Below are 46,164 nucleotides of genomic sequence, written 5' to 3'. Positions count from 1 at the left end.
GGCAGCCCGTGCAACGCCTGGAACACCTGGCAGTCGCGGAGCCCGCACTGGTACTGAGCCGCGAAGCGGCCGAGCATCAGTCGGTCTCGTCGACCCTGCGCCGGCGCGCCCCGATGATCATCGCGGCGCCGAGCACTCCGCACAGCGGGCGGTAGAAGCGCCGATCCAGCTCGCGGAAGCGCTTGCCCGCGGGCGGCAGCCCCAGCACCGCGAGCGCCGCGTCGCCTCCGAACGCGGCCCGCGCCAGCAGCACCGCGCCGCCCGTGCGCCGCACCGCGACCGCGACTCCGCTCTCGCCCAGCGCACCGCCGGCGATCGCGCCCCCGACGAGCGCCGTCGCGCCGACGACCGCGGTGGCCGTCGGCTCGGGCAGCGCCGCGGCGTTGCCGACGACCGACTCGGCGAGGCGCTTGCGGTTCCTCGCGGGCCAGGGCGATCCGGAGGCCCAGGCGAGGTGGAGGGCGCCGACCGCGGTCAGTCCCGTCCAGGCGATGAGTCGTGCGAATCCCTTGAGAGCGCTCATGCCACCACCCTATCCCCCGTCCGGAAACGCAGGAGGGCCCGGCTTCCGCCGGGCCCTCCTGTCGGGGTGATGCGCGCGCATCGGTTCGGGATCGATCAGACCGCGAGGCGTTCCTTCACGACCGCTGCGAGATCGTCGGCGAGCTGCTGCGCCTGATCCACGTGCTCGGCCTCGACCATCACACGGACGACGGGCTCGGTGCCGGACGGCCGGAGCAGTACTCGGCCCTTGGCGCCCAGCACCATCTCGGCCTGCCGCACGGCCTGCTCGAGCACGGCGTCGCCGTGCACGCCCGTGCGATCGACGCCGCGCACGTTGACGAGCACCTGGGGGTACACGGTCATGCACTTCGCGAGTTCGGAGAGCGGCTTCCCGGTGCGCGCGATCTCGGCCGCGATGTGCAGACCGGTGAGGATCCCGTCGCCGGTCGTCGCGTGCTCGCTCATGATCACGTGCCCGGACTGCTCGCCTCCCAGCGAGTAGCCGTGCGCATTGATCGCCTCGAGCACGTAGCGGTCGCCGACACCGGTCTCGATCACGTCGATGCCGTTGTCGGACATCGCGAGCTTGAGCCCCAGGTTCGACATGACCGTCGCGACGAGCGTGTTCTGCTCGAGCTTGCCCCGGCCCGCCATCGAGAGCGCGAGGATCGCCATGATCCGGTCGCCGTCGACGACCGCGCCGTCGGCGTCGACCGCGAGGCAGCGATCGGCGTCGCCGTCGTGGGCGATGCCGAGATCGGCGCCCGTCGAGCGCACCGTCTCGATGAGCTGCTCGAGGTGGGTCGAGCCGATCCCGTCGTTGATGTTGAACCCGTCGGGATCGTTGCCGATCACCGTGACCTTCGCACCCGCGTCCGAGAAGACCTCGGGCGAGATGCCGGCCGCGGCGCCGTGCGCGCAGTCGAGCACCACGTGCAGGCCGTCGAGACGGACGCCCTCGAGCGTGCCGAGCAGGTGGACCACGTAGCGATCCTCCGCGTCGGCGAAGCGCCGGATGCGCCCGACCTCACGGCCGGTGGTGCCGGCGTGGGGACGCTGCATCGCGGCCTCGATCTCGTCCTCGATCTCGTCGGCGAGCTTGCGCCCGCCCGCGGCGAAGAACTTGATCCCGTTGTCGGGCGCGGGGTTGTGCGATGCCGAGACCATGACGCCGAAGTCGGCGCCGGTGTCGGCCACGAGGTACGCCGCAGCGGGCGTCGGGATGACTCCCGCGTCGAGCACGTCGACACCGGCCGACGCGAGGCCGGCGGCGACGGCCGCCGCGATGAACTCCCCGGAGACCCGGGGGTCTCGCGCCACGATGGCCGTGGCGCGACGGCTCTCGGTGCGCGCATCGCGCCCGAGAACAAAGGCTGCAGACTGAGCGAGGCCCAGGGCCAGCTCGGCGGTCACATCGACCCCGGCCAGACCCCGGACCCCGTCCGTGCCAAACAGGCGACCCATTTCGGGACCTTCGGCGATTAACGCTTCGAGTACTGGGGAGCCTTGCGGGCCTTCTTGAGACCGGCCTTCTTGCGCTCCTTGATTCGGGCGTCGCGGCTCAGGAAGCCGGCCTTCTTCAGGGTCGGGCGGTTGTGCTCGGCATCGATCTCGTTGAGCGCGCGAGCGATCGCGAGACGCAGCGCGCCGGCCTGGCCCGAGGGGCCGCCGCCGACGATGCGGGCGATCACGTCGTACGAGCCGTTCAGCTCGAGCGCGGTGAACGGATCGGTGATCAGCTGCTGGTGCAGCTTGTTCGGGAAGTACTCGGCGAGGTCGCGACCGTTGACGGTCATGGTGCCGGTGCCGGGAACGAGGCGCACGCGGGCGATGGCCTGCTTGCGGCGGCCGACGGCTGCACCGGGAACGGTGAGCGCGGGGCGCGGGGTGGAGGCGACGGCCTGCGAGGCCGGCGTCTCGGTGGTGTAGCTCTCGGGGGCCACGGTCTGCTCTGCAGTGGTCACAGTGTGATGTCCTTCTCTAAAACTCTGGTCCGCGACTACTGCGCGACCTGGCCGATGGTGTAGGCGGTCGGCTGCTGGGCCGCGTGCGGGTGCTCGGCACCTGCGTAGACCTTCAGCTTGCGGAACTGGTCGCGGCCGAGCGAGTTCTTCGGGAGCATGCCGCGGATCGCCTTCTCGACGGCGCGCTCCGGGTTCTTCTCGAGCAGCTCGGTGTAGCTGACCGAACGGAGGCCGCCCGGGTAGCCCGAGTGGCGGTAGGCGCGCTTCTGAGCGGCCTTGTTCGCGGTCAGGACGACCTTGTCGGCGTTGATGATGATCACGTGATCGCCCATGTCCATGTGGGGGGCGAAGGTGGTCTTGTGCTTGCCGCGGAGCAGAGCTGCGGCGTGCGAGGCGAGGCGGCCGAGGACCACGTCGGTGGCGTCGATGACGAGCCAGTCGTGCTTCTGCTCAGCTGCCTTCGGCGAGTAAGTGCGAGTCACTGTCGTGCTGCTTTCTGTCGAAATGGAGGTGTTCGTGGATCCCGCTCCGGACGGTTCGCGGCGTGCCGCGAGCCGGAAATGGAGGGCTCACATTCGGGGACGCACTGCAGGCAGCGCGCACCAAGGGTCTACTTTAGCACAGGCCTTCGCTTCGAGCGGCTCGGATCAGTCGAGGGCGTCCCGCTTCGCACGCGTCTGCTCGGCCCGATCCGCGAGCAGACCGGCCTCGGGGTACGCGATCTCCTCGAGCGAGAGGCCGTGCGCCGGCATCACCGTGAACCGGCTCGACCGCTCCCGCGCGTCCCTGAGGCGCACGAGCTCGGCCAGGTCCATGCGCCCGTGCCCGACCGCGACCACCGCTCCGACCAGCGCGCGCACCATCGAGTGGCAGAACGCGTCCGCCTCGATCCGGGCGGCGTAGGCGCCGTCCTCGGTCTCGCGCCACTCGAACGAGAGCAGATCGCGCACGGCGGTCGCTCCCTCCCGCGCCTTGCAGAAGGTCGTGAAGTCGTTCAGCCCGAGCAACTCGTCGGCCGCCATCTGCATCGCCGCGAGGTCCAGCTCCCTGGGGATCTCGGCCGTGTACCGCGCGCTCAGCGGATCGCGCCGGGCGTTCGCGCCGCGCACCCGGTACTCGTAGCGCCTGCGCAGCGCCGAGAATCGCGCATCGAACCCGTCGGGCGCTTCGTGCACCGAGTGCACCACCAGATCCGGCGCGCTCCGACGCAGCACGCCGTTGACCTTGCGGGTGCGCAGCCGCGAATCCCCGTCCCACTTCGCGACCCCGACGGCATCGACGTCGAGGTGCGCCACCTGCCCGCGCGCGTGCACGCCCGCGTCGGTGCGGCCGCCGACCGTGAGGCGCACCGCGGCGGGATCGACGTGCAGCAGCACCGCGATCGCGGACTCCAGCTCGGCCTGCGCGGTACGCAGTCCCGGTTGGGTCGCCCAGCCGTGGAAGTCGGTGCCGTCGTAGGCGAGGTCGAGACGCAAACGCATGCTCCGATCCTGCCAGACGGTTCCCGCCGCGACTGCGCGCGGACGGCTGTCGGCGCCCTCGCGTAGACTGAGGGCGACTTCGTCGGGCGGCATCGGTTCGCCCGTCAGCTCGGTATCGATGACTGCACCGCCCACTGCCTCCGTTTCCGCGCGCCCCGGCGCGCGGGTCGGCGCTCCCCGCTCCAGCGGCTGGTTCGGCGGCCTCGACGGACTCCGGGCGCTCGCGGTGACGCTGGTCGTCGTCTACCACCTGTTCCCCGGCGCACTGCCCGGCGGGTTCATCGGTGTCGACGTCTTCTTCGCCATCAGCGGCTTCCTCATCACCTCGCTGCTGCTGCGCGAGGCGGATCGCAGCGGGACGATCCGCCTGGGCCGCTTCTGGCGCAGACGCGCCAGAAGGCTGCTCCCGGCGCTCGGCGCCACCCTGCTCATCTGCACCGCCGCGGCCCTCGCGGTCGGGCGCGACGCGCTCGTGGGCATCGGCGGGCAGCTCCTGGGCGCTGCGTTCTTCGTCAGCAACTGGGTCTATACGGCGACCGGGGTCGACTACTTCGCGAAGGACGCCCCTGAGCTGTTCCGCAACACCTGGTCGCTCTCGATCGAGGAGCAGTTCTACGTCGTCCTCCCCCTCCTGCTGCTCCTGCTGCTCCTGCTGCTCCGTCGAGCGAAGCGCAGCACGGCGGTCGTGCTGCTGCTCGCCCTCGGGATCGCCTCCGCGATCTGGATGGCCGTCCTCGCACTCGGCGGAGCACCGCCCACGCGCGTCTACTTCGGTTCCGACACCCACGTCTTCGGTCTGCTGCTCGGCGCCGCGCTCGCGCTGCGGATGTACCGGCCCGAACAGCTCGGCGTGGTCGCGAGCGTCCCCGATCGACCCGCGCAGCTCCGCCTGCTCGCGATCTCGGGAGGCGGGATCGCGGTGCTGCTCTGGCTCGCCTGCGTGCTGCGCGAGGGCTCGGTCGAGAGCTTCGCGGGCGGCATCCAGCTCGCCACAGCGGCCTCGCTCGCGGTGATCGCCGCGGTCACCCGCCCCGGCGCCTGGCTCGGCCGGGCGCTCGACGTCGCCCCGCTGCGCTGGATCGGCGCGCGCTCGTACGGCATCTACCTCTGGCACTGGCCGGTCTGGGTGTTGGGCGCCGAGTTGATGGGCCCGGAGGGCCGAACGGGTGTCGGAGCCTGGACGCTCGGCGTCGGCGTCCTGCTCATCACGATCGCCTGCGCGACGCTCTCGTACCGCTACCTGGAACTCCCGGTGCGGGCGCTCGGCCTTCGCCGCTCCCTCGGCCTGCTGCTCCGCCCCGCCCAGGGCACCCTGCGCCGACGAAGGATCGCGTCCGCCGTGCTCGTGCTGCTGCTCCTGACCGTGCCCGCCGTCACGATCGCGGTCGCCACCGCCCCGAGCCGCAGCAGCTCCGCGGAAGCGATCCTGCGCGGGCAGGAGGCCCTGCGGAAGAAGCAGGCGACTCCCCCGCCCGCGGCGGCCGCCTCGTCGAAGCCGACCGGCGGCGACATCACGGCCGTCGGCGACTCGGTCATGCTCGCCAGCTCGCCCGAGCTCGAGACGCGGTACCCGGGGATCTCGATCGACGCGGAGGTGTCGCGCGGGCTCGGCGCCGGTCTCGGCATCGTCGAGGACCTCGCGAAGCACGGCCAGCTGCGGCACGTGCTCGTCATCGGCCTCGGCACCAACGGCCCCGTGCTCGATGACGATCTCGCGCGGCTGCGGGCCGTCGCCGGTACCCGCCAGCTTGTGCTGGTCAACGCGCACGCCGACCGGGACTGGATCCCCGGCGTGAACGCGGACCTGCAGAAGTTCGCCGCACAGCACCGCGGGGTCGTCGTCGCCGACTGGAACGCCGCGATCACCCCGCGGCCGGACCTGCTGGCCGGCGACGGGATCCACCCGGAGCCCGAGGGCGGTGCCCGCTACGCGGATGCCGTGTCGAAGGCCGTCGCCGCCCTGCAGCAACCCGACGAAGCGATCGGCTTCGGCGCACCGCGACGCTAGCGCCCGCCGGCACGTCCGTTCGGCCGCCGGCCCGGGCGCTCGACCGCCGGCGAGGCGAACCCCGGAAACGCGGAAGCGCCCCGCCGTGCGAACACGGCGGGGCGCTTCCGAGAAGCAGAGGGCCTTACTCGGCCTTCTCCTCGGCAGCCTCGGCGGCGGGCGCCTCGGCCTCGACCTCAGCGGCCTCGGTCTCGACGACCTCAGCAGCGGGCTCCTCGACCTTGGCAGCCTTCTTGGCGGCCTTCGGCTTCGGGTTGACGGGCTCGAGAACGAGCTCGATCACTGCGAGGGGAGCGTTGTCGCCCTTGCGGAAACCGGTCTTGATGATGCGGGTGTAGCCACCCTCGCGGTTCTCGACCTGCGGCGCGATCTCGGTGAAGAGCTCGTGGACGACCGACTTGTCGAGGATCTGACGCATCACGCGACGGCGAGCGTGCAGGTCGCCGCGCTTCGCGAAGGTGACCAGGCGCTCGGCGACCGGCTGCAGGCGCTTGGCCTTGGTCTCGGTCGTCTGGATCCGCTTGTGCTCGAAGAGCTGCGAAGCGAGCTGGTTGAGCATCAGGCGCTCGTGGGTGGGTCCGCCTCCGAGGCGGCGGCCCTTGGTGGGCTTAGGCATTGGTTACTCCAGTGGAAAAATGAACGGTCGGGCGAACGCCGGCCGAATTAGTTGGCGTCGTCTTCGTAGCTGTAGAACTGTGCGCCGTCGAAACCGGGCACGGCATCCTTCAGCGAGAGGCCCATCTCGGTGAGCTTGTCGCGCACCTCGAAGACGGACTTCTGACCGAAGTTGCGGATGTTCATGAGCTGCGCCTCGGAGAGGGCGACGAGCTCGCTGACGGTGTTGATCCCCTCGCGCTTGAGGCAGTTGTAGCTGCGCACCGAGAGATCGAGATCCTCGATCGGGATCGAGAGCTCCCCGTCGGAGACCGCGTCGACCGGCGCGGGGCCGATCTCGACGCCCTCGGCGGCGGTGTTGAGCTCGCGAGCCAGGCCGAACAGCTCCACCAGCGTCGAACCGGCGGACGCGATCGCGTCGCGCGGGCTGATCGCGGGCTTCGACTCGACGTCGACCACGAGGCGGTCGAAGTCGGTGCGCTCACCGGCACGAGTCGCCTCGACGCGGTAGGTCACCTTGAGCACGGGCGAGTAGATCGAGTCGACCGGAATACGGCCGACCTCGGCGTCCTCGTTGCGGTTCTGAGCCGCCGAGACGTAGCCGCGGCCACGCTCGATGGTCAGCTCGAGCTCGAACTGAGCCGTGTCGCTGAGCGTTGCGATGACGAGCTCGGGGTTGTGCACCTCGACACCGGCCGGAGCCGAGATGTCTGCAGCGGTCACCTCGCCGGCGCCCGTCTTGCGGAGGTACGCCGTGATCGGCTCGTCGTGCTCGCTCGAGACGACGAGATCCTTGATGTTGAGGATGATCTCGGTGACATCCTCGGTCACGCCGGGGATCGTCGTGAACTCGTGTGCAACGCCCTCGAAGCGCACGCTGGTCACAGCGGCACCCGGGATCGAGGACAGCAGGGTGCGACGCAGCGAGTTACCGAGCGTGTAGCCGAAGCCCGGCTCCAGGGGCTCGATGACGAAACGCGAACGGAACTCGGAGATGGAATCTTCAGTCAGAGTGGGTCGCTGTGCAATCAGCACTGTGTGTGGTCCTTTCGCTGGAGTCCGCTATATGACTCATGCGGGATCTGGTCTGAGCCAGGGGGATGGGGTGCCGCCCGTCGGGCGGCAGTCGCGCCGGCCGGAGCCGGCGCGACTGTCGACTCAGACGCGGCGACGCTTCGGCGGACGGCAGCCGTTGTGCGTCTGCGGGGTCACGTCGTTGATCGACCCGACCTCGAGACCGGCGGCCTGCAGCGAGCGGATCGCGGTCTCGCGACCCGAGCCCGGGCCCTTGACGAAGACGTCGACCTTCTTCATGCCGTGCTCCTGCGCCTTGCGGGCAGCGTTCTCGGCGGCGAGCTGTGCGGCGAAGGGCGTCGACTTGCGCGAGCCCTTGAAGCCGACGCCACCCGAGGAGGCCCAGCTGATCACGGCACCGGTGGTGTCGGTGATCGAGACGATCGTGTTGTTGAAGGTCGACTTGATGTGGGCCTGGCCCACGACGACGTTCTTCTTGTCCTTGCGACGCGGCTTACGTGCCGCGGACTTCGGTGCAGCCATTGACTGTTCTCCTGAAACCTATGTGTGTGGTCGCGCTGACCGGGATTACTTCTTCTTACCGGCGACGGTGCGCTTCGGGCCCTTGCGGGTACGAGCGTTCGTCTTGGTGCGCTGACCGTGCACGGGCAGGCCCTTGCGGTGGCGGAGGCCCTGGTAGCTGCCGATCTCGACCTTGCGGCGGATGTCGGCGGCGACCTCACGGCGGAGGTCGCCCTCAACCTTGTAGTTGCCCTCGATGTAGTCGCGGAGCAGGACGAGCTGATCGTCGCTGAGGTCCTTGACGCGGATGTTGCCATCGATGCCGGTGTCGGCGAGGGTCTTGAGCGCGCGGGTGCGGCCCACGCCGTAGATGTACGTGAGTGCGATCTCAACGCGCTTTTCGCGCGGGATGTCGACTCCTGCGAGACGTGCCATTCTGGCTCTCCTTGCGGATCGTGGAGGTGTGGTGCGCATCGGGGGTTCGGGCCTCCGACCCGAGGTGTCCCCCGCACCGCGACCGGCTTGCTGCCGACCGTCGCGCGGGATCTTCGATGCGCTTGTGGGTCCTCCTGCGAACCGGTTCGGTCGCAGGATTCGTATTCAGTTGCGTGTGATCGGGGTCCGGGACCCCGGAGCAGCCCTGCCGGGCGCCGGGACTAGCCCTGGCGCTGCTTGTGGCGGGGGTTCTCGCAGATCACCATGACGCGGCCGTGGCGACGGATCACGCGGCACTTGTCGCAGATCTTCTTGACGCTGGGCTTGACCTTCATGATGTTTCCTTTACGTGGTTCGCTGTCCTCGTGCTCGCGGGGTGCCGCGAGCCGTTACTTCGGAGCGATCCTCAGCGGTAGCGGTAGACGATCCGGCCGCGGGTCAGATCGTAGGGGGTCAGCTCAACGACCACGCGATCCTCGGGGAGGATGCGGATGTAGTGCTGACGCATCTTGCCCGAGATGTGGGCGAGAACCTTGTGCCCGTTGGTCAGCTCAACGCGGAACATCGCGTTGGGCAGAGCCTCGATCACCTGGCCCTCGATCTCGATGACGCCGTCTTTTTTGGCCATAGCCTCACTATCGCTTCGGTGGGTATTCACTCGTCTTGCGAATGCCGAACGCCCCCTCTCAGGCCCTCGAACGAGAACGCGAAATGGGGCGCAAGGCACCAAAGAGAAATCCTAACCGAACTCGCCCGGGATCACAAGCGAATCAGCGTGTCGGCTTGACGCCCGCCGACCGACTACGGGATGGGGACGGGCGTGACGCCGAGCGGCTCGAGGCCGGCGGCTCCGCCGTCCTCGGCGGTGAGCACCCAGATGCCGCCCGGGTGCACGGCGACGGAGTGCTCCCACTGCGCGCTGAGCGATCCGTCGGCGATGGTCACGGTCCAGTCGTCGTCCTGCACGACGGTGTCGATGCCGCCGGCGGAGATGATCGGTTCGATCGCGACGACGAGCCCGGGACGGACCTCGGGCCCCTTGCGGGACACCGGCACGTTGAAGACGGGCGGGTCCTCGTGCATGCGGCGTCCGATGCCGTGGCCGATGTAGTCCTCGAGCACGCCGTAGTCGCTGTGCTTGCGCACGTAGCTCGAGACGGCCTCGCCGATCTCGTTCACGTGCTTCGCGCTGGCGAGTCGGGCGATGCCGCGCCACATGGCCTGCTCGGTCACGTGGCTCAGCTTCTCGATCTCGGCCGTATGATCGGGCCGCGTCGGATCGGGCAGCGCGACCGTGATGGCCGCGTCGCTGTTCCAGCCGCCCAGAACGGCGCCCACGTCGAGGGAGACGATGTCGCCGGGCTCGAGCGCGTGATCGGTCGGGATGCCGTGCACCACGTGCTCGTTCAGGTTCGCGCAGATCGTGTGCCGGTAGCCGGGCTCCAGCATGAAGTTGGGCGCTCCCCCGAGCGAGCGGATCGCGTCCTCGGCGATCGCGTCGAGCTCGAGCAGCGTGATCCCGGGCCGCACTGCCTCGCGCATCGCCCGCAGCGCAGCCGCACCGGCAAGGCCGGGCTCGCGCATCAGGCGCAGCTGCGCGGGCGACTTGTAGATCGAACGGCGCAGGATCCCACGGCTCACTTGACGGCGCTCAGCTTCCCGTCGAGAGCATCGGCGATGCGCGAGGAGACCTCGTCGATACCGCCGAGACCGTCGACCGAGACGAGGATGCCACGGGCCGAGAAGAGTTCGATGAGCGGAGCCGTCTGGGCCGCGTAGACCTCCTGGCGGTGCCGGATGACCTCTTCGGTGTCGTCTGCGCGTCCTTCGACGGCCGCGCGCTTGAGCAGGCGGGAGACGACTTCTTCGGTGTCGGCCTCGAGGAGCACGACGGCGTCGAGCGATGCACCCTGCGCGTCGAGCACGGCGTCGAGCGCGTGCACCTGGTCGACCGTGCGCGGGTAGCCGTCGAGCAGGAACCCGTTCGCCGCGTCGCTCTGACCGAGCCGATCCGCGACGATCTCGTTGGTGAGCTCGTCGGGCACCAGCTCGCCGGCCTCGATGATGGCCTGGACGCGCTTGCCGAGCTCCGTGCCGCCCTTGATGTTCGCGCGGAAGATGTCTCCGGTCGAGATCGCGGGAACGCCGTAGCGCTCCACGATCCGCTGCGCCTGCGTGCCTTTGCCCGCCCCGGGAGGTCCGACGATGAGCAGTCGGGCGATGCGGTGGGATTCGGTCACTTGAGGAGCCCTTCGTAGTGCCGCTGCTGCAGCTGTGCGTCGATCTGCTTGACGGTCTCAAGGCCGACGCCGACGATGATGAGGATCGAGGATCCGCCGAACGGGAAGTTCTGGTTCGCGCCGAAGAACGACAGCGCGATGAGCGGGATCAGTGCGATGAGGCCGATGTAGAGGGAGCCTGCGCTGGTGATGCGGTTCAGCACGTAGTTCAGGTACTCGGCGGTCGGACGGCCCGCGCGGATGCCCGGGATGAAGCCGCCGTACTTCTTCATGTTGTCCGCGACCTCCTCCGGGTTGAAGGTGATCTGCACGTAGAAGAACGTGAAGCCGATCACGAGGAGGAAGAAGACCAGCATGTAGAGCGGCTGATCGCCCTGCACGAGGTTGTTCGAGATCCAGACGACCCAGGGCTTCGGCTCTTCGCCGATGCCGGGCTGGTTGAACTGCGCGATGAGCATCGGCAGGTAGAGGATCGCCGAGGCGAAGATGACCGGGATCACGCCCGCCATGTTCACCTTGATCGGGATGTAGGTGCTCGAGCCGCCGTAGGTGCGGCGCCCGACGACGCGCTTGGCGTACTGCACCGGGATGCGGCGCTGCGACTGCTCGACGAACACGACCGCGGCGACCACGACGAGGCCGACGCCGAGCACTAGGAAGAAGACCTCCCAGCCCTTGGCCTGCTTGATGGCCCAGAGCGAGTTCGGGAACTGCGCCGCGATGGAGGTGAAGATGAGGAGCGACATGCCGTTGCCGATGCCGCGCTCGGTGATGAGCTCGCCGAACCACATGATGAGGCCGGTGCCGGCGGTCAGGGTCAGGATCATGATGAGCACGGCCCACCACTCCTGCGAGACGAGGTTCTGGCAGGCCTGGTTCGCGGACGCGCCGAACAGCAGACCCGAGCGCGCGACGGTGACGAGCGTGGTCGACTGCAGGATCGCCAGGGCGATGGTCAGGTAGCGCGTGTACTGGGTGAGCTTGGCCTGGCCGGCCTGGCCCTCCTTGTGCAGCGCCTCGAAGTGCGGGATGACGACGCGGAGCAGCTGCGTGATGATCGACGCCGTGATGTACGGCATGATGCCCAGCGCGAAGATCGACAGCTGCAGCAGCGCGCCGCCGCTGAACATGTTGATCATCTCGTAGAGCCCCGAAGTGCCCTGGTTTGCCGCGAGGCAGGCCTGGACGTTGCTGTAGCTCACGAAGGGTGCCGGCACGAAGGAGCCGACGCGGAACAGGGCGACGATGGCGAGCGTGAAGAGAATCTTCCGCCGCAGATCGGGCGTCCGGAAGATCCGGCCGATGGCACTGAACAAAACCTTGCCTCCTGAGGGCGTCGTCGAGGGCTTCGCCGTCACGACGAGAACCGATACTCCAGCCTACACGTGACGTGCAAGTCGGGAAAATACGAACGGGGGCGGAAGGCTTCGACTGCGTCGAAGTCCCCCGCCCCCGGGCGCTGTGCCGACCCGAAGGTCGACGGACTTACTTGATCTCGCCGCCGGCGGCGACGATCTTCTGCTCAGCGGAGCCGGAGACCTTGTCGACCGAAACGGTGAGCTTCACCTGGATGTCGCCGTCGCCCAGGACCTTGACCGGCTGGTTCTTGCGAACCGCGCCCTTGGCCACGAGATCCTCGACGGTGACCTCGCCACCCTTCGGGTAGAGCTCTGCGAGCTTCGCGAGGTTGACGACCTGGTACTCGGTGCGGAACGGGTTCTTGAACCCGCGCAGCTTCGGGGTGCGCATGTGCAGCGGCATCTGCCCGCCCTCGAAGCCGACCTTCACCTGGTAGCGGGCCTTGGTGCCCTTGGTGCCGCGACCAGCGGTCTTACCCTTGGACGCCTCACCACGACCCACGCGGGTCTTGGCCTTCTTGGAACCGGCTGCCGGGCGCAGGTGGTGCGCCTTGAGCACGTCGCCGCGCTCTTCGTTCTTCTCGGTCATGCGTCGATCTCCTCAACCTCGACCAGGTGAGCGACCGCGCGGATGTAGCCACGGTTGGCCTGGGTGTCCTCACGAACGACCGACTGGCCGATCTTGCGGAGACCGAGGCTGCGCAGCGTATCGCGCTGGTTCTGCTTCTCGCTGATAACGGACTTCGTCTGCGTAATCTTCAGGCTCTTCGCCATTACGCACCTGCCTTCGCCTTGGCGGCAGCGTCGGCCGCGGCCTTCGCCTCGGCGCGCACGATGCGGGCCGGAGCGACGCGGTCGAAGTCGAGACCGCGGCGAGCTGCGACGGAGCGGGGCTCCTCGAGCTGCTGCAGCGCCTCGACGGTCGCGTGCACGATGTTCAGGGTGTTCGACGAACCGAGCGACTTGCTCAGCACATCGTGGATGCCGGCGCACTCGAGCACGGCGCGGACGGGGCCACCAGCGATAACACCGGTACCGGCAGCAGCCGGGCGGAGCAGCACGACGCCGGCAGCGGCCTCGCCCTGCACCGGGTGCGGGATGGTGTTGCCGACGCGGGGCACGCGGAAGAAGTTCTTCTTGGCCTCTTCGACACCCTTGGAGATGGCGAGGGGCACCTCCTTCGCCTTGCCGTAGCCGACACCGACGGTGCCGTTGCCATCGCCCACCACGACGAGCGCGGTGAAGCTGAAGCGACGGCCGCCCTTGACGACCTTCGAAACGCGGTTGATGGTGACGACGCGCTCGAGGAACTGGCTCTCGTTGCGGTCGCGGCCGCCGCGCTCGCCACGGGTGCCGCGGTCGCGGCTCCCCCGGCGCTGCTCGCGGGGCTCGTTGCGGTGATCGGTGGCCGGGGCCTCAGCAGTCTGAGTCTCAGCCTGCGCCTCTGCGGACACTTCCTGCTCCTTCGTTTCGTTGCTCACAGCGTCAGACCTGCCTCACGGGCGCCGTCAGCGATCGCTGCGACACGGCCTGCGTACTTGCTGCCGCCACGGTCGAAGACGACTGCCTCGACACCGGCGCTCTTCGCGCGCTCGGCGACGAGCTCGCCGACGCGGCGAGCCTTGGCGGTCTTGTCGCCCTCGAACGAGCGGAGGTCCGCCTCCATCGTCGACGCCGAAGCCACGGTGTGGCCCTTCGAGTCGTCGACGATCTGGACGAACACGTGACGCGACGAGCGGGTCACGACGAGACGGGGGCGAACCTCCGTGCCGACGATCTTCTTGCGCAGGCGGGTGTGGCGGCGGATGCGCGCAGCCGAACGGCCCTTGGCCCGGGAAATACTAGCGGCCATGGTTACTTACCAGCCTTTCCAGCCTTGCGACGGACGTTCTCGCCCGCGTAGCGGATGCCCTTGCCCTTGTAGGGCTCCGGCTTCTTCAGCTTGCGGATGTTCGCAGCGGCCTCGCCGACCGCCTGCTTCGAGATCCCGCTCACGGTGATCTTGGTGTTGCCCTCGACGGAGAGCGTGATGCCCGCGGGGGCGTCAACGTTGACCGGGTGCGAGAAGCCGAGCGCCAGCTCGAGGCCGGTGCCCTTCTGCTGCACGCGGTAACCGGTGCCGACGACCTCGAGCTGCTTCGAGTAGCCCTCGGTCACACCGATGATGTCGTTGTTGATGAGCGTGCGGGTCAGGCCGTGGAGCGCACGCGAGTCGCGCTCGTCGTCGGGCCGGGTCACCAGCACCTGGCCGTCCTCCAGCGCAACGCGGATGGGCTCGGCGACGACGAGCGTCAGCTCGCCCTTCGGGCCCTTGACCGTGACCGACTGGCCGTCGATCGAGACGTTGACGCTGCCGGGGACAGCAATGGGAAGCTTTCCAATACGTGACATGTCGGAATTACCACACGTAGGCGAGAACTTCTCCGCCCACGCCCTTCTGCTCGGCCTCGCGGTCCGTGAGGAGCCCCGAGGAGGTGGACAGGATCGCGATGCCGAGGCCGCCGAGCACGCTCGGGATCTCGGTGGAGCGCGCGTACACCCGGAGGCCGGGCTTGGAGACGCGCTTGATGCCCTCGATGGAGCGCTCGCGGTTGGTGCCGTACTTCAGCGACAGGGTCAGGGTGGTGCCGACGCGGGCGTCCTCGACCTTCCAATCCGCGATGTAGCCCTCGCGCTTGAGGATCTCCGCGATCCGCTCCTTCAGCTTCGAGCCGGGGAGCGACACGTCGTCATGGTGCGCAGAGTTTGCGTTGCGCAGCCGGGTCAGCATATCTGCGACCGGATCAGTCATCGTCATAAGTGACTCTTCTTTCTCGCCTGGTATCGCGCAGCCGGACACGGCTGGCGACCTGGGTGACGCGGCGAAGGTGCCCCGGAAACCGGGGCACCCGCGCCACTTGGACTATTCAGTTGTTATTCGGCCTTGAACGGGAAGCCGAGCGCCTTGAGCAGCGCGCGACCCTCGTCGTCGGTCTTCGCGGTGGTGACGACAGTGATGTCGAAACCACGCACCCGATCGATCTTATCCTGATCGATCTCGTGGAACACACTCTGCTCGGTCAAACCGAAGGTGTAGTTGCCGTTCCCGTCGAACTGCTTGGGCGACAGACCGCGGAAATCGCGGATGCGCGGCAGTGCGAGGTTGACCAGACGGTCCAGGAACTCCCACGCGCGGTCACCGCGGAGGGTGACGTGCGCGCCGATGGCCTGGCCCTCGCGCAGCTTGAACTGAGCGATGGACTTGCGGGCGGTCGTGACCTTCGGCTTCTGGCCGGTGATCTTGATGAGGTCCGCGATTGCGCCCTCGATCACCTTGCTGTCGCGAGCTGCCTCGCCGACACCGGTGTTCACGACGACCTTGACCAGGCCGGGAACCTGCATGACGTTCTCGAACTGGAACTCCTCGCGGAGCGCCGGAACGATCTCGGCACGGTACTTCTGCTTGAGGCGCGGCTGGATCTTCGTTGCCGTCTCAGACATCAGAGGTCCTTCCCAGACTTCTTGGCGAAGCGGACGCGGACGGTCTTCTTCTTGCCGCCCTTCTCCACCTCTTCGGTGCGGAAACCGACGCGGGTCGGCTTCTTGGTCTCGGGATCGACGATCGCGACGTTCGAGATGTGGATCGGGGCCTCGACGGTCTCGATCCCTCCCTCGTTGGTGCCGCGAGCCGACTGGCCCTGCTTCACGTGCTTGGTGACGAAGTTGACACCCTCGACGACCACACGGTCGGTCTCGGTCAGGACCGCGATGACGTGGCCCTGCTTGCCCTTGTAGCCACCGCGCTCCTGCGACGGGCCCGAGATGACCTCGACGAGGTCACCCTTCTTGATCTTGCTAGCCATGGACTAGATCACCTCCGGTGCGAGCGAGACGATCTTCATGAACCGCTTGTCGCGAAGCTCGCGACCGACGGGTCCGAAGATACGGGTGCCGCGGGGCTCCCCGTCGGCCTTGAGGATGACGGCGGCGTTCTCGTCGAACTTGATGTACGAACCGTCTGCACGACGGGTCGCCTTCTTCGCACGAACGACAACAGCCTTGACGACGTCGCCCTTCTTCACGTTGCCGCCCGGGATCGCGTCCTTGACGGTCGCGACGATGGTGTCCCCGAGGCCGGCGTAACGGCGGCTCGAACCACCGAGCACGCGGATGGTGAGCAGCTCCTTGGCGCCGGTGTTATCGGCGACCTTGAGCCTGGATTCCTGCTGAATCACTTCTTACTCCTTACTCAGTAAGCCCGAGGGCTTACTTCGCCTTCTCGAGGATCTCGACGAGGCGCCAGCGCTTCGAGGCGCTCAGCGGACGGGTCTCGTGGATGAGCACGAGATCGCCGATGCCTGCGGTGTTCTGCTCGTCGTGGGCCTTGACCTTCGACGAACGGCGCAGGACCTTGCCGTAGAGCGGGTGCTTCACGCGATCCTCGACCTCGACGACGATGGTCTTGTCCATCTTGTCGCTGACGACGTAGCCGCGGCGAGCCTTACGGTAGCCGCGCTGTTCCTTCTCGACCTCAGCCATAATCAGGCCTCCTTCGTCTCAGCGGCGGCGTCCGCCTGCTCGGTCTTCTTGCTGCTCTTCTTCGCCTTCGCGGGAGCCGCGGGGGCGGGCGTGGCCCGGATCCCCAGCTCGCGCTCGCGGAGCACGGTGTAGATGCGCGCGATGTCGCGCTTCACCTGACGCACGCGGCCGTGGCTCTCGAGCTGGCCGGTGGCCGACTGGAACCGCAGGTTGAACAGCTCCGCCTTGGCCTTCTTGAGCTCCTCAGCCAGACGCTCGTCCTCGAAGGTGTCGAGCTCGCTGATGACCAGTTCCTTGCTTCCGATCGCCATTACGCGTCGCCCTCCTCGCGCTTGATAATCCGAGCCTTGAGCGGCAGCTTGTGGATGGCGCGGGTGAGCGCCTCACGAGCGAGCTGCTCATCAACACCAGCGACCTCGAAGAGGACGCGGCCGGGCTTGACGTTTGCGACCCACCACTCGGGCGAGCCCTTACCGGAACCCATGCGGGTTTCCGCGGGCTTCTTCGTCAGAGGACGATCCGGGTAGATGTTGATCCACACCTTGCCGCCACGCTTGATGTGGCGGGTCATGGCGATACGGGCCGACTCGATCTGGCGGTTCGTCACGTACGCGGGGGTGAGGGCCTGGATGCCGAACTCACCGAACGCGACCGTGTTGCCGCCCTTCGAACGACCGCTGCGCCCCGGGTGGTGCTGCTTGCGGTACTTGACTCGACGGGGAATCAGCATGCTTACTTCTCCGCTCCTGCTGCGACGGGCGCAGCCTCGGTCTGCGCGCCACGGGGCGCGCGACGGCGGTCATCGCGGCGATCGCGCGACGGCTTCTGGGCCGCCTGCTCGCGAGCGAGTTCCTTGTTCGTGAGGTCACCCTTGTAGATCCAGACCTTCACGCCGATACGGCCGAAGGTGGTCTTCGCCTCGTAGAAGCCGTAGTCGATGTTCGCGCGAAGGGTGTGCAGCGGCACGCGACCCTCGCGGTAGAACTCCGAACGGCTCATCTCGGCGCCGCCGAGACGGCCGGAGACCTGGATACGGATGCCCTTGGCGCCGGCGCGCTGAGCGCCCTGCAGACCCTTGCGCATCGCGCGGCGGAACGCCACGCGAGCAGCGAGCTGCTCGGCGATGCCCTGCGCGACGAGCTGAGCGTCGGCCTCGGGGTTCTTGACCTCGAGGATGTTCAGCTGGATCTGCTTGCCGGTGAGCTTCTCGAGCTCGGCACGGATGCGCTCCGCCTCGGCGCCGCGGCGGCCGATGACGATGCCTGGGCGAGCCGAGTGGATGTCCACGCGGACGCGGTCACGGGTGCGCTCGATCTCGACGCGGGACACGCCTGCGCGGTCCAGCTGCTCGGTCAGGTGCTTGCGGATGCGGATGTCCTCTGCGAGGTAGTCCGCGTACCGCTGACCCGGCTTGGTCGAATCCGAGAACCAACGCGAAACGTGGTCGGTCGTGATCCCGAGGCGGAAGCCGTAGGGATGAATCTTCTGGCCCATTTACTTGGCTCCCTTCTTCGCGGTCACGAGCTCATCGGCGGTCTGAAGCACGACCGTGATGTGGCTGGTGCGCTTGTTGATGCGGAACGCGCGGCCCTGGGCCCGCGGACGGAACCGCTTCAGCGTGGCGCCCTCGTCGACGAATGCACGAGCGATGACCAGCTCGTCCTCGTTGAGACGAAGGTTCTCGTTGTCGGCCTTCACGCGAGCGTTCGCGATCGCCGAGGCGACGAGCTTGAAAATCGGCTCCGATGCTGCCTGCGGGGCGAACTTCAGGATGGCCAGGGCCTCCTGCGCGTTCTTGCCGCGGATCAGGTCAACAACACGACGGGCCTTCTGGGGGGTGATGCGGATATGACGCACGCGTGCGATCGACTCCACCATTTCTCTTCCTCCTTCACGTCACCGCGTTAGCGGCGACGGCCCTTCTTGTCGTCCTTCACGTGACCACGGAAGGTACGGGTCGGGGCGAACTCGCCCAGCTTGTGACCCACCATGGTCTCGGTGACGAACACCGGGATGTGCTTGCGACCGTCGTGCACTGCGATGGTGTGACCCAGCATTGCCGGGATGATCATCGAGCGGCGCGACCAGGTCTTGATCACGTTCTTGGTGCCAGCTTCGTTCTGCGAAACCACCTTGCCGAGCAGGTGGTTGTCGACGAAGGGGCCCTTCTTGAGACTACGAGGCATCTTCTACTCTCTCCTACCTGCCGACTAGTGCTTACCGCGGGGACGGCGACGAACGATGAGCTTGTCGCTTTCCTTGTTGGGACGGCGCGTACGGCCTTCCTTCTGACCCCAGGGGCTGACCGGGTGACGACCACCCGAGGTACGGCCCTCGCCACCACCGTGGGGGTGGTCGACCGGGTTCATGACGACACCGCGGACGGTCGGGCGGACGCCCTTCCAGCGCATACGGCCGGCCTTGCCCCAGTTGATGTTCGACTGCTCGGCGTTGCCCACCTCGCCGACGGTTGCGCGGCAGCGCACGTCGACGTTGCGGATCTCGCCCGAGGGCAGACGCAGCTGGGCGTAGGGGCCGTCCTTCGCCACGAGGCGAACCGACGAACCTGCGGAACGCGCCAGCTTGGCGCCCCCGCCCGGCTTCAGCTCGATCGCGTGGATCACGGTACCGGTCGGGATGTTGCGCAGCGGCAGGTTGTTGCCGGGCTTGATATCGGCGGCCGGACCCGACTCGACGATGTCGCCCTGCTTCAGCTTGTTCGGCGCGATGATGTAGCGCTTGGTGCCGTCCTCGAAGTGGAGGAGCGCGATGCGAGCCGTACGGTTGGGGTCGTACTCGATGTGAGCGACCTTCGCGTTCACGCCGTCCTTGTCGTTCCGACGGAAGTCGATGACGCGGTACTGGCGCTTGTGGCCACCACCGATGTGACGGGTGGTGATGCGGCCCTGGTTGTTGCGGCCACCGGTCTTCGGCAGCGGACGGAGCAGCGACTTCTCGGGGGTCGAACGCGTGATCTCAGCGAAATCGGCGACGCTCGAACCGCGACGACCGGGGGTCGTCGGCTTGTACTTACGAATAGCCATGTGTGTCTTCTCTCTTCGCTTCCGAGCTACAGCGCAGCCGTGAAGATGTCGATGGAGCCCGACTTCAGGGTGACGATGGCGCGCTTGGTGTCCTTGCGCTTGCCCATGCCGAACTTGGTCCGGCGCGTCTTGCCCTTGCGGTTGAGCGTGTTGATCTTGTCGACCTTCACTCCGAAGACCTGCTCGATGGCGAGCTTGATCTCGGTCTTGTTGGCCGTCGGCTGCACCTCGAAGGTGTACTGGCCGTTGGCGTCGATGAGCCCGTAGCTCTTCTCCGAGACGATCGGTCGGATGATGACGTCGTGCACGTTCTTGTTCAGGCTCACTTCGAGACCTCCTCAGCGGCGCGTCCGTCGACGAATGCGTCGTAGGCGCCCTTGGTGAAGACGAGATCGTCGCTGACGACCACGTCGTAGGCGTTGAGCTGATCCCAGGCGATGACGTGCACGCCGGGCAGGTTGCGGACGCTCAGCACGGTGAGCTCGTCGTCGCGGCCGATGACCACGAGGACGCGCTTGCCGGGGGCGACGTTCGCGAGGAACTCGCGAGCGGCCTTGGTGCTGGGCTTGTCTGCGATGCCGAACGAGTCGACGACGTGCAGGCGGTTCGCGCGAGCGCGGTCCGAGAGGAGGCCGCGGAGTGCTGCCGCGATCATCTTCTTGGGGGTGCGCTGCGAGTAGTCGCGCGGCACGGGGCCGTGCACGACGCCGCCGCCGCGGTGCTCAGGAGCGCGGACCGAACCCTGACGAGCGCGGCCGGTGCCCTTCTGCTTGAACGGCTTGACGCCCGAACCGGAGACCTCGCCACGGTTCTTGGTCTTGTGCGTACCCTGGCGTCGAGCAGCGAGCTGCGCGGTGACGACCTGGTGGATCAGCGGGACGTTGGTCTCGGCGCCGAAGAGCGACTCGGGCAGCGAAACCTCGCCGGCCTTCTTGCCCTTCGCGTCGAGCACCTGGAGCTTGGTTGCGGTAGCCATGAACTACGCCCCCTTCACAGCGTTGCGAACGAATACGAGACGGCCGCGCGCACCGGGAACGGCACCCTTGATCAGGATGAGACCCTTCTCGGCGTCGACCGCGTGCACGGTGAGGTTCTGCACGGTGACGCGCTCGCCACCCATACGGCCGGCCATGCGCTGGCCCTTGAACACGCGACCGGGGGTCGCGGCGCCGCCGATCGAACCCGGCTTGCGGTGGTTGCGGTGTGCGCCGTGCGAAGCCGAGACGCCGGAGAAGTTGTGACGCTTCATGACGCCGGCGAAGCCCTTGCCCTTCGAGGTGCCGACGACGTCGATCTTCTGACCGGCCTCGAAGGTGCCATCGATGGTGAGCTCCTGGCCCAGCGAGTAGTCGGCTGCGTCCGCGGTGCGCACCTCGGTGAGGTGGCGACGCGGGGTGACGCCGGCCTTCGCGAAGTGACCAGCGGTGGGCTGGTTCACCTTGCGGGGATCGATCTGCCCGGCAGCGATCTGCACGGCGCTGTAGCCGTCGACCTCAGCGGTGCGGATCTGGGTGACCACGTTGGGGGCCACCTCGATCACGGTGACGGGAACGACCTTGCCGTTCTCGTCCCAGACCTGCGTCATGCCGAGCTTGGTGCCCAGGAGACCCTTGACGTTGCGATTCAGATGCGACATTCTCAGATCCCCCCCTTAGAGCTTGATCTCGATGTTGACATCGGCCGGAAGGTCGAGACGCATGAGCGAATCGACGGCCTTGGGAGTGGGATCGACGATGTCGATCAGGCGCTTGTGCGTGCGCTTCTCGAAGTGCTCGCGGCTGTCCTTGTACTTGTGCGGCGAACGGATCACTGCGATCACGTTCTTCTCCGTCGGGAGCGGCACGGGGCCGATAACGGTCGCGCCTGCACGGGTGACCGTGTCGACGATCTTGCGCGCGGAGCTGTCGATGACCTCGTGGTCATACGACTTCAGTCGAATGCGGATCTTCTGTCCCGCCATGTGACTCTCTACTTTCTACTTGCGTCGTACCGCGTCGCCTCTCGGCTGCGCGGCATTGGACGTCTTGCGTACCAGCGCCCTGGCACCCCGATCTGAACGAACGAATGCTGGGTCTCTGTTCACCTGTCAAAGCCCGCACACATGCGAAGACGGCCGGACTCTCGTCTGGCCGACGTGCGACATGCGGGCTGGTGTTCGCTCCCCGCGGCCTCACCGGACCCGCGGCGGACCGCGGTGGTGATGCACTGCCTGGCAGTGATCCCCGCACAGGCGGGGAATGCTGAACCTGTCTATTCTCGCACGGGCTTCATGCATCGTGCAACCCGGGCGTGTCGCGCCCGCGAGCCGCGTCCGGATCCTGCCCGGAACCCCTGCTGTCGGGCGCCTAGACCGTGCGCGCCGGCAGCAGTCGCGGAAGCGCGAGATAGACGAGCAGCACCGCGAGACCCGCCGCGAACAGAGCGATCGCTCCCCCGAATCCGACGAACAGCGAGCCCAGGCCGAGGAGCGAGGTGAGCAGCGTGCAGCCGGCGGCGAGCAGGGACGCCTGCAAGTGCGAGTAGCCCCGCTGCTCGATCCGCTGGTAGGTGTGCTCCTTGTGCGGCTCGTCCCAGCGCTTGCCCTCGCGGACGCGCTTCACGAGCGTGACCCCCACGTCGCCGAAGGTGATCACCATCGGACCGATCGTCGCGAGCAGCGGCACACCGGCGAGCAGCGCGGCGAAGCTCGTGATCGCGACCGCGCCGCCGAGCAGGTAGCTGCCGACGTCTCCGAGGAACGCGCCGGGCTTCGTGAGGTTCCACGGCAGGAAGCCGGCGAAGCCTGCGGCGAGCACCAGGCCCGCGAGCACCAGCCAGCCGAGCCCGGTCATCCACCCCGCGGCGGCGAAGGCGAGCCCTGCGATGACCCCGTGCAGGCCGCTGATCCCGTTCAGACCGTCGACGAAGTTCGCCACGTTGATGTAGCCCGAGACGAACAGCATCGCATAGAGCAGCAGGAGGATCGCGCTCAACCACTCGAGTTGGAGCGGCGACCCGGGCGTACCCGCGATCCAGGCGAAGCTCCCGCCGGAGGTCGGGCGCGTGGCGAGCAGCAGCAGCGCGCCCGGCCCTGCCAGCGCGATGAGGATGAGCCAGATGCTCCGTGCGCGCACGCTCACGCCGTGCAGGTCCTCGCCCAGGCCCAGCAGCCCGGCTGCGAGCGAAGCCAGCACGATGACCAGCAGCAGGTCCCACCGGTCGGGGAACCCCCCGTTCCCCCCGAGCAGCAGCACACCGAGCAGGCCGCCGACGAGCATGGCGATGAGCACCGCCAGACCGAGGCCGCGCAGCACGGGACGCGAGTGCGAGGATCGTTCGTTCGGGACGTCCATGATCCCGAGCCGGACCAGGAGCGGGCGCACCGCGAACGGCAGCAGCAGGCTCAGCAGCAGCGTGGCACCGGCGACGAGCGATGCGATGAGGGCGAGGCTCACTGGACCCGCTCCCCGGCCTCATCGGTGAGGTCCAGGCGCGCCACCCAGCCGTCGTGGTCGAGCCGGTCGGGCGCGAGCACATCGACGTGCGCGTGCGAGATCTTCGGGTGGAAGGGGCGCTCGTCGCCCTCGCCCAGGGCGACCAATTCCTCGTGCAGCTTCTCGCCGTGCCGCAGCCCGGTGAAGACGATCTCGATCGGCTTGCCCGACTGTGCGATCATGCGCTGCGCGACGTCGAGGATCCGCACCGGCTCGCCCATGTCGAGGATCAGCACCTCGCCCTGCCGACCGATGCCTCCAGCCTGCACGACCAGCTGGCATGCCTCGGGGATCGTCATGAAGAAGCGGGTCACGTCGGGGTGCGTCACGGTGACCGGGCCGCCGGACTCGATGAGCGCGGCGAAGGTCGGCAGCATGGATCCCCGGCTGCCGATGACATTGCCGAAGCGCACCGAGAGGTACCGCTCCCCCGTCTCCTGTGCCATCCACGCGGTGAGCTTCTCGGCGACGCGCTTCGAATGCCCGAGCACGCTCGTGGGGTTGGCCGCCTTGTCGGTCGAGATGTTCACGAAGGTGCCCACGCCGACCGACTGCGCGGCGCGCAGCACGTTGAGCGTCCCGAGCACGTTCGTCTTCCAGGCTTCCTCGGGGTACTGCTCCAGCATCGGCAGGTGCTTCAGCGCCGCCGCGTGGAACACCACCTCGGGCTTCCGCTCGGCGAAGATCTGGCGCAGGGTCTCGGCGTCCCGGATATCCGCGAGGACGACGTCGCGGGTGTCGAGCAGACCGTGTCCGCTGATGGAGAGCTGCGCGGCCTGCAGGGCCGTCTCATCGCGATCGAGCAGGATCAGCTCGCGCGGCGCGAATCGCGCCAGCTGCCGCGAGAGCTCCGAGCCGATCGAACCGCCTGCGCCCGTCACGAGCACCACGCGATCCTGCAGGTACTGCGCGATGGAGGACATTTCGAGCCGCACCGGGTGCCGGCCGATCAGATCCTCGATCGAGATGTCGCGCACGTCCGAGATCGCGGAGGCGTTCAGGAGCAGCTGCTCGAGCGAGGGCAGCACCATGACCCGGATCCCGAGCCGATCCGCCGCCTCGTCGATGCGCCGCAGCAGGCTCGCGTCGGCGTCGCCGATGCAGACCATGATCGCGGTCGCGCCCGTCTCCTCGACCGCACGGGCGAGGTCCGCGAAGCCGCCGTGCACGCGCACGCCGCGCACCTCGTGGTTGCGCTTCTCGACGTCGTCGTCGAGGAAGCCCACGGGAAGCAGGCTCGACTCGGCATCGGTGAGCAGCCGCTTGGCGGTCTGCGCTCCCAGATACCCGGAGCCGTAGAGCAGCACCCGCTCCGCACCCCGACTCGGCTTCGCGCGCTGCTCGGCACCGAGGCGCTTGAGATAGCGCAGTACGCCCATGACGCTGAAAGCGATCGGGGCGGCGATGATCATCGTGCTGCGCGGGATCCCGTTCGCGTAGCCCACCAGGTACGCGAACAGCCAGGCGACTACGGTGACCGCGGTGATCTCGAGCACGATGGCCCGGACCTCGTCGAAGCCGCCGATCTCGTACCGGGAGCGGTAGAGCCAGAACACCCAGCCCCCGATGAGCTGCAGCAGCGCCGTGACGAGGATCAGCACCGGTGTCCAACCCCAGTGGATCCGTGACAGATCGAAGTCGAAGCGGAGCACGAGCGCGGCGAGGATGCCCACCGCCCAGGCGAGGCAGTCCCCCAGGTAGAGCAGGCCGTACTGCTTCAGGAAGTGCGCGACGCGTTGGGTGGCAGTGAGCGGCACTTCGCCCCCTTCTCGATCGGACGGTCTGCGGTCCGGGCGGGTCCCGGAGTCCACTACGAGGATAGCGGCCCGGCCCTGGTGAGCCCGCTGCAACGCCCCACTGCGCGGTGTCTCGAAGCCCGCCCGGCGGCGGCGTTCGTCGAAGGACGAGTATTATCCTGCGGATTCCCTGAAAATACTCGGAGTGTTTCCAAGCGAATCCTCGGACAGAATGAGCGCGTGAGGTGTCCGCCTCACACCGGATCCAGCGCCGCGGGAGGGACCGCGGTCGCGGACATCGTTCGGAGGACGTGACATGGGTATCGAGGATCTCGGCAAGCAGGCCGGAGAATTCATCAAGGGCAACGCCGACAAGATCAGCGAGGCGCTGCACAGCGAGCAGGCCGAGGGCATCAGCGACAAGGTGCTCGACGGCGCCGCCGACCTGGCGAACAAGGTCACTGGCGGAAAGTTTGAGGAGCAGGTCGAGGACGTCCGCTCGAACGTCGACAAGCAGGTCGGCAACGAGTAGTCCGGACCCGTTCGCGGCGCCCCGCACCGCGCACGCCATGAACCCCCGCAGAGCAGGCTCTGCGGGGGTTCATGGCGTTCGGGGCCGCCGGTCCCGCGACACGGTCTCAGCGATCACGACGCGCGCGTTCCGCGAGGAAGTCGCGTGCGGTGAAGCGATGCTCCCGCTTTCCGTAGTCGTCGGCCGTGATCCCCTGCAGCAGCACGCCCGGGTCGACCTCGAGCGCGCTCGCCACACGGACGACGGTCTCGACGGAGGGGCTCTGGGCGCCGCGCTCCAGCTTGCCCAGCGTCGCCGCGTCGATCTCGGCGAGTGCGCTCAGGTCCTCGATGGTCAGCCCGAGCTCATGACGGGCTTCGCGGATCCGCGCGCCGATCTTCTCTGCGGCGAGGACCTTTCTGGGAGACATGCTCCCAGCCTGATCGCCCGGGAATCGGAGGACCAGGGTGTACACGCGCGAGTATTCACCGCATCGAACACATACGCACAGTGCGTTTGCGCCCGATATTGCGTACACGCGCGAGCATCCGGGAAACGACAGCGGGGCCGCACCCGAAGGTGCGGCCCCGCTGCAGGATCGAGTAATGCTTACTCGACGACCTTGGTCACCGTGCCGGCGCCGACGGTGCGGCCACCCTCACGGATCGCGAAGCCGAGGCCCTCTTCCATAGCGATCGGCTGGATCAGCTCGACCGACATGTCGGTGGTGTCGCCGGGCATAACCATCGGCTTGTCCTCGGGCAGGGTGATGACACCGGTCACGTCAGTCGTACGGAAGTAGAACTGCGGACGGTAGTTCGTCTCGAACGGGTTGTGACGGCCGCCCTCTTCCTTCTTCAGGATGTAGGCGGTGCCCTCGAACTTGGTGTGCGGGGTGATCGAACCCGGCTTCACGACGACCTGGCCGCGCTCGACATCCTCGCGCTTGGTGCCGCGGAGCAGCAGGCCACAGTTCTCGCCGGCCCACGCCTCGTCGAGCTGCTTGTGGAACATCTCGATACCGGTGACGGTGGTCTTCTGCGTCGGACGCAGACCCACGATCTCGACCTCGCTGTTGATGGCGAGGGTACCGCGCTCGGCGCGGCCGGTGACGACGGTTCCACGACCGGTGATGGTGAAGACGTCCTCGACGGGCATGAGGAACGGCTTGTCCTTGTCACGCACCGGATCGGGGATGCTCTCGTCGACCGCAGCCATGAGCTCGAGGATGGAGTTGACCCACTTCTCGTTGCCCTGCAGAGCCTCGTAGCCCGAGACGCGCACGACGGGAGCGTTGTCGCCGTCGAAGCCGTTCTTGGAGAGCTCCTCGCGGACCTCCATCTCGACGAGCTCGAGGATCTCCTCGTCGTCGACCATGTCGCTCTTGTTCAGCGCGACGAGCAGGTAGGGAACGCCGACCTGCTTGGCGAGGAGGATGTGCTCCTTGGTCTGAGCCATCATGCCGTCGGTCGCCGCGACCACGAGGATCGCGCCGTCCATCTGAGCGGCACCGGTGATCATGTTCTTGATGTAGTCGGCGTGGCCCGGTGCATCAACGTGCGCGTAGTGGCGCTTCTCGGTCTCGTACTCGACGTGCGAGATGTTGATGGTGATGCCGCGCTGGCGCTCCTCGGGAGCCGAGTCGATCGTGTCGAAGTCGCGCTGGACGTTCACGTCAGACGGGAACTTGTCAGCAAGAGTCTTCGAGATCGCCGCGGTAAGAGTGGTCTTACCGTGATCGACGTGACCGATGGTTCCGATGTTCACGTGCGGCTTGGTCCGCTCGAACTTGGCCTTCGCCACTATGGTCCTCCTCAGGACGTTGAGTACCGCTTCCCTCCGAAGGTTTCGGAGGTCACGAGTACGGGGTGTGTACCTATGTTACAAGCTCGCGCCGTGAAGATCGACCCGAGCGTTCCGGCGGTGGGGCTCAGCACCCCACCGCCAGGTGGGCGTTACTCGCCCTTAGCCTTCTGAACGATTTCTTCGGCCACGGCCTTCGGCACCTCGGAGTAGGAGTCGAAGGTCATCGAGAACACCGCGCGACCGCTGGTCTTCGACCGCAGATCGCCGATGTACCCGAACATCTCGGAGAGCGGAACGAGCGCGCGGATGACCTTGACGCCCGATGCATCCTCCATGGACTGGATCTGACCGCGACGCGAGTTCAGGTCGCCGATCACGTCGCCCATGTACTCCTCGGGAGTACGCACCTCGACCGCCATGAGCGGCTCGAGCAGCACGGGCTGCGCCATACGAGCGGCCTCCTTGAAGGCCATCGAACCGGCGATCTTGAACGCCATCTCCGAGGAGTCGACGTCGTGGTACGCGCCGTCGAGCAGCGTCGCCTTGACACCCACGACGGGGAAGCCGGCGAGGATGCCGTACTGCATCGCGTCCTGGATACCGGCGTCGACCGACGGGATGTACTCGCGAGGCACGCGACCACCGGTCACCTTGTCCTCGAACTCGTACAGCTTGTCGCCCGCGTCCTCGCCGACGAGCGGAGCAAGCGCGATCTGCACCTTCGCGAACTGACCGGAACCACCGGTCTGCTTCTTGTGGGTGTAGTCGTACTTCTCGACCGTGCGACGGATGGTCTCGCGGTAGGCCACCTGGGGCTTGCCCACGTTGGCCTCGACCTTGAACTCGCGCTTCATGCGGTCCACGAGGATGTCGAGGTGGAGCTCGCCCATGCCCGCGATGACGGTCTGGCCGGTCTCGGCGTTCAGGCTCACGCGGAAGGTCGGATCCTCCTCGGCGAGCTTCTGGATCGCGGTCGACAGCTTCTCCTGGTCGCCCTTGGTCTTCGGCTCGATGGCCACCTCGATCACGGGCTCCGGGAAGGTCATCGACTCGAGCACGACCTGGTTGTTCGGATCCGAGAGGGTGTCACCGGTGGTGGTGTCCTTCAGACCGATCACGGCGTAGATGTTGCCGGCGGTCAGGTTGTCGACCGGCATCTCCTTGTTGGCGTGCATCTGGAAGATCTTGCCGATGCGCTCCTTCTTGCCCTTGGTCGAGTTGATGACCTGGGCACCCGAGTCGAGCTGACCCGAGTAGACGCGCACGTAGGTGAGGCGACCGAAGAAGGGGTGCACGGCGACCTTGAATGCGAGCGCCGAGAACGGCTGATCCGCTGCGGGCAGACGCTCGATGACGACCGACTCGTCGCGCGGGTCGTGCGCCTCGATGGCGCCCACGTCGAGCGGGTTCGGGAGGAAGTCCACGACCGCGTCGAGCATCGGCTGGATGCCGCGGTTCTTGAACGCCGAGCCGCAGTACACGGGGTAGATCTCGTTGTTCACGACGAGCTTGCGGATGCCGGTCTTGAGCTCCTCGACCGAGATCTCCTCGCCGCCGAAGAACTTCTCGAGCAGCGCGTCGTCGGTCTCGGCGACGGTCTCGACGAGCTTCGCGCGGTACTCCTCGGCCTTGGCCTGGAGGTCGGCGGGGATCTCCTGGGTCTCGTAGGCAGCGCCCAGGGTCACATCGCCCTTGGCGTCGCCCTCCCAGACGAAGGCCTTCATCGAGAGCAGGTCGACGACGCCGATGAAGTCGCTCTCAGCGCCGATGGGCAGCTGCATCACGAGCGGCTTGGCACCGAGGCGGCTGACGATGGTGTCGACCGTGAAGTAGAAGTCGGCACCCATCTTGTCCATCTTGTTGACGAAGCAGATGCGGGGGACGCCGTACTTGTCGGCCTGACGCCACACGGTCTCGGACTGGGGCTCGACGCCCTCCTTGCCGTCGAAGACGGCGACGGCGCCGTCGAGGACGCGGAGCGAACGCTCCACCTCGACGGTGAAGTCCACGTGACCCGGGGTGTCGATGATGTTGATCTGGTTCTTGTTCCAGAAGCAGGTCACGGCGGCCGACGTGATCGTGATGCCGCGCTCCTTCTCCTGCTCCATCCAGTCAGTCGTCGAAGCGCCGTCGTGGGTCTCGCCCAGCTTGTGGTTGACACCCGTGTAGAACAGGATGCGCTCGGTGGTGGTGGTCTTGCCGGCATCGATGTGCGCCATGATGCCGATGTTGCGGACCTTGCTCAGGTCCGTGAGCACGTCTTGTGCCACAGGTGTCTCCTCCGGGTGGGGGTGGTGGTCTTCGGGAAGTTTCCGGATCGCGGGCTCAGGCCCGCGGGGCCGGGGCGGGTCGCGATCGGCGACCCGCCCCGAGCCGGATGGCTGCTACCAGCGGTAGTGAGCGAACGCGCGGTTCGACTCGGCCATCTTGTGCGTGTCCTCACGGCGCTTGACCGCGGCACCGAGGCCGTTCGAAGCGTCGAGGATCTCGTTGGTGAGGCGCTCGGTCATGGTGTTCTCACGACGAGCCTTGGCGTAGCTGGTCAGCCAGCGCAGCGCGAGCGTGTTCGCGCGGTGCGGCTTGACCTCGACGGGCACCTGGTAGGTGGAACCGCCGACGCGGCGCGAACGGACCTCAAGGGTGGGGCGCACGTTGTCGAGCGCCTTCTTGAGAACCGTCACCGCGTCCTGGCCAGACTTCTCGGCGACCTTTTCGAGAGCACCGTAAACGATGCGCTCGGCGAGGCCCTTCTTGCCGTCCAGGAGGATCTTGTTGACGAGCTGGCTCACCACGGGCGAGCCGTACACCGGATCGGCGACGACGGGGCGCTTCGGAGCAGGTCCCTTACGAGGCATTACTTCACCTTCTTTGCACCGTAGCGGCTACGAGCCTGCTGGCGATCCTTGACCGCCTGCGTGTCGAGCGCGCCGCGCACGATCTTGTAGCGGACACCGGGGAGGTCCTTGACACGACCGCCGCGCACGAGCACCATCGAGTGCTCCTGCAGGTTGTGGCCCTCACCGGGGATGTAGGCCGTGACCTCGGTTCCGTTGGAGAGCTTCACACGAGCGACCTTACGCATCGCCGAGTTCGGCTTCTTCGGGGTGGTGGTGTACACACGGGTGCACACACCGCGCTGCTGAGGGTTCGCCTTCAGAGCGGGCGCCTTGGTCTTCGAGACCTTCGGCGTCCGGCCCTTGCGAACCAGCTGCTGAATAGTAGGCACTGATTCTCCTATTTGCTCCTGCACGGTGACAGGAATGCTTACATGAACAAGCATGCGCGGCCGCTCTCGCGACCGCTGACCTGCTGCCGCTCGCGCGACGGGTGCAGGTATGCCGTGGGGGTTCCGCCGGGGCGGATGACCCAAGATGCCCTCCCCCGACACCCGCCGAGACCAGGCACGGCAAACGTCGGTGGAACACACCAAGAGTCAACTATACGCGCCGAGGAGCGCGAAACGCAAGGGATCGCGCGGGCGTCCAGCCGCCTACTGCGGCGGCTCGAGGTGCCGGCTCAGCTCGGCCAGCAGCGCCTGCACCTGCGGCTCGACGAAACGCTGGACCGCGGCCTCGATGCGGGGACGGTGGGCCACCAGCGCGAAGCAGAGGCCCTGCCCGGTATCGACCGCGCAGCGGTCGGCGAGTTCGATCTCGCGGCGGAGCCGCTGCTTCTCCTCCGAGCTCAGCGGCGGCCGCGGAAGCGGCTGCTCGGGACGGCTCTGCTCCGCGAGCTCCGTCATGGTGAACAGGAAGGGCTGTTCGGCGTCCTCGGGCTCGGGATCCGGGTCGACCCCCTCGTACTCCGGTTCGAGCCCGGCGACGGGGTCGAAGCCGCCGGACTTCCAGAGCTCGTCCCCGTCGAGCTCTGCCCGCAGCGCGGGGAGCTCCTCGGAGGTGAACTCGTCGACGGTGCGGTCGATGATGCGCTGCATGCGCATGTTCAACGCGTGCGCGACCTGGTGGGGGACGTCCGCGGTGAGACCCGCCGACGCCAGGATCGGGGACCCCATGCAACGACGGCAGATGCGGGATCGGGCGCGCTGGCTACCCGGCTGCCAGCTCGGCAGCCACCTCAGCCAGGCATCGACCGCGGCCGATACCCGGTCCTCGAGGCTCTCTCCGATCGCCATGCTCACTCCGCCCCGCCGTCGTCGTGCCGCTCCCAGGGCCACTTCGGCGTCGCACGATCAGTGTAGACGCGGCGCGCCAGTACCGCCCAGAAGAGCAGGGAGACGAGTACCCAGATCACGGCGAGCACCCCGGCGAACGGGCTCGCGAACGTGTCGGCGAGCGGCATTCCGACGATCAGCCCGACCAGGGACCAGGCGAGGTACGACAGACCGCCGGCGATCAGGATCAGGTCCCAGGATGGGGTCTTGCGCCCGCGCAGCAGCACGATCGCCGCACGCCAGAGCAGCCACCCGAGCAGCGCGAGCGCCAGCAGCACGAGCAGCGGGGCCGACGGCATCGGCACGCCGGAGCCGCTCACCGGCTCGCGATCCAGCGCCAGCGCGAGGCCGCCCCAGGCAGCGACCAGCAGGGCGACGGCGGTGATCAGCGTCGCGGCGAGGAGGCCGCCCACGTAGCCGCGGGTGACGCCGCGCCGGACGCCGTCGCTCACGGCTTCGCGGTCCGCGATTCCTCGAGCGCGGTTTCGTACTCGTCGATCGCAGCGCGGTTGCGCGCGGTCACCCGGCGGCCGCGGCTGCCGATCCACGCGCCGAACCAGACCGTCGCCTCACGGGCGACGAGCGCCGCTGCGAGAGCGGGAACCGAGAAACCGAGCGAACGGACGAGTTCGACCGGGTTCCAGCCCGGATCGCCGACGGGCTGCTGCCACAGCGGGCCCTGCACGGTGAGGTTCGAGTCGAGCACGAGGCGCAGCCCGACGACCGTCGCCGCCCAGACCAGCAGCGCCACGAAGAATCCGCCCAGCACGTAGGCCCACCAGCCGGCGCGACCCACCACCAGCACCACGATCACGAGGCCAACGAAGAACGCCGCGGTCGCCGCGATGAACGCCCACGACGTCAGCAGTGGCACCAGGCCTTCGGAGAAGTAGGTCGAGGGCGGGAAGCTGGGAGCGATCCAGAGCGCGAGCACACCGGCGTAGACGAGCGCGAACCCGACGGTGGCGACGAGCGCGATCAGCACGCCGGCGCCGCGGTTGCCGCGGATCTCGGGGGGCATCGGGGTCTGCACGTAGAGCGCGGCCATCGGGTGGTCCGCGCTGATGCGGATCTCGCCGTCCCGCTCGGGACCGAGGTCGCTCAGGTCGGATGCCTCGGTCTTCGAAGCCGCTGCCGAGGGCAGCTCATCGACCGCCGGAGCGATGACGGGGCGGGGCTCGGGGCGCTCAAGATCGAGCTGGGTGTCGACGAGCGAGGCTTCGCGACGGTGCTCGAGCTCGGCCTCGGCGGCAGCATCGGCGTCGGCCACGGATGCTGCGGAGGACTCCCCCGTCTCCGCGTCCGTGCCGGTCCCGGCTTCGACCGGGGCCGCGTCGGAAGCGGCGGACGCTCCGCCCTCGGTCGCACGCGCGATCGCGGCATCGACCTCGGCGGGGCTGGTCTCGGTCTCTTCGACGGGCGAACCGGCAGGCAGGGTCTCGCGCTCTTCGCTCATCGCTGCACCTCTCAATCGCGGCCCGCCGAGCGGGCGGGATCCGAACATGATCGTGGCAAATGTACAAGACCGCACCGACATCGCCGCGCTCCCGCGCGGCGGTGCGGAAAAACGGAACGGGCGCCCACCCGAAGGTGGACGCCCGTTCCGATGGGACTCAGCGCTTAGCTGTAGTTGCCCGGGTTGAACTCGTCAGCGGTGAAGCTGTCGAAGTCCACGAACGACAGGTCGTTCTCGTCGAAGGTCGTGTCGGTGGCGAACAGACGGTTCGGGTAGCGCTCCGCCTTCGCCTCCTCCGTCGCCTCGACGTCGACGTCGCGGTAGTTCTTCAGGCCGGTGCCGGCCGGGATGAGCTTACCGATGATGACGTTCTCCTTGAGACCGATCAGCGGGTCCTTGAGGCCCTCGATCGCCGCCTGCGTGAGCACGCGGGTCGTCTCCTGGAACGACGCGGCCGACAGCCACGACTCGGTCGCGAGCGAGGCCTTGGTGATACCCATGACCTCGGGACGCGCGGTCGCGGCGCGCTTGCCCTCGAGCAGCGCCTCGCGGTTGATCCGCTGGTAGCGCGCGCGGTCGACGAGCTCGCCCGGGAGCAGCTCGGTCTCGCCGTGGTCGACGACGGTGACCTTGCGCAGCATCTGGCGGACGATGACCTCGATGTGCTTGTCGTGGATCGGCACGCCCTGCGAGCGGTACACGCCCTGGACGCCCTCGACGAGGTACTTCTGCACCGCACGCTCGCCCGGGATGTGCTTGTCGCGCTCGGTGGAGCCGACCTGCAGGATGTCCTTCGGGTCCAGCGTTCCGGCGAGGAACGGCTGGCCGAGCTCGACGTGGTCGCCGTCCTCGACGAGGAGGGTGGAGCGCTTCAGGACCGGGTAGGCCTTCTCTTCGCTGCCGTCGTCCGGAACGAGCAGGATGCTACGTCCCTTCGGGGTGTCCTCGATGGAGATGCGGCCGGCGGCCTCGGCGATCGGCGACGCGCCCTTCGGGGTGCGGGCCTCGAACAGCTCCTGCACGCGGGGCAGACCCTGCGTGATGTCGTCGGCCGAGGCCGAACCACCGGTGTGGAAGGTACGCATGGTGAGCTGCGTGCCCGGCTCGCCGATCGACTGCGCCGCGATGATGCCCACGGCCTCGCCGATGTCGACGCGCTGACCGGTGGCCAGCGAACGGCCGTAGCAGGTCGCGCAGACGCCGACGGCGGACTCGCAGGTGAGCACCGACCGGACCTTGATCTCGGTCACGCCCGCCTCGACCAGCTGGTCGATGAGCACGTCGCCCACGTCGGATCCGGCGATGGCCACCACGGTGCCGTTCGCATCCACCGCGTCAGCGGCCAGGGTGCGAGCGTAGACCGAGTTCTCCACGTCCTCGTCGCGGACCAGCACGCCGTTGGCGTCGGCCTCGGCGATGGGCAGGTCCAGGCCGCGGCGGGTGCCGCAGTCGTCCTCGCGGATGATGACGTCCTGCGAGACGTCGACCAGACGACGGGTCAGGTAGCCCGAGTCGGCGGTACGGAGTGCCGTATCGGCCAGACCCTTACGCGCACCGTGGGTCGCGATGAAGTACTCCGCCACCGACAGGCCCTCGCGGTACGAGTTGATGATCGGGCGGGGGATGATCTCGCCCTTCGGGTCGCTCACCAGGCCGCGCATACCCGCGATGTTGCGGATCTGCAGCCAGTTACCACGGGCACCCGACGACACCATGCGGAAGATGGTGTTGTCGGCCGGGAACGCGTCGCGCATGGCGGCGGCGACCTCGTCGGTCGCCTCCGTCCAGATCTCGACGAGCTCGGCGTGACGCTCGGCATCGGTGATCAGACCGCGCTCGAACTTCTTCTGCACGGCGGCCGCGGCCTTCTCGTGCACCGCGAGGATCTCGGCCTTGTTCGACGGGGTCACGATGTCGGACAGCGCGACGGTCACACCGGAACGGGTCGCCCAGTAGAAACCGGCGTCCTTGATCCGGTCGAGGGTCGCGGCGACCTCCACCTTGGGGAACCGCTCGGCGAGGTCGTTGACCAGGCCGGAGAGGCTGCCCTTGTCGGCCACCCGCTCGAAGTACGGGTAGGTGGTCGGCAGCGCCTCGTTGAAGATCGCACGACCCAGGGTCGTCTCGACCAGCAGCGGGCCCTCGGTGACGTTGCCGTCGGCATCGGCGTAGCCGGTGAGGCGGAGCTTCACCTTGGCGCCGAGGTCGAGGGTGCCCTCGTCCATCGCGAGGATGGCCTCGGAGATCGAGCCGAACGCGCGGCCCTCGCCGGGCACGCCCTCCTTGACCGTGGTCAGGTGGTGCAGACCGATGATCATGTCCTGCGAGGGCAGGGTCACCGGACGGCCGTCCGACGGCTTCAGGATGTTGTTCGACGCGAGCATCAGCACGCGGGCCTCGGCCTGGGCCTCGACCGACAGCGGCAGGTGGACGGCCATCTGGTCGCCGTCGAAGTCCGCGTTGAAGGCGGTGCAGACGAGCGGGTGCAGCTGGATCGCCTTGCCCTCGACGAGCTGCGGCTCGAACGCCTGGATGCCGAGGCGGTGCAGGGTCGGTGCGCGGTTGAGCAGCACCGGGCGCTCGCGGATGATCTCCTCGAGCACGTCCCAGACCTCGCTGCGGGCGCGCTCCACCATGCGCTTCGCTGCCTTGATGTTCTGTGCGTGCGACAGATCGATCAGGCGCTTGATGACGAACGGCTTGAACAGCTCGAGCGCCATCTGCTTGGGCAGACCGCACTGGTGCAGCTTGAGCTGCGGGCCGACCACGATGACCGAACGGCCCGAGTAGTCGACGCGCTTGCCGAGCAGGTTCTGACGGAAGCGGCCCTGCTTGCCCTTGAGCATGTCGGACAGCGACTTCAGCGCACGGTTGCCGGTGCCCGTGACGGGGCGGCCGCGGCGACCGTTGTCGAACAGCGCGTCGACGGCCTCCTGCAGCATCCGCTTCTCGTTGTTGACGATGATCTCGGGCGCGCCGAGATCGAGCAGGCGACGCAGACGGTTGTTGCGGTTGATCACGCGGCGATACAGATCGTTGAGATCCGAGGTCGCGAAGCGGCCGCCGTCGAGCTGCACCATCGGGCGCAGCTCCGGGGGGATCACCGGAACGACGTCGAGCACCATCGCGGCCGGGCTCGCGCCCGTCGAGAGGAAGGAGCTGACGACCTTCAGGCGCTTGATCGCGCGGATCTTCTTCTGGCCCTTGCCCTCGGCGATCTGCAGGTGCAGCGCCTCGCTCTCGGCGGCGAGGTCGAAGGACTCGAGACGCTTCTTGATCGCCTCGGCGCCCATGTAGGCCTCGAAGTAATCGCCGTAGCGGTCCATGAGCTCCGCGAAGGTCGCGTCCTCGGGCTTGAGGTCGCCGACCTTGAGGTTGCGGAAGTCCTCCCACACGCGCTGCAGACGAGCGATGTCGTCGTCGAAGCTCTTGCGGAGGGCCGCCATCTCCTTCTCGGCCGACTGCTCGGCGCGACGGCGCTGCTCGGCCTTGGCACCCTCGGCCTCGAGCGCGGCGAGGTCGGCCTCGGCCTGCTGCTGGCGCTGGGCGATCTGGATGTCGCGCTGGTCCTCGAGCGTCTTGAGCTCCAGACGGAGCTCGTTCTCGAGCTCGCCCATGTCCTCGTGACGACCCTCGACGTCGACATCGATGATCATGTAGGCGGCGAAGTAGATGACCTTCTCGAGGTCCTTCGGCGCCATGTCGAGCAGGTAGCCGAGACGCGACGGCACGCCCTTGAAGTACCAGATGTGGGTCACGGGAGCGGCGAGCTCGATGTGGCCCATGCGCTCACGGCGCACGCTGGACTTCGTCACCTCGACGCCGCAGCGCTCGCAGACGATGCCCTTGTAACGGACGCGCTTGTACTTGCCGCACGCGCACTCCCAGTCGCGGCTGGGCCCGAAGATCTGCTCACCGAACAGACCGTCCTTCTCGGGCTTCAGCGTGCGGTAGTTGATGGTCTCCGGCTTCTTGACCTCGCCGAACGACCAGCCGCGGATATCGTCGGCGGTCGCCAGACGGATCTGCAGCTCGTTGAAACTCGTACCCTCGAGCAAAATGTTCTCCTTGAGAATCTGAAAAACGTATCTTGTGGGATCGGCCGGCGCCCCGCCGGAAGGCGGGGCCGCCGATCAGCTCAGATCTCGTCGATCGACGACGACTCGAAGCGGGTGGACAGGTTGATGCCGAGCTCCTCGGCGGTGCGGTGCGCCTCGTCGTCGTTGTCGCGCAGGTTGACGGCGTTGCCGTCGGCACCCAGGACCTCGACGTTCAGGCAGAGCGACTGCATCTCCTTCATGAGCACGCGGAACGACTCGGGGACGCCCGGCTCGGGGATGTTCTCGCCGCGGACGATGGCCTCGTAGACCTTCACGCGACCGAGGATGTCGTCGGACTTCACCGTGAGCAGCTCCTGCAGCGCGTACGCGGCGCCGTAAGCCTCGAGCGCCCACACCTCCATCTCACCGAAGCGCTGGCCGCCGAACTGGGCCTTACCGCCGAGCGGCTGCTGGGTGATCATCGAGTAGGGGCCCGTCGAGCGCGCGTGGATCTTGTCGTCCACCAGGTGGTGCAGCTTCAGGATGTACATGTAGCCGACCGAGATCGGGTACGGGAAGGGCTCGCCCGAACGGCCGTCGAACAGGCGGGTCTTGCCGCTCGAGCCGATGAGACGCTCGCCGTCGCGGGTGAGCAGGGTCGAGTCGAGCAGACCCGAGATCTCCTCCTCGGTCGCGCCGTCGAACACCGGGGTCGCGACCTTGGTGCCGGGGGCGGCCTCGAGCGCTGCCTCTGCGAGCTTCGCAGCCCACTCCGGCGAGCCGTCGACCTTCCAGCCCTGCTTGGCGATCCAGCCGAGGTGGACCTCGAGCACCTGGCCGAAGTTCATTCGACCGGGGATGCCCAGCGGGTTCAGGATGACGTCGACGGGCGTGCCGTCGGCGAGGAACGGCATGTCCTCGACGGGCAGGATCTTCGAGATGACGCCCTTGTTGCCGTGACGGCCCGCGAGCTTGTCGCCCTCGGTGATCTTGCGCTTCTGAGCGATGTAGACCACGACGCGCTGGTTGACGCCCGAGCCGAGCTCGTCGTCGTTGTCGTTCTCCGCGTCGAAGACCTTGACCGCGGTGACCGTGCCCGAGACGCCGTGCGGCACCTTGAGCGAGGTGTCGCGGACCTCGCGGCTCTTCTCGTTGAAGATCGCGCGGAGCAGGCGCTCCTCGGCCGACAGCTCGGTCTCACCCTTCGGCGTGACCTTGCCGACGAGGATGTCGCCGGGGCGGACCTCGGCGCCGATGCGGATGATGCCGCGCTCGTCCAGATCCTTCAGCGCCTCCATGCTGGCGTTGGGGAGGTCACGGGTGATCTCCTCCTTGCCGAGCTTGGTGTCGCGGGCGTCGACGTCGTACTCCTCGATGTGGATCGACGAGAGGGTGTCGTCCTTCACCAGGTTCTGGCTCAGGATGATCGCGTCCTCGTAGTTGTGACCCTCCCACGACATGAACGCGACGAGCAGGTTCTTGCCGAGCGCGAGCTCGCCGTTCTCGGTCGCGGGGCCGTCGGCGATGACCTCGCCGGCCTCGATCCGCTCGCCCGCCTTGACGATCACGCGGTGGTTGTAGTTCGTGCCCTGGTTCGAGCGGTCGAACTTGCGGAGGTAGTAGCTCTTCGTGCCGCCCTCGTCGAGCTGGATCGTGACGACGTCGGCCGAGACCTCGTCGACCACGCCGGCCTTCTCGTTGATAACGACGTCGCCGGCGTCGATGGCCGCGTAGCCCTCCATGCCGGTGCCGACCAGCGGCGACTCGCTGCGGACCAGCGGCACCGCCTGGCGCTGCATGTTGGCGCCCATGAGCGCGCGGTTCGCATCGTCGTGCTCGAGGAACGGGATGAGCGAGGTGCCGACCGACACCATCTGGCGCGGCGAGACGTCCATGTAGTCGACGAGCTCGGCGTCGACCATCTGCACCTCGGTGCCGCGGGGGCGGGCGAGGACCTGGGTCTCGGCGAACTTGCCCTCGGCGGTCAGCGGAGCGCCGGCCTGCGCGATGAGGAACTCGTCCTCCTCGTGCGCGGTGAGGTAGTCGACCTGGTCGGTGACCTGACCGTTCAGCACGCGGCGGTACGGCGTCTCGATGAAGCCGAAGGCGTTGATGCGTGCGAAGGTCGCGAGCGCGCCGATCAGACCGATGTTCGGGCCTTCAGGGGTCTCGATGGGGCACATGCGGCCGTAGTGCGACGGGTGCACGTCTCGCACCTCGACGCCCGCGCGGTCGCGGGACAGGCCGCCGGGGCCGAGGGCCGAGAGGCGGCGCTTGTTGGTCAGGCCCGCGAGCGGGTTGTTCTGATCCATGAACTGCGACAGCTGCGAGGTGCCGAAGAACTCCTTGATCGCCGCGAGCACGGGGCGCGTGTTGATCAGGGTGTTCGGCGTGATCGCCTCGATGTCCTGCGTGGTCATGCGCTCGCGCACCACGCGCTCCATGCGGCTGAGGCCGGTGCGCACCTGGTTCTGGATCAGCTCGCCGACCGCGCGGATGCGGCGGTTGCCGAAGTGATCGATGTCGTCGGTGTCGAGGCGCACGTCGATCGCCTGGCCGTCGCGGACGCCCGGCAGGGTCTCGGTGCCCGCGTGCAGGCCGACCAGGTACTTGATGGTCGCGACGATGTCCTCGAGCGACAGCACCGAATCGGTGATGGGCGCATCGATGCCGAGCTTGCGGTTGATCTTGTAGCGGCCGACCTTCGCGAGGTCGTAGCGCTTCGGGTTGAAGTAGCTGTTGTCGAGCAGAGCGCGCGCGGCCTCGATGGCCACCTGCTCGCCCGGACGCTGCTTGCGGTAGATGTCCTTGAGCGCTTCCTCCTGCGTGAGGATGCCGTCCTTCTCGAGGGTGAGCGCGATCGACTCGTAGCCGGCGAACTCCTCGAGGATCTCCTCGCTCGTCATGCCGAGCGCCTTGAGGAACACGGTGACCGACTGCTTGCGCTTGCGGTCGATGCGGACACCGACCTGATCGCGCTTGTCGACCTCGAACTCGAGCCACGCACCGCGGCTGGGGATCACGCGAGCGGTGAAGACGTCCTTATCGGAGGTCTTCTCCTGGGCGCGCTCGAAGTAGACGCCGGGGCTGCGGACGAGCTGCGAGACGATGACGCGCTCGGTGCCGTTGATGATGAAGGTGCCCTTGTCGGTCATGATGGGGAAGTCGCCCATGTAGACCGTCTGGCTCTTCAGCACCTGAGTCTCGGTGTTGTAGAACGCCGCCTCGACGTAGAGGGGCGCGGAGTAGGTCTTGCCCCGCTCCTTGCACTCCTCGATCGAGAACTTCTGCTCGTCGAGGATCGGGTTCTCGAACGACAGCTGCATGGTGCCGGCGTTGTCCTCGATGGGCGAGATCTCGTCGAAGATCTCTTCGAGGCCGCTCTTCAGCGCGATGTCGTCGCGCCCTTCGGACTGTGCCTCGACGACGCGCGTCTTCCACGCGTCGTTGCCGACGAGCCAGTCGAAGCTCTCGAGCTGCAGTGCCAGCAGGTTCGGCATCGACAGCGTGTCGGAAATCTTGGCGAAGGACAGTCGCGAGTGATCGCGACCGTTCTTCGGAGTGGGCGTGGAAGTTGCGTTGCGCGCAGCAGCCAAGGAAACTACCTCCGTGGGCCCCGTCGGGCCGGTTGACCAGGTCTCAGTGTGAGTCGCTTCGGAACACGCGGTGAGGCGCTCGAACTGGAGCTGACGGCCAACCGCTATATGAAGGCAGACTAGTGTCCGAAGTGCAACTATCGACTCTAACCGATATGCACGCGCCTGTCCAGCACTGTTTTTGTGCGCCTCATCGGGAGCAAATCGGCCGCCTCGGATGTCGGTCGGATCGCATACGCTGAATCCGACGCCGTTCCCCCTTCGGCGCACCACCGACCGAAAGGATCTCCCATGGGCTTCTTCACCAAGGAACAGACCCCCGCCGCCGGCGGCGGAGCGCTCGCTCCGCTCTCCAAGGACCGCGTCAAGCACGCCCTCGAGAACGCCGGCTGGCAGTACCGGGTCGATTCCGACGGAGACATCGGAGGCGGCTGGGAGAACGGCTTCTTCTACTTCTTCGTGAACGGCGAGAAGCAGGAGCTCTTCTGCGTGCGCGGCACCTGGTACGGCGAGCTCAGCCAGGCCGAGTTCGAGCGCGCGCTCGTGGCCTGCAACACCTGGAACACCGAGAAGCTCTGGCCGAAGACCTACGCCCGCCCCGACGACGAGGGCAAGGTGCGCGTGCACTGCGAGCTCAACGTCGATTACGAGCACGGCCTCACCGACGAGCAGCTGACGCAGCACCTGCTCTGCGTGATCAACACGGGCGGCGCCTTCTTCGAGTCGCTCAACGAGCAGTTCCCCGAGGCAGCGGCGGCGGTCGCCGCACGCAGCGCCGAGTAGGCGAGCGCCAGAGCCTCCCCCGACCGCTCAGCTCTCCTCTCAGAAAGACCGCATGTCCGAACGCTTCCAGGTCGACCTCACCGGCATGGTCGACCTGCTGTCCCGCCACCTGTACTCGGGACCGCAGGTCTTCGTGCGCGAACTGCTGCAGAACGCCGTCGACGCGCTCACCGCACGGCGCGAGCTCGATCCGTCCGCTCCGGCGACGGTCCGGATCACGACCGGCACCGACCCGGACGGCCGGGCGACGCTCAGCGTCGTCGACACCGGCATCGGGCTGACCGCGGCAGAAGCCGCGGAGCTGCTCGCGACCATCGGCCGGTCCTCGAAGCGCGACGCGGACCTGGGGCTCGGCCGTTCGGAGTTCATCGGACAGTTCGGCATCGGCATGCTCGCGGCGTTCATGGTGGCCGACGAGATCGAGGTCCGCTCGCGATCGGCACGGCCCGGCGCCGTGCCGATCCGGTGGACCGGCCGGGCCGACGGGACCTTCGACGTCGAGGAGCTGGGCGGCGAGGAGGTCGAGGTCGGCACCGCGGTGCGCTTGACCGCACGCAGCGATACCCGGCACTGGCTCGCGAACCGCACCGTCGTCGACCTGGCGACCGAATACGGCGGGTTCCTGCCGTTCGACGTCGCGGTCGAGGTGCCGGTCGAGGGCGTCGGCCCGCTCTGGCAGCGGATCACCGCACCCGAGCTGCCCTGGCGCGCGGAGTACCCCGTGCCCGGCGAGCGCGAGCGCGCGCTGGATCGGGCCTGCGAGTCGCTCTTCGGGTTCACGCCGCTCGGTCGCATCGACCTCGACCTGCCGGTCGCCGGCATCAGCGGCGTCGCCTTCATCCTGCCGCAGGCGGTGTCCCCCGGCAGCGGCCAGCACCGGGTCTACACGAAGCGCATGCTCCTCGGTTCGCGCGTCGACCGGATCCTGCCCGACTGGGCGTTCTTCACGCGTGCGGTCATCGACGCCGAGGGGCTCTCGCCGACGGCGTCGCGCGAGCAGCTGCACGACGACGAGGTGCTCCAGGCCGCCCGCGAAGCGCTCGGCGCCCAGATCATCGCCTGGGCCGCGCGCACGCTGACCAGTGGATCGCGGCTCGCCGCCGACTTCATCCGCACCCATCACCTCGCGCTGCGCGCGCTCGCGGTCACCGAACCCGACATGCTCGAGCTCGTCGCCCGCGTCCTCCCCTTCGAGACCACCGACGGCCCCCTCACGCTCGCCCAGGTCGCCGAGCGCGGCGAGGTCGTCTATTCGACCACCACCGAGTCGTTCCGGCGCGTCGCCACCGTCGCCCGCGCTCAGGGGCTCGTGGTGGTCAACGCCGGCTACGTCTACGATCTCGACCTGCTTCAGCAGCTGGCCGCGCGGCCCGGCTGGAAGGTGCGCGAGCTCTCGAACGCCGATCTCGTGCACGTGCTCCGCGTACCCGATCTCGAGCGCGAGCTCGAGGTCGCCGACGCCGTCGCCCGTTCGCGGGAGCTGCTCGAGAGCGCCGACTGCGACGTCATCGTGCGCAGCTTCGAGCCGTCGGCCGTTCCCGCGATGCTCCTCCGCGATTCCGCGGGCGAGCAGCGCCGCGACCTCGACCGCGAGCGCTCGGCGGCCCCCGGGCTCTGGAGCGGTCTCCTCGACGCGTTCTCCGACCCCGAGGTCAGCGCCCGCACGCGCACCCTCGTGCTCAACGACGACTCCGCGGTGGTCCGCAGGCTCCTCGCGGCCCCGGCCGGCGGCGTGTTCGACGCCGGGCTCAACTCCCTCTACCTCTCGGCGGTGATGCTGGCCGGTGACGACCTGCACTCGGCCGAAGCCGTCGCCCTCGGCGACGCGCTGAGCGTGCTGCTCGACGCGTCGCTCGGCGACGATCCCGACACCGCCTGACCGGGCACCCGAGAAAGGAACTCCGTTGGCCAAGGACATCGACCACGAACTCCGCACCCTCCGACGTCTCCCCTACGGCGTCGCCCGCACCTCGGCCACCGAGGCCCTGGTCCGCCGACTCGAGACCGACGGCCCCGAGCGCCAGCTGCCCCAGGCTCTGCTCGACCTCGTCGAGGCCTACACCTTCGCGAACCTGGGCAAGCAGGGTTTCGTCGCCTTCGCCCGTACGCTCCGCCTCTGGGACTCCCGCCCCGAACTGTTCGACGAGGCCGACGAGCGCAACCTGTTCTGGGAGTTCAAGTGGATCGCGGGCGACCTGCCCGACTACCCCGAGATCACGGCCGAGCAGGCCGACGCGTTCCTCGCCGATATGGCCCACCGCTTCGCGGTCGCGGGCAAGGGCGGATCCTCGGTCCGCATGTCGCGCTTCCGCTGGGCCTGGCACACCGGCAGCGCCGACATGGAGCGAGCGCGCATCGACTGGATCACGGGCGACCGCGACGAGCTCGAGGACTGCGCGACCTGCACCGTGGGCCAGCAGACCGACTACTTCACCGAGCTCGGCCGCTACGAGGAGGCCGTGGCGATCGGTCGGACCTCGACCGGCACCTGCAATCTCGAGCCCACCCGCACCATGCACGCGCTGGCCCTCGCAGCGCTGCGCGCGGGCGACGCCGAGCTCGCCACCCGCAGCTACCGCAGGGCGGTCGCCACGTACTCGAGCGCCGAGGGCAGCGATTTCGCCCCCGCCCACGGTCAGGCATTCGAGCTCCTCGCCATCGGCGGCGCGCTCGATCGGGCGCTGCAGCAGCTGCGCACCGACACGGGCCGCCTGCTGCTCGATGCATCCACCCCGCTCTTCCGGCTCCGGTTCCTGCTCGGGGTCCTCTCGGGGCTCTCCGCGAACCTCGACCGGAGCGAGCTGCCCACGGGTCTCAGCACCCCCGCCGCCCCGACCCTCGGTGAGCTCCACACGTGGGTGCGTGCCGAGACCGAGGCGCTCGCGGCGCAGTTCGACCGCCGCAACGGCACCGGCTACTACGCCGACCAGGTCGCCCGGGCCCTCGCCAGCCGGCGCGCGGAGCACGAGCTGCTGCTCGGCCGCCTCGGCGACCCCTCTCCTGAGGCATCCGACGGGGACTCCGACGCTCCGTCCGATGCCACGACCGAGGTCGACGGCGATGCCGGGGATCCGACCCGGCCGGACACCGACGACCTGCCGGCCGATGCCCGCCCGGAGCCCGCGAACGCCGACGAAGCGTACGCCCGCGCCGAGACCCAGGCCGGCATGCGCGCGTACCTGACCGCGTCCGACGACTACGCCCTCGCGGCGGCGCTCGCGCAAGCCGAGGGCCGGCTCGAGTTCGCCGGGATCTGCTGGGCCGAGGCGGCGAAGGCCGCGGAGCTCGCCGGCGATGCGAGCGCGGCGCACGAGCGCTACGCCGCCGCGATCCCCCGTCTGGAAGCCGCCGGCTCCGAGGACGGGCTGATCGCGCAGGTGCTCGTCGGCTGGGCCCCCGTCGCGGCGCAGGTGGCGGACTGCGCCGAGCTCGTCGCGCGCCTGCGCGCGGCTCTGGCCCGCACCGAGGAGCACGTCCCCGAGCCCGCGTTGACCGAGGAGCTCACCGAGAGCCGCCGGATCGAGCACCTGCTGACCCTGGCCACGCTGCGCGACACTCTCGCGCGGAGCCTCGGCGCCACGGGATCCGCGACCCGGGCGGATGCGCCCGAGCACGCGGAGGCGGTCTCGGCCGCGCAGCGCGCCGGCGAGGAGTTCGCCCAGGCCGGCCGGATCTCGGACGCCGCGCACGCGTTCTGGCTGGCGGGGCGCCTGCAGCGCTCCGCGGGCGACACCACGGGCGCCGTCTGGTCGCTGGAGTCGGCCTTCGAAGGCTTCGCGGTCGCGCGCCTGACGAACGAGCGGGCCCACGCCGCCGGCGAGCTCATCGAGGTGCTGCGCGAGACCGGGCAGAGCGATCGTGCCGACGCGGTGATCGCCGAGCTCGGAGCGTAGCCGGCCGACTGCCGGCCGCAGGCCACGGGCCACCGGGCCAACCGGCTCTGCGCCGCCGCCCAGGATCCGCCGCTCCGGCGTCGTTAGGGTGTGGGGATGATCGAGGCACGGAGCCCGCGAGCGCGGGGCATCAGCGGCAGCGCGATCGCGTGCGCCTGGCTCGCCATCGCGGTGGTCATCGCCTTCGGCGTGTACCTACTGGTCAGCGGGGGCGACCCCACGCCCGTCGACACGGCCTGGCACGATGCGATCGGGGCTGAGCGCGGCAGCTTCGCCGCGGTCCTCGCGACCGACCTCGCCGGCATCGGCGGCTGGATCGGAGTCGTCACCTGCGGACTCATCGCCTGCGCCGGGCTCTTCGCCGCGCGCCGGCCGCGCGATGCGGGGATCCTGATCACCGCGCTCGTGGTCGGCGTCGCCGCCTCCGAGCTGCTGAAGCTCCTGATCGGACGCCAGCGTCCCGCCGACATGCTGATCCACGCGGCCGGATCCTCGTACCCGTCGGGCCACTCCCTCTCGGCGGCGACCCTGGCGGTCGCCGTCGCGATCGTCCTGGCGCGCACCGCGCCGCCGACGATCGCGAAGCTGCTCTTCGCGGCAGCGGCGTTCTGGGTCCTGCTCATGATGTGGAGCCGCACCGCCCTGCACGTGCACTGGCTCACGGACACCATCGGCGGTGCGCTGCTCGGCACCGCCGTCGCGATCCTGTCGGCAGCCGCCTGGCAACGGCGGGAGCGTAGGATCGACGCATGAGCGATTCCACCGCATCCGCTTCCGCAGCACCGCAGATCCGCGTCTTCGGCGCCGACTGGTGCGGCGATTGCCGACGCGCCAAGCGCGTACTGAACGACCTCGAGGTGCCGTTCGAGTGGGTCGACCTGGTCGAGGATCCGGCCGCCGCCGACGTTGCGCGCGACATCAGCGGACGCACGAACATCCCGGTCGTGACGTTCCCCGACGGCACCCACCAGGTCGAGCCGAGCGACGGGGACCTGC

Annotated in this window: 53 protein-coding genes (1 of these 53 only partly in view); 7 read left to right on the top strand and 46 right to left on the bottom strand. The window is 68.2% G+C overall.

Features of this window, described 5'->3' with window-relative positions:
• Positions 1 to 76: 76 nt before the first annotated feature.
• The 5 genes from XM48_RS17080 to XM48_RS12785 form a co-directional block, all read right to left on the bottom strand.
• Positions 77 to 523, bottom strand: a complete 447-nt coding sequence (locus tag XM48_RS17080; protein ID WP_052961499.1) for a DUF3995 domain-containing protein — start codon at positions 521 to 523, stop codon at positions 77 to 79.
• 95 nt (positions 524 to 618) lie between these two features.
• Complete coding sequence (gene glmM / locus XM48_RS12800; RefSeq protein WP_046456215.1) at positions 619 to 1,968, bottom strand: phosphoglucosamine mutase; 1,350 nt, start codon at positions 1,966 to 1,968, stop codon at positions 619 to 621.
• A 17-nt stretch (positions 1,969 to 1,985) separates the two neighbouring features.
• A complete protein-coding gene (gene rpsI, locus XM48_RS12795; protein WP_046456214.1) occupies positions 1,986 to 2,468 on the bottom strand; it encodes a 30S ribosomal protein S9 in 483 nt (160 codons plus the stop codon).
• A gap of 35 nt (positions 2,469 to 2,503) precedes the next feature.
• Complete coding sequence (gene rplM / locus XM48_RS12790; protein WP_046456213.1) at positions 2,504 to 2,950, bottom strand: 50S ribosomal protein L13; 447 nt, start codon at positions 2,948 to 2,950, stop codon at positions 2,504 to 2,506.
• A 165-nt stretch (positions 2,951 to 3,115) separates the two neighbouring features.
• On the bottom strand, positions 3,116 to 3,949 hold the full coding sequence (locus tag XM48_RS12785) for a tRNA pseudouridine(38-40) synthase TruA (protein ID WP_046456229.1): 834 nt from the start codon (positions 3,947 to 3,949) through the stop codon (positions 3,116 to 3,118).
• A 118-nt stretch (positions 3,950 to 4,067) separates the two neighbouring features.
• Between XM48_RS12785 and XM48_RS12780 the strand changes: the two genes are divergently transcribed.
• On the top strand, positions 4,068 to 5,957 hold the full coding sequence (locus XM48_RS12780) for an acyltransferase family protein (RefSeq protein WP_046456212.1): 1,890 nt from the start codon (positions 4,068 to 4,070) through the stop codon (positions 5,955 to 5,957).
• 124 nt (positions 5,958 to 6,081) lie between these two features.
• Here the strand turns inward: XM48_RS12780 and rplQ are convergent, their stop codons facing one another.
• The 31 genes from rplQ to XM48_RS12625 form a co-directional block, all read right to left on the bottom strand.
• Entirely contained in the window at positions 6,082 to 6,573 is a 492-nt protein-coding gene (gene rplQ / locus XM48_RS12775) for a 50S ribosomal protein L17 (protein ID WP_046456211.1), read from the bottom strand.
• A 47-nt stretch (positions 6,574 to 6,620) separates the two neighbouring features.
• Positions 6,621 to 7,607, bottom strand: coding sequence for a DNA-directed RNA polymerase subunit alpha (locus tag XM48_RS12770; protein WP_046456210.1), 987 nt, complete (start codon positions 7,605 to 7,607; stop codon positions 6,621 to 6,623).
• A 123-nt stretch (positions 7,608 to 7,730) separates the two neighbouring features.
• Positions 7,731 to 8,129, bottom strand: a complete 399-nt coding sequence (rpsK, locus tag XM48_RS12765) for a 30S ribosomal protein S11 (protein WP_046456209.1) — start codon at positions 8,127 to 8,129, stop codon at positions 7,731 to 7,733.
• Positions 8,130 to 8,174: 45 nt separating this feature from the next.
• The gene (gene rpsM, locus XM48_RS12760) at positions 8,175 to 8,543 is read right to left on the bottom strand and encodes a 30S ribosomal protein S13 (RefSeq protein WP_046456208.1); all 369 of its coding nucleotides are present in this window, start codon (positions 8,541 to 8,543) and stop codon (positions 8,175 to 8,177) included.
• Positions 8,544 to 8,764: 221 nt separating this feature from the next.
• Positions 8,765 to 8,878, bottom strand: coding sequence for a 50S ribosomal protein L36 (gene rpmJ, locus XM48_RS12755; protein ID WP_003998809.1), 114 nt, complete (start codon positions 8,876 to 8,878; stop codon positions 8,765 to 8,767).
• A gap of 71 nt (positions 8,879 to 8,949) precedes the next feature.
• Complete coding sequence (gene infA, locus XM48_RS12750) at positions 8,950 to 9,171, bottom strand: translation initiation factor IF-1 (protein ID WP_046456207.1); 222 nt, start codon at positions 9,169 to 9,171, stop codon at positions 8,950 to 8,952.
• A 173-nt stretch (positions 9,172 to 9,344) separates the two neighbouring features.
• Positions 9,345 to 10,184, bottom strand: coding sequence for a type I methionyl aminopeptidase (gene map, locus XM48_RS12745; RefSeq protein WP_255350866.1), 840 nt, complete (start codon positions 10,182 to 10,184; stop codon positions 9,345 to 9,347).
• Positions 10,181 to 10,783, bottom strand: a complete 603-nt coding sequence (locus tag XM48_RS12740) for an adenylate kinase (protein WP_046456206.1) — start codon at positions 10,781 to 10,783, stop codon at positions 10,181 to 10,183. Before XM48_RS12740 ends, map begins: the two co-directional genes overlap by 4 nt.
• A complete protein-coding gene (secY, locus tag XM48_RS12735; protein ID WP_046456205.1) occupies positions 10,780 to 12,099 on the bottom strand; it encodes a preprotein translocase subunit SecY in 1,320 nt (439 codons plus the stop codon). Before secY ends, XM48_RS12740 begins: the two co-directional genes overlap by 4 nt.
• 169 nt (positions 12,100 to 12,268) lie before the next feature.
• Positions 12,269 to 12,730, bottom strand: a complete 462-nt coding sequence (gene rplO / locus XM48_RS12730; RefSeq protein ID WP_046456204.1) for a 50S ribosomal protein L15 — start codon at positions 12,728 to 12,730, stop codon at positions 12,269 to 12,271.
• Positions 12,727 to 12,915 carry a 50S ribosomal protein L30 gene (rpmD, locus tag XM48_RS12725; RefSeq protein WP_046456203.1) on the bottom strand — a complete coding sequence of 63 codons (189 nt, stop codon included), beginning with the start codon at positions 12,913 to 12,915 and terminating at the stop codon, positions 12,727 to 12,729. Before rpmD ends, rplO begins: the two co-directional genes overlap by 4 nt.
• A complete protein-coding gene (rpsE, locus tag XM48_RS12720; protein ID WP_046456202.1) occupies positions 12,915 to 13,622 on the bottom strand; it encodes a 30S ribosomal protein S5 in 708 nt (235 codons plus the stop codon). The genes rpmD and rpsE overlap by 1 nt, the downstream gene beginning before the upstream one ends.
• Positions 13,619 to 13,993 (bottom strand): 50S ribosomal protein L18, encoded by a 375-nt coding sequence (gene rplR, locus XM48_RS12715; protein ID WP_046456201.1) that lies wholly within the window; start codon positions 13,991 to 13,993, stop codon positions 13,619 to 13,621. The genes rpsE and rplR overlap by 4 nt, the downstream gene beginning before the upstream one ends.
• A gap of 2 nt (positions 13,994 to 13,995) precedes the next feature.
• A complete protein-coding gene (rplF, locus tag XM48_RS12710) occupies positions 13,996 to 14,532 on the bottom strand; it encodes a 50S ribosomal protein L6 (protein ID WP_046456200.1) in 537 nt (178 codons plus the stop codon).
• A 7-nt stretch (positions 14,533 to 14,539) separates the two neighbouring features.
• Complete coding sequence (gene rpsH, locus XM48_RS12705) at positions 14,540 to 14,938, bottom strand: 30S ribosomal protein S8 (protein WP_046456199.1); 399 nt, start codon at positions 14,936 to 14,938, stop codon at positions 14,540 to 14,542.
• Positions 14,939 to 15,054: 116 nt separating this feature from the next.
• Positions 15,055 to 15,621: a 50S ribosomal protein L5 gene (rplE, locus tag XM48_RS12700; RefSeq protein ID WP_046456198.1), complete on the bottom strand. Its 567-nt coding sequence runs from the start codon at positions 15,619 to 15,621 to the stop codon at positions 15,055 to 15,057.
• Positions 15,621 to 15,983 (bottom strand): 50S ribosomal protein L24, encoded by a 363-nt coding sequence (gene rplX, locus XM48_RS12695; protein ID WP_046456197.1) that lies wholly within the window; start codon positions 15,981 to 15,983, stop codon positions 15,621 to 15,623. Before rplX ends, rplE begins: the two co-directional genes overlap by 1 nt.
• Positions 15,984 to 15,986: 3 nt before the next feature.
• Positions 15,987 to 16,355, bottom strand: a complete 369-nt coding sequence (gene rplN / locus XM48_RS12690; RefSeq protein ID WP_046456196.1) for a 50S ribosomal protein L14 — start codon at positions 16,353 to 16,355, stop codon at positions 15,987 to 15,989.
• Between the two features lie 31 nt (positions 16,356 to 16,386).
• The gene (gene rpsQ / locus XM48_RS12685) at positions 16,387 to 16,659 is read right to left on the bottom strand and encodes a 30S ribosomal protein S17 (protein WP_046456195.1); all 273 of its coding nucleotides are present in this window, start codon (positions 16,657 to 16,659) and stop codon (positions 16,387 to 16,389) included.
• A 2-nt stretch (positions 16,660 to 16,661) separates the two neighbouring features.
• Entirely contained in the window at positions 16,662 to 16,970 is a 309-nt protein-coding gene (gene rpmC / locus XM48_RS12680) for a 50S ribosomal protein L29 (protein ID WP_046456194.1), read from the bottom strand.
• Entirely contained in the window at positions 16,970 to 17,389 is a 420-nt protein-coding gene (gene rplP / locus XM48_RS12675) for a 50S ribosomal protein L16 (protein ID WP_046456193.1), read from the bottom strand. The genes rpmC and rplP overlap by 1 nt, the downstream gene beginning before the upstream one ends.
• A 2-nt stretch (positions 17,390 to 17,391) precedes the next feature.
• Positions 17,392 to 18,153, bottom strand: coding sequence for a 30S ribosomal protein S3 (rpsC, locus tag XM48_RS12670; RefSeq protein WP_046456192.1), 762 nt, complete (start codon positions 18,151 to 18,153; stop codon positions 17,392 to 17,394).
• Positions 18,154 to 18,537 (bottom strand): 50S ribosomal protein L22, encoded by a 384-nt coding sequence (rplV, locus tag XM48_RS12665; protein ID WP_046456191.1) that lies wholly within the window; start codon positions 18,535 to 18,537, stop codon positions 18,154 to 18,156.
• Between the two features lie 26 nt (positions 18,538 to 18,563).
• Entirely contained in the window at positions 18,564 to 18,845 is a 282-nt protein-coding gene (rpsS, locus tag XM48_RS12660) for a 30S ribosomal protein S19 (RefSeq protein WP_046456190.1), read from the bottom strand.
• A gap of 24 nt (positions 18,846 to 18,869) precedes the next feature.
• Positions 18,870 to 19,703, bottom strand: a complete 834-nt coding sequence (rplB, locus tag XM48_RS12655) for a 50S ribosomal protein L2 (RefSeq protein WP_046456189.1) — start codon at positions 19,701 to 19,703, stop codon at positions 18,870 to 18,872.
• A 26-nt stretch (positions 19,704 to 19,729) separates the two neighbouring features.
• Complete coding sequence (gene rplW / locus XM48_RS12650; protein ID WP_046456188.1) at positions 19,730 to 20,029, bottom strand: 50S ribosomal protein L23; 300 nt, start codon at positions 20,027 to 20,029, stop codon at positions 19,730 to 19,732.
• Positions 20,026 to 20,679, bottom strand: coding sequence for a 50S ribosomal protein L4 (gene rplD, locus XM48_RS12645; protein ID WP_046456187.1), 654 nt, complete (start codon positions 20,677 to 20,679; stop codon positions 20,026 to 20,028). Before rplD ends, rplW begins: the two co-directional genes overlap by 4 nt.
• A 3-nt stretch (positions 20,680 to 20,682) precedes the next feature.
• A complete protein-coding gene (gene rplC / locus XM48_RS12640) occupies positions 20,683 to 21,339 on the bottom strand; it encodes a 50S ribosomal protein L3 (protein WP_046456186.1) in 657 nt (218 codons plus the stop codon).
• Between the two features lie 15 nt (positions 21,340 to 21,354).
• Entirely contained in the window at positions 21,355 to 21,663 is a 309-nt protein-coding gene (rpsJ, locus tag XM48_RS12635) for a 30S ribosomal protein S10 (RefSeq protein ID WP_010156393.1), read from the bottom strand.
• A gap of 385 nt (positions 21,664 to 22,048) precedes the next feature.
• Entirely contained in the window at positions 22,049 to 23,137 is a 1,089-nt protein-coding gene (locus XM48_RS12630) for a UDP-phosphate alpha-N-acetyl-D-fucosaminephosphotransferase (protein ID WP_052961498.1), read from the bottom strand.
• Positions 23,134 to 24,933 (bottom strand): nucleoside-diphosphate sugar epimerase/dehydratase, encoded by a 1,800-nt coding sequence (locus XM48_RS12625; RefSeq protein WP_046456185.1) that lies wholly within the window; start codon positions 24,931 to 24,933, stop codon positions 23,134 to 23,136. Before XM48_RS12625 ends, XM48_RS12630 begins: the two co-directional genes overlap by 4 nt.
• 295 nt (positions 24,934 to 25,228) lie before the next feature.
• On the opposite strand from XM48_RS12625, the gene XM48_RS12620 reads away from it, so the two are divergent.
• Positions 25,229 to 25,444 (top strand): antitoxin, encoded by a 216-nt coding sequence (locus XM48_RS12620; protein WP_046456184.1) that lies wholly within the window; start codon positions 25,229 to 25,231, stop codon positions 25,442 to 25,444.
• Positions 25,445 to 25,550: 106 nt separating this feature from the next.
• Here the strand turns inward: XM48_RS12620 and XM48_RS12615 are convergent, their stop codons facing one another.
• The 10 genes from XM48_RS12615 to rpoB form a co-directional block, all read right to left on the bottom strand.
• A complete protein-coding gene (locus tag XM48_RS12615; RefSeq protein WP_046456226.1) occupies positions 25,551 to 25,853 on the bottom strand; it encodes a helix-turn-helix domain-containing protein in 303 nt (100 codons plus the stop codon).
• Between the two features lie 179 nt (positions 25,854 to 26,032).
• On the bottom strand, positions 26,033 to 27,226 hold the full coding sequence (tuf, locus tag XM48_RS12610) for an elongation factor Tu (protein ID WP_046456183.1): 1,194 nt from the start codon (positions 27,224 to 27,226) through the stop codon (positions 26,033 to 26,035).
• Positions 27,227 to 27,378: 152 nt separating this feature from the next.
• Positions 27,379 to 29,499 carry an elongation factor G gene (gene fusA / locus XM48_RS12605; RefSeq protein WP_046456182.1) on the bottom strand — a complete coding sequence of 707 codons (2,121 nt, stop codon included), beginning with the start codon at positions 29,497 to 29,499 and terminating at the stop codon, positions 27,379 to 27,381.
• A gap of 114 nt (positions 29,500 to 29,613) precedes the next feature.
• Positions 29,614 to 30,084 carry a 30S ribosomal protein S7 gene (rpsG, locus tag XM48_RS12600; protein ID WP_046456181.1) on the bottom strand — a complete coding sequence of 157 codons (471 nt, stop codon included), beginning with the start codon at positions 30,082 to 30,084 and terminating at the stop codon, positions 29,614 to 29,616.
• Complete coding sequence (gene rpsL, locus XM48_RS12595) at positions 30,084 to 30,455, bottom strand: 30S ribosomal protein S12 (protein ID WP_046456180.1); 372 nt, start codon at positions 30,453 to 30,455, stop codon at positions 30,084 to 30,086. The genes rpsG and rpsL overlap by 1 nt, the downstream gene beginning before the upstream one ends.
• Positions 30,456 to 30,719: 264 nt before the next feature.
• A complete protein-coding gene (locus XM48_RS12590) occupies positions 30,720 to 31,361 on the bottom strand; it encodes a hypothetical protein (RefSeq protein WP_046456179.1) in 642 nt (213 codons plus the stop codon).
• 2 nt (positions 31,362 to 31,363) lie between these two features.
• Complete coding sequence (locus XM48_RS12585; RefSeq protein ID WP_046456178.1) at positions 31,364 to 31,852, bottom strand: hypothetical protein; 489 nt, start codon at positions 31,850 to 31,852, stop codon at positions 31,364 to 31,366.
• The gene (locus tag XM48_RS12580) at positions 31,849 to 32,856 is read right to left on the bottom strand and encodes a hypothetical protein (protein WP_046456177.1); all 1,008 of its coding nucleotides are present in this window, start codon (positions 32,854 to 32,856) and stop codon (positions 31,849 to 31,851) included. Before XM48_RS12580 ends, XM48_RS12585 begins: the two co-directional genes overlap by 4 nt.
• 164 nt (positions 32,857 to 33,020) lie before the next feature.
• Positions 33,021 to 36,914, bottom strand: a complete 3,894-nt coding sequence (locus XM48_RS12575) for a DNA-directed RNA polymerase subunit beta' (RefSeq protein WP_046456176.1) — start codon at positions 36,912 to 36,914, stop codon at positions 33,021 to 33,023.
• Positions 36,915 to 36,994: 80 nt separating this feature from the next.
• Positions 36,995 to 40,492 carry a DNA-directed RNA polymerase subunit beta gene (gene rpoB, locus XM48_RS12570; protein WP_046456175.1) on the bottom strand — a complete coding sequence of 1,166 codons (3,498 nt, stop codon included), beginning with the start codon at positions 40,490 to 40,492 and terminating at the stop codon, positions 36,995 to 36,997.
• A 291-nt stretch (positions 40,493 to 40,783) separates the two neighbouring features.
• Here rpoB and XM48_RS12565 point away from each other — a divergent pair, with 291 nt between their 5' ends.
• The 5 genes from XM48_RS12565 to XM48_RS12545 form a co-directional block, all read left to right on the top strand.
• Entirely contained in the window at positions 40,784 to 41,275 is a 492-nt protein-coding gene (locus tag XM48_RS12565; protein WP_046456174.1) for a YbjN domain-containing protein, read from the top strand.
• 52 nt (positions 41,276 to 41,327) lie between these two features.
• Entirely contained in the window at positions 41,328 to 43,154 is a 1,827-nt protein-coding gene (locus tag XM48_RS12560; RefSeq protein WP_046456173.1) for an HSP90 family protein, read from the top strand.
• A gap of 25 nt (positions 43,155 to 43,179) precedes the next feature.
• A complete protein-coding gene (locus tag XM48_RS12555) occupies positions 43,180 to 45,168 on the top strand; it encodes a hypothetical protein (RefSeq protein ID WP_046456172.1) in 1,989 nt (662 codons plus the stop codon).
• Positions 45,169 to 45,264: 96 nt separating this feature from the next.
• On the top strand, positions 45,265 to 45,921 hold the full coding sequence (locus XM48_RS12550) for a phosphatase PAP2 family protein (protein ID WP_046456171.1): 657 nt from the start codon (positions 45,265 to 45,267) through the stop codon (positions 45,919 to 45,921).
• Positions 45,918 to 46,164: the 5' portion of a glutaredoxin domain-containing protein gene (locus XM48_RS12545; RefSeq protein WP_046456170.1), read on the top strand. 44 nt of this gene lie beyond the right edge of the window; only the first 247 of its 291 coding nucleotides appear in the window; it begins with the start codon at positions 45,918 to 45,920; its stop codon lies off the right edge, out of view. The genes XM48_RS12550 and XM48_RS12545 overlap by 4 nt, the downstream gene beginning before the upstream one ends.

Origin of the sequence: Leucobacter sp. Ag1 (assembly GCF_000980875.1) — a bacterium.
GTDB lineage: Bacteria > Actinomycetota > Actinomycetes > Actinomycetales > Microbacteriaceae > Leucobacter > Leucobacter iarius.
Note: the sequence above shows the minus strand (reverse complement) of the source record. Positions and strands in the feature narration are given on the sequence as shown.

What these genes read in the sequence shown, in the direction of transcription:
- XM48_RS17080 (WP_052961499.1), bottom strand. Translation starts at nt 523, where the DNA reads ATGAGCGCTCTCAAGGGATTCGCACGACTCATCGCCTGGACGGGACTG.
- glmM (WP_046456215.1), bottom strand. Translation starts at nt 1,968, where the DNA reads ATGGGTCGCCTGTTTGGCACGGACGGGGTCCGGGGTCTGGCCGGGGTC.
- XM48_RS12785 (WP_046456229.1), bottom strand. Translation starts at nt 3,949, where the DNA reads ATGCGTTTGCGTCTCGACCTCGCCTACGACGGCACCGACTTCCACGGC.
- XM48_RS12780 (WP_046456212.1), top strand. Translation starts at nt 4,068, where the DNA reads ATGACTGCACCGCCCACTGCCTCCGTTTCCGCGCGCCCCGGCGCGCGG.
- rplQ (WP_046456211.1), bottom strand. Translation starts at nt 6,573, where the DNA reads ATGCCTAAGCCCACCAAGGGCCGCCGCCTCGGAGGCGGACCCACCCAC.
- rpsK (WP_046456209.1), bottom strand. Translation starts at nt 8,129, where the DNA reads ATGGCTGCACCGAAGTCCGCGGCACGTAAGCCGCGTCGCAAGGACAAG.
- rpsM (WP_046456208.1), bottom strand. Translation starts at nt 8,543, where the DNA reads ATGGCACGTCTCGCAGGAGTCGACATCCCGCGCGAAAAGCGCGTTGAG.
- rpmJ (WP_003998809.1), bottom strand. Translation starts at nt 8,878, where the DNA reads ATGAAGGTCAAGCCCAGCGTCAAGAAGATCTGCGACAAGTGCCGCGTG.
- infA (WP_046456207.1), bottom strand. Translation starts at nt 9,171, where the DNA reads ATGGCCAAAAAAGACGGCGTCATCGAGATCGAGGGCCAGGTGATCGAG.
- rplO (WP_046456204.1), bottom strand. Translation starts at nt 12,730, where the DNA reads ATGACCGAGAAGAACGAAGAGCGCGGCGACGTGCTCAAGGCGCACCAC.
- rpmD (WP_046456203.1), bottom strand. Translation starts at nt 12,915, where the DNA reads ATGGCGAAGAGCCTGAAGATTACGCAGACGAAGTCCGTTATCAGCGAG.
- rplR (WP_046456201.1), bottom strand. Translation starts at nt 13,993, where the DNA reads ATGGCCGCTAGTATTTCCCGGGCCAAGGGCCGTTCGGCTGCGCGCATC.
- rplF (WP_046456200.1), bottom strand. Translation starts at nt 14,532, where the DNA reads ATGTCACGTATTGGAAAGCTTCCCATTGCTGTCCCCGGCAGCGTCAAC.
- rpsH (WP_046456199.1), bottom strand. Translation starts at nt 14,938, where the DNA reads ATGACGATGACTGATCCGGTCGCAGATATGCTGACCCGGCTGCGCAAC.
- rplE (WP_046456198.1), bottom strand. Translation starts at nt 15,621, where the DNA reads ATGTCTGAGACGGCAACGAAGATCCAGCCGCGCCTCAAGCAGAAGTAC.
- rplX (WP_046456197.1), bottom strand. Translation starts at nt 15,983, where the DNA reads ATGGCTAGCAAGATCAAGAAGGGTGACCTCGTCGAGGTCATCTCGGGC.
- rpsQ (WP_046456195.1), bottom strand. Translation starts at nt 16,659, where the DNA reads ATGGCTGAGGTCGAGAAGGAACAGCGCGGCTACCGTAAGGCTCGCCGC.
- rpmC (WP_046456194.1), bottom strand. Translation starts at nt 16,970, where the DNA reads ATGGCGATCGGAAGCAAGGAACTGGTCATCAGCGAGCTCGACACCTTC.
- rplP (WP_046456193.1), bottom strand. Translation starts at nt 17,389, where the DNA reads ATGCTGATTCCCCGTCGAGTCAAGTACCGCAAGCAGCACCACCCGGGG.
- rpsC (WP_046456192.1), bottom strand. Translation starts at nt 18,153, where the DNA reads ATGGGCCAGAAGATTCATCCCTACGGCTTCCGCCTCGGGATCACGACC.
- rplV (WP_046456191.1), bottom strand. Translation starts at nt 18,537, where the DNA reads ATGGTGGAGTCGATCGCACGCGTGCGTCATATCCGCATCACCCCCCAG.
- rpsS (WP_046456190.1), bottom strand. Translation starts at nt 18,845, where the DNA reads ATGCCTCGTAGTCTCAAGAAGGGCCCCTTCGTCGACAACCACCTGCTC.
- rplB (WP_046456189.1), bottom strand. Translation starts at nt 19,703, where the DNA reads ATGGCTATTCGTAAGTACAAGCCGACGACCCCCGGTCGTCGCGGTTCG.
- rplD (WP_046456187.1), bottom strand. Translation starts at nt 20,679, where the DNA reads ATGGCTACCGCAACCAAGCTCCAGGTGCTCGACGCGAAGGGCAAGAAG.
- rplC (WP_046456186.1), bottom strand. Translation starts at nt 21,339, where the DNA reads ATGTCGCATCTGAATCGCAACGTCAAGGGTCTCCTGGGCACCAAGCTC.
- rpsJ (WP_010156393.1), bottom strand. Translation starts at nt 21,663, where the DNA reads ATGGCGGGACAGAAGATCCGCATTCGACTGAAGTCGTATGACCACGAG.
- XM48_RS12620 (WP_046456184.1), top strand. Translation starts at nt 25,229, where the DNA reads ATGGGTATCGAGGATCTCGGCAAGCAGGCCGGAGAATTCATCAAGGGC.
- XM48_RS12615 (WP_046456226.1), bottom strand. Translation starts at nt 25,853, where the DNA reads ATGTCTCCCAGAAAGGTCCTCGCCGCAGAGAAGATCGGCGCGCGGATC.
- rpsG (WP_046456181.1), bottom strand. Translation starts at nt 30,084, where the DNA reads ATGCCTCGTAAGGGACCTGCTCCGAAGCGCCCCGTCGTCGCCGATCCG.
- XM48_RS12590 (WP_046456179.1), bottom strand. Translation starts at nt 31,361, where the DNA reads ATGGCGATCGGAGAGAGCCTCGAGGACCGGGTATCGGCCGCGGTCGAT.
- XM48_RS12580 (WP_046456177.1), bottom strand. Translation starts at nt 32,856, where the DNA reads ATGAGCGAAGAGCGCGAGACCCTGCCTGCCGGTTCGCCCGTCGAAGAG.
- XM48_RS12565 (WP_046456174.1), top strand. Translation starts at nt 40,784, where the DNA reads ATGGGCTTCTTCACCAAGGAACAGACCCCCGCCGCCGGCGGCGGAGCG.
- XM48_RS12560 (WP_046456173.1), top strand. Translation starts at nt 41,328, where the DNA reads ATGTCCGAACGCTTCCAGGTCGACCTCACCGGCATGGTCGACCTGCTG.
- XM48_RS12550 (WP_046456171.1), top strand. Translation starts at nt 45,265, where the DNA reads ATGATCGAGGCACGGAGCCCGCGAGCGCGGGGCATCAGCGGCAGCGCG.